The 57,671-nt window shown below is 41.0% G+C and carries 51 protein-coding genes (2 of these 51 running past the window's edge); 22 read left to right on the top strand and 29 right to left on the bottom strand.

What is annotated here, in order from left to right:
* Both QZ576_RS01120 and QZ576_RS01115 read right to left on the bottom strand, forming a co-directional pair.
* Positions 1-244, bottom strand: the beginning of a protein-coding gene (locus QZ576_RS01120; RefSeq protein ID WP_297093537.1) for a 2-oxoacid:ferredoxin oxidoreductase subunit beta. It extends 803 nt beyond the left edge of the window; 244 of the gene's 1,047 nt are visible here — the first part of the coding sequence; it begins with the start codon at positions 242-244; the stop codon falls past the left edge of the window.
* Between the two features lie 3 nt (positions 245-247).
* Positions 248-2,089 carry a 2-oxoacid:acceptor oxidoreductase subunit alpha gene (locus tag QZ576_RS01115; protein ID WP_297093535.1) on the bottom strand — a complete coding sequence of 614 codons (1,842 nt, stop codon included), beginning with the start codon at positions 2,087-2,089 and terminating at the stop codon, positions 248-250.
* Between the two features lie 273 nt (positions 2,090-2,362).
* Here QZ576_RS01115 and QZ576_RS01110 point away from each other — a divergent pair, with 273 nt between their 5' ends.
* The 3 genes from QZ576_RS01110 (at position 2,363) to QZ576_RS01100 (ending at position 5,007) form a co-directional block, all read left to right on the top strand.
* Positions 2,363-2,875, top strand: coding sequence for a gamma carbonic anhydrase family protein (locus tag QZ576_RS01110; protein ID WP_297093533.1), 513 nt, complete (start codon positions 2,363-2,365; stop codon positions 2,873-2,875).
* A gap of 61 nt (positions 2,876-2,936) precedes the next feature.
* The gene (locus QZ576_RS01105; protein ID WP_297093531.1) at positions 2,937-3,836 is read left to right on the top strand and encodes a sugar phosphate nucleotidyltransferase; all 900 of its coding nucleotides are present in this window, start codon (positions 2,937-2,939) and stop codon (positions 3,834-3,836) included.
* A gap of 73 nt (positions 3,837-3,909) precedes the next feature.
* Positions 3,910-5,007 carry a phosphotransferase enzyme family protein gene (locus tag QZ576_RS01100; protein WP_297093529.1) on the top strand — a complete coding sequence of 366 codons (1,098 nt, stop codon included), beginning with the start codon at positions 3,910-3,912 and terminating at the stop codon, positions 5,005-5,007.
* Positions 5,008-5,144: 137 nt separating this feature from the next.
* Here QZ576_RS01100 and murI read toward each other — a convergent pair whose 3' ends face one another.
* The 11 genes from murI to QZ576_RS01045 all read right to left on the bottom strand — a co-directional run bounded on the left by murI (position 5,145) and on the right by QZ576_RS01045 (position 20,892).
* A complete protein-coding gene (gene murI, locus QZ576_RS01095; RefSeq protein WP_297093527.1) occupies positions 5,145-5,972 on the bottom strand; it encodes a glutamate racemase in 828 nt (275 codons plus the stop codon).
* Between the two features lie 13 nt (positions 5,973-5,985).
* A complete protein-coding gene (locus QZ576_RS01090; RefSeq protein WP_297093525.1) occupies positions 5,986-7,824 on the bottom strand; it encodes a glycosyltransferase in 1,839 nt (612 codons plus the stop codon).
* Between the two features lie 330 nt (positions 7,825-8,154).
* A complete protein-coding gene (locus QZ576_RS01085; protein ID WP_297093523.1) occupies positions 8,155-9,621 on the bottom strand; it encodes a SusD/RagB family nutrient-binding outer membrane lipoprotein in 1,467 nt (488 codons plus the stop codon).
* 28 nt (positions 9,622-9,649) lie between these two features.
* Positions 9,650-12,889: a SusC/RagA family TonB-linked outer membrane protein gene (locus QZ576_RS01080; protein ID WP_297093521.1), complete on the bottom strand. Its 3,240-nt coding sequence runs from the start codon at positions 12,887-12,889 to the stop codon at positions 9,650-9,652.
* 561 nt (positions 12,890-13,450) lie between these two features.
* Positions 13,451-13,975 (bottom strand): OmpH family outer membrane protein, encoded by a 525-nt coding sequence (locus QZ576_RS01075; RefSeq protein WP_297093519.1) that lies wholly within the window; start codon positions 13,973-13,975, stop codon positions 13,451-13,453.
* 207 nt (positions 13,976-14,182) lie between these two features.
* On the bottom strand, positions 14,183-14,695 hold the full coding sequence (locus QZ576_RS01070) for an OmpH family outer membrane protein (RefSeq protein ID WP_297093517.1): 513 nt from the start codon (positions 14,693-14,695) through the stop codon (positions 14,183-14,185).
* 64 nt (positions 14,696-14,759) lie between these two features.
* Entirely contained in the window at positions 14,760-17,474 is a 2,715-nt protein-coding gene (bamA, locus tag QZ576_RS01065) for an outer membrane protein assembly factor BamA (RefSeq protein ID WP_297093515.1), read from the bottom strand.
* 4 nt (positions 17,475-17,478) lie between these two features.
* Positions 17,479-18,222: an isoprenyl transferase gene (locus QZ576_RS01060; RefSeq protein WP_297093513.1), complete on the bottom strand. Its 744-nt coding sequence runs from the start codon at positions 18,220-18,222 to the stop codon at positions 17,479-17,481.
* On the bottom strand, positions 18,222-19,019 hold the full coding sequence (locus tag QZ576_RS01055; RefSeq protein ID WP_297093511.1) for a DUF6089 family protein: 798 nt from the start codon (positions 19,017-19,019) through the stop codon (positions 18,222-18,224). The genes QZ576_RS01060 and QZ576_RS01055 overlap by 1 nt, the downstream gene beginning before the upstream one ends.
* A gap of 306 nt (positions 19,020-19,325) precedes the next feature.
* Entirely contained in the window at positions 19,326-20,216 is an 891-nt protein-coding gene (locus tag QZ576_RS01050; RefSeq protein ID WP_297093509.1) for an NAD kinase, read from the bottom strand.
* A 13-nt stretch (positions 20,217-20,229) separates the two neighbouring features.
* On the bottom strand, positions 20,230-20,892 hold the full coding sequence (locus tag QZ576_RS01045) for a CBS domain-containing protein (protein ID WP_297093507.1): 663 nt from the start codon (positions 20,890-20,892) through the stop codon (positions 20,230-20,232).
* Positions 20,893-20,961: 69 nt separating this feature from the next.
* Here QZ576_RS01045 and QZ576_RS01040 point away from each other — a divergent pair, with 69 nt between their 5' ends.
* The gene (locus QZ576_RS01040) at positions 20,962-21,675 is read left to right on the top strand and encodes a pyridoxine 5'-phosphate synthase (RefSeq protein ID WP_297093505.1); all 714 of its coding nucleotides are present in this window, start codon (positions 20,962-20,964) and stop codon (positions 21,673-21,675) included.
* 192 nt (positions 21,676-21,867) lie between these two features.
* Complete coding sequence (locus tag QZ576_RS01035) at positions 21,868-22,671, top strand: alpha/beta fold hydrolase (protein ID WP_297093503.1); 804 nt, start codon at positions 21,868-21,870, stop codon at positions 22,669-22,671.
* 235 nt (positions 22,672-22,906) lie between these two features.
* Here the strand turns inward: QZ576_RS01035 and malQ are convergent, their stop codons facing one another.
* A complete protein-coding gene (malQ, locus tag QZ576_RS01030) occupies positions 22,907-24,385 on the bottom strand; it encodes a 4-alpha-glucanotransferase (RefSeq protein WP_297093501.1) in 1,479 nt (492 codons plus the stop codon).
* Positions 24,375-25,475, bottom strand: a complete 1,101-nt coding sequence (locus QZ576_RS01025) for a Gfo/Idh/MocA family oxidoreductase (RefSeq protein ID WP_297093498.1) — start codon at positions 25,473-25,475, stop codon at positions 24,375-24,377. The genes malQ and QZ576_RS01025 overlap by 11 nt, the downstream gene beginning before the upstream one ends.
* Before the next feature lie 106 nt (positions 25,476-25,581).
* Between QZ576_RS01025 and QZ576_RS01020 the strand changes: the two genes are divergently transcribed.
* Both QZ576_RS01020 and QZ576_RS01015 read left to right on the top strand, forming a co-directional pair.
* A complete protein-coding gene (locus tag QZ576_RS01020) occupies positions 25,582-26,802 on the top strand; it encodes a peroxiredoxin (protein WP_297093497.1) in 1,221 nt (406 codons plus the stop codon).
* Positions 26,803-26,804: 2 nt separating this feature from the next.
* Positions 26,805-28,058, top strand: coding sequence for a M14 family metallopeptidase (locus tag QZ576_RS01015; RefSeq protein ID WP_297093495.1), 1,254 nt, complete (start codon positions 26,805-26,807; stop codon positions 28,056-28,058).
* Positions 28,059-28,130: 72 nt separating this feature from the next.
* On the opposite strand, the gene QZ576_RS01010 is transcribed toward QZ576_RS01015, so the two are convergent.
* From QZ576_RS01010 to QZ576_RS01000, 3 genes are all read right to left on the bottom strand, one after another.
* Complete coding sequence (locus QZ576_RS01010) at positions 28,131-30,215, bottom strand: S9 family peptidase (RefSeq protein ID WP_297093492.1); 2,085 nt, start codon at positions 30,213-30,215, stop codon at positions 28,131-28,133.
* Between the two features lie 228 nt (positions 30,216-30,443).
* Complete coding sequence (locus QZ576_RS01005) at positions 30,444-31,136, bottom strand: head GIN domain-containing protein (protein ID WP_297093491.1); 693 nt, start codon at positions 31,134-31,136, stop codon at positions 30,444-30,446.
* Positions 31,137-31,252: 116 nt separating this feature from the next.
* A complete protein-coding gene (locus QZ576_RS01000) occupies positions 31,253-31,840 on the bottom strand; it encodes a hypothetical protein (RefSeq protein ID WP_297093489.1) in 588 nt (195 codons plus the stop codon).
* A 71-nt stretch (positions 31,841-31,911) separates the two neighbouring features.
* Here QZ576_RS01000 and QZ576_RS00995 point away from each other — a divergent pair, with 71 nt between their 5' ends.
* Complete coding sequence (locus QZ576_RS00995; protein WP_297093486.1) at positions 31,912-33,066, top strand: iron-containing alcohol dehydrogenase; 1,155 nt, start codon at positions 31,912-31,914, stop codon at positions 33,064-33,066.
* A 132-nt stretch (positions 33,067-33,198) separates the two neighbouring features.
* Here QZ576_RS00995 and QZ576_RS00990 read toward each other — a convergent pair whose 3' ends face one another.
* Positions 33,199-34,011, bottom strand: a complete 813-nt coding sequence (locus tag QZ576_RS00990) for an aminotransferase class IV (RefSeq protein WP_297093484.1) — start codon at positions 34,009-34,011, stop codon at positions 33,199-33,201.
* Positions 34,012-34,059: 48 nt separating this feature from the next.
* Between QZ576_RS00990 and QZ576_RS00985 the strand changes: the two genes are divergently transcribed.
* Positions 34,060-34,635: a hypothetical protein gene (locus QZ576_RS00985; protein WP_297093482.1), complete on the top strand. Its 576-nt coding sequence runs from the start codon at positions 34,060-34,062 to the stop codon at positions 34,633-34,635.
* On the opposite strand, the gene QZ576_RS00980 is transcribed toward QZ576_RS00985, so the two are convergent.
* The 4 genes from QZ576_RS00980 to QZ576_RS00965 all read right to left on the bottom strand — a co-directional run bounded on the left by QZ576_RS00980 (position 34,632) and on the right by QZ576_RS00965 (position 38,399).
* Entirely contained in the window at positions 34,632-35,354 is a 723-nt protein-coding gene (locus QZ576_RS00980) for a LytTR family DNA-binding domain-containing protein (protein WP_297093480.1), read from the bottom strand. The two genes, QZ576_RS00985 and QZ576_RS00980, sit on opposite strands and share 4 nt — an antisense overlap.
* 106 nt (positions 35,355-35,460) lie before the next feature.
* Complete coding sequence (locus QZ576_RS00975; protein WP_297093478.1) at positions 35,461-36,498, bottom strand: histidine kinase; 1,038 nt, start codon at positions 36,496-36,498, stop codon at positions 35,461-35,463.
* A complete protein-coding gene (locus QZ576_RS00970; RefSeq protein ID WP_297093476.1) occupies positions 36,470-37,561 on the bottom strand; it encodes a sensor histidine kinase in 1,092 nt (363 codons plus the stop codon). The genes QZ576_RS00975 and QZ576_RS00970 overlap by 29 nt, the downstream gene beginning before the upstream one ends.
* 340 nt (positions 37,562-37,901) lie before the next feature.
* Complete coding sequence (locus QZ576_RS00965) at positions 37,902-38,399, bottom strand: hypothetical protein (protein ID WP_297093474.1); 498 nt, start codon at positions 38,397-38,399, stop codon at positions 37,902-37,904.
* A gap of 268 nt (positions 38,400-38,667) precedes the next feature.
* Here QZ576_RS00965 and QZ576_RS00960 point away from each other — a divergent pair, with 268 nt between their 5' ends.
* The 7 genes from QZ576_RS00960 to QZ576_RS00930 all read left to right on the top strand — a co-directional run bounded on the left by QZ576_RS00960 (position 38,668) and on the right by QZ576_RS00930 (position 46,700).
* Complete coding sequence (locus QZ576_RS00960) at positions 38,668-39,138, top strand: hypothetical protein (protein ID WP_297093472.1); 471 nt, start codon at positions 38,668-38,670, stop codon at positions 39,136-39,138.
* Between the two features lie 105 nt (positions 39,139-39,243).
* A complete protein-coding gene (locus QZ576_RS00955) occupies positions 39,244-40,662 on the top strand; it encodes an SDR family oxidoreductase (protein ID WP_297093471.1) in 1,419 nt (472 codons plus the stop codon).
* Between the two features lie 29 nt (positions 40,663-40,691).
* The gene (locus QZ576_RS00950) at positions 40,692-41,972 is read left to right on the top strand and encodes a deoxyribodipyrimidine photo-lyase (RefSeq protein WP_297093468.1); all 1,281 of its coding nucleotides are present in this window, start codon (positions 40,692-40,694) and stop codon (positions 41,970-41,972) included.
* Between the two features lie 299 nt (positions 41,973-42,271).
* Positions 42,272-43,201: a hypothetical protein gene (locus tag QZ576_RS00945; protein ID WP_297093466.1), complete on the top strand. Its 930-nt coding sequence runs from the start codon at positions 42,272-42,274 to the stop codon at positions 43,199-43,201.
* Between the two features lie 123 nt (positions 43,202-43,324).
* The gene (locus QZ576_RS00940; protein ID WP_297093464.1) at positions 43,325-43,840 is read left to right on the top strand and encodes a DUF5362 family protein; all 516 of its coding nucleotides are present in this window, start codon (positions 43,325-43,327) and stop codon (positions 43,838-43,840) included.
* A gap of 177 nt (positions 43,841-44,017) precedes the next feature.
* The gene (gene ettA, locus QZ576_RS00935; RefSeq protein WP_297093462.1) at positions 44,018-45,703 is read left to right on the top strand and encodes an energy-dependent translational throttle protein EttA; all 1,686 of its coding nucleotides are present in this window, start codon (positions 44,018-44,020) and stop codon (positions 45,701-45,703) included.
* Between the two features lie 244 nt (positions 45,704-45,947).
* Positions 45,948-46,700 carry a hypothetical protein gene (locus QZ576_RS00930; protein WP_297093460.1) on the top strand — a complete coding sequence of 251 codons (753 nt, stop codon included), beginning with the start codon at positions 45,948-45,950 and terminating at the stop codon, positions 46,698-46,700.
* A gap of 263 nt (positions 46,701-46,963) precedes the next feature.
* On the opposite strand, the gene QZ576_RS00925 is transcribed toward QZ576_RS00930, so the two are convergent.
* Positions 46,964-48,100: a cellulase family glycosylhydrolase gene (locus QZ576_RS00925; protein ID WP_297093458.1), complete on the bottom strand. Its 1,137-nt coding sequence runs from the start codon at positions 48,098-48,100 to the stop codon at positions 46,964-46,966.
* Between the two features lie 354 nt (positions 48,101-48,454).
* Between QZ576_RS00925 and QZ576_RS00920 the strand changes: the two genes are divergently transcribed.
* Positions 48,455-49,327, top strand: a complete 873-nt coding sequence (locus QZ576_RS00920) for a PIG-L deacetylase family protein (RefSeq protein ID WP_297093456.1) — start codon at positions 48,455-48,457, stop codon at positions 49,325-49,327.
* A 15-nt stretch (positions 49,328-49,342) separates the two neighbouring features.
* On the opposite strand, the gene QZ576_RS00915 is transcribed toward QZ576_RS00920, so the two are convergent.
* From QZ576_RS00915 to QZ576_RS00905, 3 genes are all read right to left on the bottom strand, one after another.
* Complete coding sequence (locus QZ576_RS00915) at positions 49,343-50,383, bottom strand: nuclear transport factor 2 family protein (protein WP_297093454.1); 1,041 nt, start codon at positions 50,381-50,383, stop codon at positions 49,343-49,345.
* Between the two features lie 246 nt (positions 50,384-50,629).
* On the bottom strand, positions 50,630-50,821 hold the full coding sequence (locus QZ576_RS00910) for a cold-shock protein (RefSeq protein WP_038563374.1): 192 nt from the start codon (positions 50,819-50,821) through the stop codon (positions 50,630-50,632).
* Between the two features lie 48 nt (positions 50,822-50,869).
* Entirely contained in the window at positions 50,870-52,033 is a 1,164-nt protein-coding gene (locus tag QZ576_RS00905) for a DEAD/DEAH box helicase (protein ID WP_297093450.1), read from the bottom strand.
* A gap of 769 nt (positions 52,034-52,802) precedes the next feature.
* On the opposite strand from QZ576_RS00905, the gene QZ576_RS00900 reads away from it, so the two are divergent.
* The 5 genes from QZ576_RS00900 (at position 52,803) to QZ576_RS00885 (ending at position 56,770) form a co-directional block, all read left to right on the top strand.
* Positions 52,803-53,378, top strand: coding sequence for a Crp/Fnr family transcriptional regulator (locus QZ576_RS00900; RefSeq protein WP_297093448.1), 576 nt, complete (start codon positions 52,803-52,805; stop codon positions 53,376-53,378).
* 75 nt (positions 53,379-53,453) lie between these two features.
* Positions 53,454-54,356: an alpha/beta hydrolase gene (locus QZ576_RS00895; protein ID WP_297093446.1), complete on the top strand. Its 903-nt coding sequence runs from the start codon at positions 53,454-53,456 to the stop codon at positions 54,354-54,356.
* Positions 54,357-54,420: 64 nt separating this feature from the next.
* Complete coding sequence (locus QZ576_RS22520) at positions 54,421-54,864, top strand: RDD family protein (protein ID WP_367270435.1); 444 nt, start codon at positions 54,421-54,423, stop codon at positions 54,862-54,864.
* Positions 54,851-56,071, top strand: a complete 1,221-nt coding sequence (locus QZ576_RS00890) for an aspartyl protease family protein (protein ID WP_297093444.1) — start codon at positions 54,851-54,853, stop codon at positions 56,069-56,071. Before QZ576_RS22520 ends, QZ576_RS00890 begins: the two co-directional genes overlap by 14 nt.
* Before the next feature lie 117 nt (positions 56,072-56,188).
* Positions 56,189-56,770: a Crp/Fnr family transcriptional regulator gene (locus QZ576_RS00885; protein WP_297093442.1), complete on the top strand. Its 582-nt coding sequence runs from the start codon at positions 56,189-56,191 to the stop codon at positions 56,768-56,770.
* A 21-nt stretch (positions 56,771-56,791) separates the two neighbouring features.
* On the opposite strand, the gene QZ576_RS00880 is transcribed toward QZ576_RS00885, so the two are convergent.
* Positions 56,792-57,385 (bottom strand): hypothetical protein, encoded by a 594-nt coding sequence (locus tag QZ576_RS00880; RefSeq protein ID WP_297093440.1) that lies wholly within the window; start codon positions 57,383-57,385, stop codon positions 56,792-56,794.
* Positions 57,386-57,408: 23 nt separating this feature from the next.
* Positions 57,409-57,671: the 3' portion of a thioredoxin fold domain-containing protein gene (locus tag QZ576_RS00875; RefSeq protein ID WP_297093439.1), read on the bottom strand. It continues 238 nt past the right edge of the window; the window shows 263 of its 501 coding nt (coding positions 239-501); its start codon lies off the right edge, out of view; it ends in the stop codon at positions 57,409-57,411.

The raw sequence follows: 57,671 nt of genomic DNA, 5'->3' as shown, positions 1-57,671 counted from the left end.
TCACACCCGAGGCGATTGCCGCAGCACGACCGTGAATGGTATGAAAACCAAATGTATTCATGTAATATGGGAAACGCGATGAACAACCAATACCTGAAATTACGGCAAATTTCTCTTTCGGAATTCCCATTCCGGCCATGGTACGCTGTATGGCATTAATAATGGCAAAGTCGCCACAGCCCGCACACCAACGTACTTCGTTCTCGCTTTTAAAATCTTTTATAGTATATTTTACATCAGTCATTGCTTAGTCCTCCAAAAGTTTAGTAATACTTTCTTTTAATTCGCTAACGGTAAATGGCAAACCTTTTACCTTGTTGGCCTGGTAATAGTTGAACTCAGGCAACTCGTTACGCAAATAGGCCACGAACTGTCCAAGGTTCAGCTCGCAAACAATAATTTTTTTGAATTTGCTAAATACCTCTTTTGTATTTTTTGGAAGTGGCTTAATGTAGTTGAAATGAGCCAAACTAACATTTTTACCAGCCATACGCATTTCGCGAACGGTGCTTGCAGTGTGCCCGAAAGTACCTCCCCAGCTAACAACAAGAACATCACCTCCATCTTCATCTCCGCAAATCTCCAGTTCAGGAACCAAGTCAACAACGCGTTGAACTTTTTCTTCCCTGATCTCGCTGTTTACCTGGTGATTTTCAGGATCGTGACTCACTGTTCCGGTGATATTCTTTTCAAGACCTCCGATACGGTGCTCAAAACCGGCCATTCCCGGAATTGCCCATTCGCGTGCCAATGTTGCAGCATCACGTTTATAAGCCTGGAATTCTTCGCTGTCTTTTGCAACTCGCGGAGTAATCGACGGCATGTCGGCCATTGAAGGAATTTTCCAGGGCTCGCTACCGTTTCCTAAGAAACCGTCGGTAAGCAAAATAACCGGAACCATTCTTTCCAAAGCAATTTTTGCCGACATATAAGCGTAATGGAAACAATCAGACGGTGTGCTGGCTGCCAAAACAACAACCGGACTTTCACCGTTTCTTCCATATAGCGCCTGCATTAAATCCGACTGCTCGGTTTTTGTTGGCAAACCTGTTGACGGGCCACCACGCTGCACGTTTACAATTACCAGCGGCAATTCGGCCATAACAGCCAAACCAATTGCCTCGCCTTTCAATGCCAATCCCGGACCGGAAGTGGTTGTTACAGCAAGGTCGCCGGCAAACGAAGCACCGATAGCTGAACAGATACCTGCAATCTCATCTTCAGCCTGAAATGTTTTCACTCCAAGGTCTTTTCGTTGTGATAATGCAGTTAAAATATCGGTTGCAGGAGTAATTGGGTACGATCCCAAAAACAATTCCAATCCCGATTTTTCAGCAGCTGCCAAAAGTCCCCAGGCCGTAGCATGGTTACCATTTATATTGCGGTAAGTTCCGTTTTCAATTTCTGCCGGGTTCACCAAATAACTTGGTGTCATGTGCTGCATGGTTAAACCATAGTTATAACCATCGTGCAACACTTTAATGTTCGAATCAACAACAACCGGCTTTTTCTTGAACTTATTTTTTATAAATTCTTCAACGTAATCCAGCGGACGGTTAAACATCCAGCATACCAAACCCAAAGCAAACATGTTTTTGCTTCGAAGCACACTTTTGTTATCCAAACCAAAATCCTTCAGGCCTTCTTGTGTAAGGCTCGAAATTGGTACCGGAATTTTGAAATAATCCTCAAGGTTACATTCTGCAAAAGGATCGTCAGTTGCAAAGTTTGCCTTCTTCAGGTTTTTTTCAGTAAACGAATCTGAATCGTATATAATAGTACCACCGGGCTCTAAAAAGCGTGCGTTCGCTTTAATAGCTGCCGGATTCATGGCAACCAACACGTTGGCATTATCTCCCGGGGTATTTACTTGTTTTTGCCCAAATTGTACCTGAAAACCCGATACACCCCCTACTGTTCCCTGTGGTGCACGAATTTCGGACGGATAATCCGGAAAGGTAGAAATATCATTTCCAAGAAGCGCAGTAGTGTCGGAAAACAAGGTTCCGGTAAGCTGCATTCCATCGCCGGAATCGCCAGAAAACCTAATGGCAACTTCTTCCAGTTCGATAACTTTAGTTTCTTTCATCTCTAAAATATTTGATTTCATTTTTCGAAAAAGAACGGTTGATTATCACCCAACCCCAATTTTCAATTTCTAGTTATTTTCTTTTAAGTCTGTATAATTCATAAAAAAAACGACTCCAAAACTACTAAATCATAATTTCAGAACCGGTTTTCATCAAGGTCGATCGAAAAATCTTAAAACAAATGTAACCATTATTTAACAAGATTTCGATGACATCTGTGATAGTTTTTTGGTTTTCTTATTTTTGTAATCAATTTAAAACCAATTCAGATAATGGCTATTATAAAAGAGTTAAAAGATAAAACACCGAAAGTAGGAAAAGACTGCTTTCTGGCTGAAACAGCAACACTTATAGGCGATGTAGAAATAGGTGACAACTGTAGTATTTGGTACAGCGCTGTAATTCGTGGCGATGTGCATTCCATTAAAATAGGTAATAACACCAACGTGCAGGACAATGCAACCATACACGCAACTTACCAAAAAAGCCCTACCAATATTGGCAACAACGTAACTATTGCGCATGGTGCCATCGTTCATGGTTGTACCATTAAAGACAATGTAATGATTGGCATGAACGCGGTTGTTCTCGACAATGCAATTATTGAAAGCAATTCGATTGTTGCTGCCGGTTCGGTGGTTACCAAAAATACCCGTGTTGAATCAGGCAGTGTTTATGCAGGGGTTCCGGCCAAAAAAGTAAAAGATATCAGTCCGGAACTGTTGCACGGCGAGGTGGAGCGAATTGCAAATGCTTACCACATGTATTCAAGCTGGTACAAATAAAGTCGGAAGTTGAGAGAAAGAAGTACGAACAAAAGAGATTTAAAAACCAAAAATTAGAATAATGAAACCAACCTTACTCATACTGGCTGCCGGAATGGGAAGTCGTTTTGGAGGCCTTAAACAAGTTGAACCTGTTGGCCCAAACGGAGAAGCAATTATCGACTACACTATTTTCGACGCCATTCGTGCCGGATTTGGCAAAGTAGTTTTTGTAATTCGCGAAAGTTTTGCCGATGCTTTTAAAGAAAAATTTGAAGCTAAACTTAATGGGAAAATAGATGTGGAATACGTTTTTCAGGAGCTGGATAACCTGCCGGAAGGATTTACACTGCCGGAAGGTCGCGAAAAGCCATGGGGAACAGCACATGCCATTTTGGTTGCCAAAGATGTAATTAACGAGCCGTTTTGCGCCATCAACGCCGACGACTTTTACGGACAGGGAGCCTACCAAATTATGGCCGACTTCCTGAACAATGCGGTGCAGGAACAAACTTTTTCGATGATCGGTTACCAACTTAAAAACACGCTGTCGGAACACGGATCAGTTTCACGGGGCATTTGCACTGTGAACGAAAACGACAACCTGGTAAAGATTGTTGAAACCCACAAAATATTCAAAAAAGAAGATGCTGCCGTATCCATCCCGGAAGAAGGGACAGAAATTCCATTAACCGGAAACGAAAAAGCATCGATGAACTTCTGGGGTTTTCACCCCTCGATTTTCAAAACACTGGAAAGCAAATTTGTAACGTTTCTCGAAACGGAAATCGACAAACCAAAATCGGAAATGTACATTCCATCGGTGGTTTTCGAAATGATCGAGGATAACGAGGTGGAAGTAAAAGTACTGGAAGCCAACTCGCCATGGTTTGGCGTAACTTATAAAGAGGACAAACCAATTGTGGTGAATAAAATTAACGCCTTAATTAAAGAAGGTGTTTACCCGGAGAAACTTTGGTAGTAATTATATAATATAAAACGAAGTCGGAAACGAGAATTTTCCGACTTCGTTTTTCTAACGACAGCATACAAACATGACGGATCTAAAAAATATTGCACACAACTTTCAAATAGAGGGCGAAATAGAAAATGTAAAACCACTGGGCGAAGGTTTTATAAACGACACCTTTATAATTACGACTAAAAACAGTGGCCCCCGATATATTTTACAGCGCAAAAACAAAAACATCTTCTCTCCCATCCCCGCGATGATGGAGAATATTCAAATAGTTTGCACGCACATTAAAAAGAAAGTTGTTGATGCCGGTGGCGATCCCTTGCGCGAGGCAATGACCATCATTCCGGCCAAGGACGAAAAGCTCTATTTTCTTGATGATGAAGAGGAATACTGGGCCGTTTGTCTTTTTATAGAAGACACCATTGCATACGAAGCTGCAGAAACTCCGGAACTGGCGTATGCCGGTGGTAAAGGAATTGGAAAATTCCAGTCGCTGGTGGCCGATTTAAAAGAGCCGCTTGTAAATATTCTTCCCGGTTTTCACGATATCCGTTACCGTTTTAAACAGTGGGACGAAGTGCTGGCAAAGGATCCGGTTGGCAGAAAAGAAAAAGTGAGCGAAGAAATTTCGTGGATTGAAAGTCGAAAAACGGAAATGCTGGCATTTTGGGAACTGGTGGAAAACGGAGAAATTCCAACACGCATCAGCCATAACGACACCAAAATAAACAACATTCTTTTCGATAAAAAGGGCGAAGTACTTTGTGTGATCGATTTGGACACCGTACTCAGTAGCACCGTATTAAACGACTTTGGCGATGCCATGCGTTTTTACACCAACACCGGTTTGGAAGACGACGAAAACCTCGACAATGTCTCGATGGACTTGGAAATTTATAAAGCTTTTGCCAAAGGTTATTTGGAAGAAACAGCCTCATTCTTAAGCCCAAAAGAAATTGAATATCTGGCATTTTCGGCTCGATACATTACTTATGAACAGGTTCTGCGTTTCCTGATGGATTATATTGACGGAGATAATTACTACAAAACAAAATCGCCCGAGCATAATTTGGTCCGTGCACGCGCGCAGTACAAGTTATTACAAAGCATGGAAGAGCAGTTTGCAGAAATGGACAGCTTTGTAAAATCGTTTGTAACGGAATTACAGAATTAGAATATACTCTTGTTTATTCAAAACAGCTACTTCATTACGTCATGCTGTCCGTCAGCTGACGGATTCAGCATCTATAAATTAGAATAGAGATTCCGAAACAAGTTCGGAATGACGTAAAAGAAAATACGAGACTTCATTTAGAGGTGAACCGTTTTTGCGTTCACCTCGCTGCCCATAAACAATGCAGCTTTACTTTCGAAAGTTGCAGCCGATTCAGTCGTCTGATATTCCAAATTACTACCTTTGGTTAGTCGTTGTTCCATTTCGGGATGGCGTTGCAGATAATCAACCAGTTTTTCGGCAACAATTGCGCCCTGAGTTAGAATATTTACATTCTCGGGGACGTATTTTTTAATCAAATCGATCAACAAAGGATAATGTGTACACCCCAAAATAAGTGTATCCAATGATTTATCTTTCTGAAATACGGATTCGATATTTTTCTTTACGAAATAATCGGCACCCGGATTATCCATTTCGTTATTTTCCACCAGCGGCACCCACATCGGGCAAGCTTCCTGAACAGTTGATTTCACATGACCTTCCGACCATTTTTCCAGTTCTATAGGATACGATTCCGACGCCACGGTTCCAACAGTTCCCAAAACACCAATGTGGCCATTCTGTGTAATTTCTGATACTTTCTCTACACTTGGCCGGATCACCCCAAGTACCCGATTATCGGGAGCCAGATGCGGCAAATCCAACATTTGAATATTGCGCAAAGCTTTTGCCGAGGCTGTATTACACGCAATAATAACCAGCGGACATCCTTGTGAAAACAGATATTTTACAGCTTGCAACGTGTAATCGTAAACCACATCGAACGACCGGGTACCGTATGGTGTTCGGGCATTGTCGCCAAGGTATAAGAAGTCGTATTCGGGCATCGATTTTATCAGTTCCTTCAAAACGGTTAAGCCGCCATACCCGGAATCAAAAACTCCAATTGGAGAGGATTTCATAAAAATTAAGCTTTTATCGTTCTAATGATAAATCGTAGGATTGTTTGTAATATTTTCCAAGATTCGACCAGTCGAAATGCATCGACGCCTCCTCACATTTATAACGTAATGCAATCCTGTCGCGTCGTGAAAGATTAACAAACTCAAACAACATATTTGCCAGTTCTTCGGCAGCGCGGTTAAAATTACCATCAGTACGGTCGATAATATACATTCCCTTTTCATCATGATCCGGAACATTGTTCTCCACATAGTCGCCAAATCCGGCCAAATTACTTGTTACCGAAGGCAAACCACTGGCTAAACACTCAAGCGGCGTATATCCCCATGGTTCGTACATACTCGGGAAAATTCCGAGGTGACAACCGCGCACAAATTGCGTGTAATCCATTTTAAACAACGGGTTAGTTGTAGAAATAAAATCGGGGTGATATACAATTTTAACTTTATCGTGTCGGTTATTCACGAGGTTCGATGTACGCAGGAAATTCAGTATTTCATCTTTTGCATCGTCAACCAGCTGGTGTGTAACTACTTTGGGTAAATTTTGTGTTTTCCAACTTTGTACATTCCTACGTAATTTCAATCGCAGGTAATCATCAACCAATTCCCTTAAATCAGGAAACTCATAAGGGCCTGTTATTCTTGTTATTTCGTTGTACAACCTGTTCCCCACCTGCTCTTTAATTTCTTCCACAACACGACCTACATCTTCAATCTGAGCTTTCGATTGCAAAACTTCAGGATTAAAAGAATAAAAAGGGCGTTTGGTTATGAAGAACGAAACCACAGTCATATCGGTGCCGGCTTGCTGCATTTTCCAGTTTAAGCGAGCCAGTGCTTCGAGCGTTAAATCGTAACCTTTATTCTGATATTCGTATCGGCCTGAGGTGAAGAAATAAAGTGTTTTATCGAGATCGAAAGAATAACTCTGGAAAAAGTGCCCCATTACAAATTCGTGAATCTTCTTCTTAATCTGTACGTGTTGATTCTGAACTTCGTGAATGGCTTCAAAACGTTCGATATTCAAACCGTTTGGCAGAAGCAGGTCCGGTGTCCGCCCCAGTAAATGCGTACACTCTTGCGCTGTAACTTCACTTACCGTAGTGAATACATGAGCTCCATGTGCCGAAGCCCTTTCAATTTGAGCAATCGGCAGCACATTAAACTTTCTGGCTTCTTCTTCCCAGTTATAAAACGGAAGGTGACTGTAAAACTCATGATCGTTCATGGCCAGGTACCTGCCCAACAAAGTTGCATGCGTTGTAAAAACCGTTTTAATATTCAGGTTCGACTTCCTGATTCCGGGAATTGGAATACCGGCCATCCATTCGTGAAAATGCGCGATTATATTCGAATCGCAAACTCCCGTTCCGCAGAGGTAATGGAAAAACTCTTTTACCTGAAATCCGAAAGCTGCCACTTTATCCAGTAATTCATCTCCCTCAGGAACTGATATATTGTAATCTTTAAAAAGGTAATATCGAATTTCGTCTAATTTATCGTACACCGAATAAGGATTAAACAGCACCACATTTGGTCTTCCCGAAACGATCCACTGACCGTAATAAACTTCGAATCCGCGCGATTGCATTTCCAACACGGCTTTACCGATTGGACTCGAGAAATCTGTTGCAGGATCAAAATGTGCAGCGGCTTGCTCAGCAAAATAAGGCCCGATAAGAAAATATTTTTCATGCCCCCATTTTTTTATCGCGGTCGGCACTTTCGAGCGAATTACCGTATAAATACCTCCTACCTGGTTACAAACCTCCCATGCTATTTCAAATAATGCAGGCTTATCAATATGTCCCTGCTGTTCATTCTCCTTATTAATCTTCGCTGCTTTCATATGTTTATTTTCGTTAGATCTCTGGTTCTTATTGCTTTCCGTTTTTACCGAAACGACCGTATGTACGGTATATTTGAGATCAATAAATATAGTTTTTATCTATTATCAATCCAATATGTTTTAAAATAAAAAACAGCATTTCGGAACATGACTTAACGTGCGCTACACACTGCTGACTGCATTGTTGTGGAATTCATTTAGCGCAACGCGGCCCGGTATACGTATCCAATTCTCAGAAAACCATCGTCTTTCGGCCATTTATAGCAACAGAAAAGGGACACACTTTGCAGTGCATCCCTTTTACTAAAATTTATTCATATGAAAATGGTGTTAATTAACACCTGTGCGAACGTCCCAGTACATTTTTTGACCCCACATACGATCTTCAACCTGATCCCAGAAAGGTGTAATGTTTTCGGTATTTAAGTTGTACTCGTTTGTTGGATATGGTTGTCTGAATGGTGGACGGCTGTGTCCGATGTAGAATGCATCCGGAGCTGCGGCCAACAAAGGAACATCAGTTCTTCTGGTTTCAGCCCATGCTTCCTGACCATTTTTAAACAGCGAGATCCATTTTTGGATATAAATCTGATCCATATCATCGCCATAAGCGATTTCGTCTTGTGCCAAATATGCTTCGATGTCAGCTGTAGCAATTCCGTTTTCTTCCAACGAAGCAGTAATACCGGCCTCGTAGGCTTCTTCGGCAGTTGTTCCAACGCTGTATCCTCTGGCTGCTGCTTCAGCTACAATAAAGTTTACTTCGGCAAAGTTCATATATGGAGAAAATCCGGCAGCATCTTCGCGGAAGCGAACTCCCATACGTGAAATATCGCTCATGCTAAAACTACCAAGCTCGGCACCAACAATTACACCACGATATTCGCCATCGCTTTGAGCAGGTTTAGCGTAAACCGGCAAACGAGGATCGCTAAACGCAATTAACTGATCGATCATAACATCAGCCACACCGTGGTCGTCACGAGCGCTAACTTCTTTGTTCGAGTAAAATGGCTCGTAATATGGGTCGGCACCCGACCAATAGAAATAAGCATTCTCATCGTTTGATGCAATTACAGGGTAAGTTGATGGATTACCAATGATCTGCTCAATAACGCTTTTTGCAGTTGCTGCATCAGCATCCATTAAACGACAAGCCATACGCAAACGTAAGCTGTTTGCAAATTTCTGCCATAATCCGGTGTCGCCACCAAACAATACGTCGCCGCTACCCAGCGCATCACCATTCCCCTGGTTAAACATTGTATTTGCATCTTCTAACATTGCCATAACCGCAGGGTAAATCTCTTCCTGAGTTTGGTAAGCAGGCGATAAAACACCTTCTTCGGCACCTAAAGCATTGGTGAATGGAATATCTCTCCACATATCGGTAGCAACTAACCAGATATAGGCACTGTAAGTAGTTGCTGCAGCAACCATATTTACGTTACCGGCTTCTTCTGATTGAGTAATTACCTGTTTCAGGTTTTGCTGATTGCGGTAAACAGTTGCGAAATACGAGTTAAAAGTTCCTTCCCTGAATTCGTAGATCGACTCCTCAGGATACTGGATTTTACCTACCTGGTTTGAATATCCCAGCGTTCCGGCGCCAATTGCTGAAAGGCTAAACGTATTCGATGTAAAGTTATTCAATACATATGCCATAATGTTGGTTGCCGGCACAGTGGTAGGATTATTCGGGTCGGTGTTAATATCTTCGTAATCACCGGTACACGATACCATTGCCGCAATAAGCAACAGCACGATACTAAATCTTATATTTTTAAATTTTAACATGATGTTTCAGTTTTAATAGTGAACAGAATTAAAATGTAACACTCAATTTGAATCCTAAGTTACGGGTTGCAGGAAGCTGGTATTGCTCAATACCCATACCCGATTCGGTTGTACCGAAAGCTGTTTCAGGATCGATACCAATATCGTTTGATTTGTGTGTCCACAGAATAGCCATGTTACGACCAACAAACGAGATATTAGCACTTTTTATGAAACCAACTCTGTCGAGCAAACTTGATGGAAGTGTGTAACCAAAAGTTACTTCACGAAGTTTAACAAAGCTACCGTCGATAATACCGGTTTTCTCAATACCCCAGTATCTTTCGTAGTAATCTTGTGCTGAAACTACAATGTCGTTAGTGCTTCCGTCGCCTTTAACCACGGTTTCGTCTTTCAATACATCTTGTCCAACAACAACACCTACTTCGCGAATATTGTATCCTTCGGCACCCGGACGAGAAGCCATTTGTGCAGTTTCTTCACTAACACCCGACATACCACCAAACCAATCAGTTACAGAGAAAATGTCGCCTCCCATACGCATATCAACCAGGAAGCTGGCGTTGAAGTTTCTCCAGGTGAATGAGTTGTTTACACCACCAATCCAATCTGGCATTACGTTACCTACGATCTCAGGAGCAGATCCCGGAGTTGGCAAACCGTTAGAGGCTACAACAATATCTCCGTTATCGTTTCTGTTGTACGAGTAAGCTTTAATTACACCAAATGTCTCACCAGGAATTGCTTCAATAGTAACAGCTCCCCAAGAGGCACCAATTTGGTATTTTGTAAGGTCGGCATACAATTCATTAACCGTGTTTTTGTTTTTCGCCCAGTTAACTGTCATCTCCCAGTTCAATCCTTTTTTCGATTTTAGGATCTGACCAATCAGTTCCAGCTCAACACCTTTGTTTTCAATTTCACCGGCGTTAATCATTACTGCATCGTAACCCGATGCATCACTGATGTCAACCTGCATAATCTGGTCTTTGGTAATTTTATCGTAGTACGTAGCGTTAATTCCCAATCTGTTATTGAAGAAACGAAGCTCAGTACCAATCTCCATCGACTCAACTTTCTCCGGTTTCAAACCTGTTGGAGGAAGTGTTACCGGCAAGCGGAAAGGAGTTGTTCCGTTGTACGGATCGTTTGATACATAAGTCATCGACAACTGGTAAGGATTTGTTGCAGCACCTACCTGTGCCCAACTAGCACGGATTTTTGCAAACGAAAGGATGTCTGATTTAATTGGCAGCGATTCAGTAAGCAACCAGCTCATTGTTGCCGATGGGTAGAAGAACGACCAGCTATCAGCAGGAAGTGTTGAACTCCAGTCGTTACGACCGGTTAAATCAAGGTACAACCATTTTTTATAATCGAATGAAACCGAACCGAACACCGAGTTCGACTGCAATTCACTGTCGAACTGCGATACACTTGGATTTCCGTTTACGTTACCAATGGTATACAAATCCGGCACAGTTAACGAGCTTGCTGAGAAGCGTGAGTAGTGACGGTTGTAATCGCGGTAGTTAGCACCAACAGTACCGTTTACACCAAAGTCGCTGGTAATTTGTTTGTTGAAACTAAAGATCAAGTCAGCATTTAACTCGTGCTGGAATGTTTGCGCCTGAGTGAATTCACCACCGGCCTGAACACCGTTCGATCCATCGGCAGCAACTTGTTTTGTAAACAGATGGAACCAATCAACACCTAAACGACCCATTACGCTTAACCAAGGGGCTAATTCGTAATCCAGAGTCATGTTACCGTAAATACGGTCTTTTTGCAAACTGTTGGTGTTTTTATTCACCGTCCAGTAAGGGTTGTTATGGTAGTTGGTATTCCAGTTGTAAGGATTACCATGCATGTTGTAAGTATTCCAGTTTTCTTTCAAAGCAGCCATGTCTACCTGGCGACCAAACCATCCACCAATCGACTGCATTGGGTTGTTTGCAGTATATCCCTGGCTCGGAACGTTATCCGATTTTGTTTGCGTATAAGTAACCGAACCCTGTGCTGTTAAACGTTTAGCAGCAGTAATAGAACCGCTTAAACTTGCGGTTGAACGGTCCATGTCAGTGTTAGGAATAGTTCCTGTAATATCCTGACGAGACAAGAACAAACGAGTACTTCCTTTATCAGAAGCTCCCTGAATTGACAAACTGTTATCAACAGTTACTCCTGTTTCGAAAAAGTCTTTTACGTTATCAGGATGCGAAATCCAGGGAGTTTTCTGGTATTCACCATCAACAACCGGGCTGGTGAACTGCGACAGTTGCAAGCCAATATCCAAACGTGGTCCCCACGATTCATCCATAAAATCGTAAACACCGCCGCCATTACCGTCAACATACTTAAATCCGTAAGTATCCGACCAGTCCTGGTAACTCATATCAATTCCTGAATTGTTGAAGTAATATTCAGAAGCCGAATATCCCTGACCATATTTATCCTGGTAGTTAGGAATAATGTAAGCGTCGCTAAACGTAACACTTGAATTTAACTGTACCTGGAAGCCTTTGTTTTTATCCGCTTTTTTAGTGGTAATAAGCACCACACCGTTGGCAGCGTTCATACCATATAATGCAGCCGCGTTTGCACCTTTCAGCACAGTGATCGATTCGATGTTTTCCGGAGCAATATCAGAAGCACCGTTACCAAAGTCGACACCACCCCACTGCGATACCGAAGAACCGTAGTTACTAATTGGTACACCGTCTACCACAAACATTGGCTGGTTGTTGCTAAACGAGCTGTTACCACGAATGGTAATACGAGAAGAACCACCAATTGCACCGGTAGCACTTGTTACCTGTACACCTGCAATTTTTCCCGACAGTGAGTTAACAATGTTAGGGTCTTTTGCTTTTGTTAGTTCCTCGCCCGAAACTTCCTGCACCGCATAACCCAGTGCTTTCTTTTCGCGCGAAATACCCAATGCAGTAACCACTACTTCGTCAACAGCAATGTTTTCACTCTTCATTGCAGCATCAACAACTGAGCGTCCTGCAATTTCAACTTCGAGTGTTTGCATACCCACAAACGAAAAAACCAATGCAACTGCATCATCGGGAACTTTTAACGAGTAATTTCCATCAACATCGGAAATCGTTCCATTGGTAGTACCTTTAACGGAGATAGAAGCTCCGGGTATACCCATTCCGTCCTCTTCGGACGTTACGGTACCTGTTATTATGCTGGTTTGCGCCTGAACAAGGCCAACCATGAATAACAGATACGTAAAAATTAGCGTAATTTTTTTCATAGAAGTAAATTATTTTAAGTTCGCAATAAAATTCAACACTTTTAAACTTAAGATCTGCCAAGTGCTCATTCTGAAATCTTTTTGACATCATTTTTACCTCTTGGCTGACACTTTTCTATCTAATCACAATACTAGCTGATGAGTAGGGCATTTTTTATAACATTCGTCATAATTATATATCAATGCACTGGTTTTATGGGAATTAGGAAATACTGAATTTTCAGATTGAGAATCTACTACGCTCACAGATGGCTTATTTTCAACGACATAAAACATCGTTGTCGCAAATTAACATTCATTAAAGAATTATTAAAAAAGATGATGGAGGTAAAAAGTGAGCTTAACTTTACTAATAATTTACCTGAATTCGGAAGATATTACTATCAGATACCAACATAACATGACAGTTTTCTTACAATTATTTACCAGAGAGTAAATATTCCTTGAAATTCCTGCCGTTTTGATCCGGTAATCGGGGGCAATAGTTGTGTTCGGTTTTGGGCACAAAAAAACCGCTTATCTTTCGATAAGCGGCTTTTAATATTGTAGTAATTAGGTTTCTTACTGAATACCCAATTTAGCTTTTACCAATGGTAATACGTCAACACTTTGGTTCGACTTGTAAAGAATAGTTCTGTTTCCTGCACCTGAGTCGAAAACATAAATCAGACCTTGTTCTTTAGCTACTGCTTCAATGGCCTCTTCTGCTTTATCGAAAACAGGTCCTAAAAGCTCAGCTTGTTTTTGTTGTACCTGCTGTTGTGCAGTAACCTGGTAATTCTGAATGCGTTGTTGTACATCCTGAATTTCGGCAATCTTTGCGTTTCTTTTAATTTCAGAAACCTCTTCTCCCATGGCTTCAAATTCGCCTAGTTTTGCCTGGTAGTCTTTTTGCATTTCACCAAGAATTTCTTCCAATTCACCCTGGAAAGTATTAAACTCGGCTTCAGCAGCAGTTCTTTCCGGCATAACCTGAACCAACGCCTGTAGGTCGATGTGACCGAATTTTAAAGATTGCGCATTGGCAGCAGTATATGATGCTACAGTGAACATTAGCACTGCCATTAATTTCATTAAATTTCTCATAATCAATGTGGTCTTAATTTTTGCTTGCAAATATAGTATTTAATACCAATTAATAGTTAAAATGAACAATTGATTTCATACGATTAAAATGGTTTATTTTCTTTTGTATCGTATGTAACTCGCATGGTTTACGACAATAATTAAAGACGTATCTTACTCCATGCTCGTTTAGGTCGAATCATTCTATTTTAAAAGCGAACTATTGATCTATTTATACCCCAGTTTTCTCAGTACTTCGTCGCTGAGATCGTAACGTGGATTGGTATAGAATAAAGTAGCGTCGCCGGCCTTATCAAAAATCACAGCATAACTACCATCGGTAGCTATTTCCTGAACAGCGTTAAAGATGTCGTCCTGAATAGGTTTGATCAATCCCTGACGTTTCTTGAACAGGTCGCCACTTGGCCCAAAATACTTACGTTGCAAAGTTTTATAATCTTTTTCTTTGGTAATAATCACATCTTCGCGTTTGCGTTTCATGTCTTCAGACAAGAGCACGCTTTCGGCCTGAAAATCCTGATACATTTGCTCGATCTCAGCATGCATCGATTCCAGTTCTTTTTGGTATTGCGACGACAACTGATTTAGTTGCTCCTGCGCAGCGTTAAACGATGGAATGTTTTCCATAATGTACTCAGAATCAATGAAAGCGTATTTCTGAGCGCTTGCAAATAATGTTACTGAAAATATTACTGCAATTGATAAAATAATTTTCTTCATGGCAAATTCTTTTTTAGTTAAACTGGTTTTTGTCTATCATATTTTATGCCAAAGCTATTTTCTACTAGAATTGCTGACCAATTACGAAGTGGAACTGGCTACCTGCAGCATCGGGAACACCCGGTACATCGTCAAATCCATAACCCCAGTCGATACCCATTAACCCGAACATTGGCAGGAAGATACGTACACCTACACCGGCTGATCGGTGCAACTTAAACGGTACGTAATTCTGGAAACTGATTCCGGCGTTACCTGCTTCAGCAAATGCCAGCGCGTAAATGGTTGCACTTGGTTTCAAAGTAATCGGGAAACGAAGTTCTGTGGTAAATTTAGAATACATATTCGAACCGTTTCTCGGACTCAAACTGTAGTCTTTATAACCCCGCAGCGAGATGTAATCGTTACCATACATATTATAACCTGACATACCTGAACCACCAACAATAAATCCTTCGAAAGGTGATTTACGACCTGAATCGAAATAGCCAAGGAATCCCATTTCCAGTGCTGTTTTTAACACCAGTGTATGTTCTCCTCCCGGGTTGGTAAGCGGTGTAAACCACTGCCCTTTCAATAACCATTTATGGTATTCAATCCATTTGTACCGCTCTTCATTCGAAATACTTTCATCCGAATAGTTTTTGTCGTTAAACCACGAGTATGGTGGAGTAATTTTTAAAGCCAGCGAAAGATTAGAACCTCTACGTGAATACAATGGGTTATCAACCGAACTACGTCCGAAAACTGTTTTAAAACTAAGGTTGTTAAATGTTCCGTTCACCTGACCGTTTTCGTCTGCCATAAAATAGAACATACTTCCCATGTTTTGCAGGTTATAATGCTCTAACGACAATTCGTGATAAACGGTAAAGTAGTCATCAGGCCACGACAAACGATATCCGTAACCTAACGCCAATGCTGTGGTTTCCCAAATCTGATCGTCGTCTTCGTTTGTATTTTCCGAATCGTAGTTATACTGGTATTGCGGATAAGAATTGTAACCTCCGTATCCGTATGGCGAATAACCTGAACCATAAGGAGAGTAACCATAGCCACCGCCATAACCGCCGTAACCATAAGGAGAATAACCATAGCTGCTACCATAACCGTAAGGATTATAACGTTGTGTATATCGGTTGGCACTGTAGTTAATTCGCGAGTGCGATAACGATACCGAGAATGAATTAGGTTTTTTACCACCTAACCATGGCTCGATAAACGACAAACTAATGGTACGGTAATACTTACCACTTGTTTGGTAACGCAAACTCAGTGTCTGACCATCACCGGTTGGCAGCGGTCTCCAGGCTTCTTTATTAAAAATGTTACGAACCGAGAAGTTGGCAAATTTCAAACCTACCGATCCAACAAACATACCGGCTCCCCAACCACCTGAAAGTTCAATCTGGTCGTTTGCTTTTTCCTGAAGCTGGTATTCAATATCCACAGTTCCTTCTTCAGGGTGTGGCTGAACATCAGGGTTAATTGATTCCGGATCGAAGTGTCCGAGCTGGGCCAATTCCCTGTACGAACGCATCAGCAATGTTTTACTGAAAAGATCGCCGGGATAAGTACGTAACTCTCGTCGGGCAACGTGCTCGTGCGTTTTGGTGTTACCCACAATACGCACTTCGTTAATTGTTGCCTGCTTACCTTCGTAAATACGCATTTCGTAATTAATGGTATCTCCGTTGATGTTAACCTCAACCGGATCAAGGTTAAAGAATAAGTATCCTCTGTCGAGATAAACGTTGTTCAAACCTTCTTCGTTGTCGAACAGGCGTTTATCCAATATTTTTTGGTTAAATACGTCTCCTTTTTTGATTCCCAAACGCAAATCGAGGTAATCGGAAGGATAAACCGTGTTTCCTACCCAGCGAATATCGCCAAAGTAGTATTTATCGCCCTCTTCAACGTCAATATCGATGTTAACCCGGGGTTTATCTTTTCTACCAACTTCTACCTGATAAACCGAATCTTGTACGATAATTGCATCGCGGTAACCCTTTTCGTTGTATTTATCGATAAGGTTCGCCTGATCTTTATCGTATTCTTCCTGAAGGAATTTTTTGGTTTTAAAGAAATTTCGCAACGACTTTTCGTTTGTCTTTTTCATGGCGCGTTCAAGCGTAACATCCGAAAGTGCTTCGTTGCCAATAATGTCGATATTATTAACCTTTACCTTTTCTTTTTTGTCGACGTAAATATCCAGGATAACACTATTGTTTTGAGTGGTATCGTCGCGCTGAACAATGTTAACCTCGGTGTTAAGGAAACCTTTTCCGTGGAAGAGGTTCATAATTGTTCGTTCGGCGCTGTTTACCTGGTGATCGGTAATCTGACTTCCTTTTAGAAGCAGAACTTTTTCAGTGATATCGTCTTTTTCAGATTTTGAAACACCATAAAAGTTTACGTCTCCCAAGCGAGGCCGCTCCTGCAAATAAATATCTATCCAAATCTGGCTTCCGACAATTTTGGTCGCCTGTATTTTCACATCCGAAAACAGGCCCTGTTGCCAAAGTTTTTTTATCGCCAGCGTTATTGCATCTCCCGGTACCATTATTTCATCGCCTACTTTTAAACCCGACAGCTGGATAAGTACATTTTTATCCAGATAACGGATTCCTGAAACCTGCACATCGGCAATTGTATACTTGCGTGCGCTTGAATAGTAGATTGAAAAGTTTGTACTGTCGGCTTCTTGTGCAAATAGCTGTGGTACAAACGCTACAAAAAGGAATAAAAAGGCGACTAATGGTCTTTTGATTCTAGTCATAAAATTAGCTCGTTAACTGTTCACTTGTTTTTCCAAATCTTCTCTCTCTGTTCTGATAATCAATAATGGCTTCAAATAAATCGTCCTTTCTAAAATCAGGCCACAATTTATTCGTAAAATACAATTCAGAGTAAGCTATTTGCCACAACAAAAAGTTGCTAATCCGATATTCGCCGCTGGTTCTTATCATCAGCTCCGGATCGGGCAATTCTGAGGTAGACAAATAATTTTGGAACAGTTCGTTATTTATTTTTTCTTGTGTAATCTTGTTTTGGGCCAAATCGTTGGCCAGATTTTTTACGGCATTAAGCACATCCCAGCGTCCGCTGTAACTTAAGGCCAACACCAGGTTTAACCCGGTATTATCTTTTAATGCATCAACACATCCCTGAAGTTTTGCCTGCACATTTTCGGGCATTTCGTGCACACAACCGATAACACTCAGCCGAACATTGTTTTTGTTCAGCTCTGTTGTTTCGGCTTCAATGGCATGTACTAAAAGTGCCATTAGTGCTTCAACTTCTTCTTTTGGGCGGTCCCAGTTTTCGGTGGAAAATGCATAAAGAGTAAGGTGTTTTACGCCAATTTCGCCGGCTCCCTCAACTACGGAACGAACCGACTCAACGCCGTTTTCGTGTCCCATAACGCGGGGTTTGCCATGTTGAGCGGCCCACCTTCCATTGCCATCCATAATAATGGCAATATGTTTTGGTATATTATTGCTATCTAATTTGTCAACTGTTTTCATCACCAATTTTTAGCATCGTAGGCCGGACAAGCCTTTTTGCCTATAAAAATCATATATGTGAGATGTACCCCCAAATATCCTGCCCAGTCGTTATTATGCGAACCATCGTTATACGTGATGGTTTCGCCAAAACCATTTACATGTGCCAGCGGATCATCCAAATCATCCAATTGATCGCTCATATATTTGCGCATCTGGTATTCTACTCCTACTCCCAAACGATCGCCAATGGTATATTTAAAACCCATTCCAAACGGAATGGTAAGTGTTGTTACTGATTCTTCGTAGTCCACTATAATCGGATTTCCTGTTGCCGGATCGTATTCCAGTTCCGGGTGGTCAGGATTGAATCCTAAAATTCCTGCAGGTCCTAACGGATCTGTGGCCAATCGCCCCGATGTAAAAGTGTAGGGAAAATAAGCGACTCCAATTCCGAAAGTTACATACGGACTAAACCGAATCTTCTTTTTACCTAAAATATACCTCAGGTAATTAATTTCTGCCTGCAAGGATAAATCCTGAACCGATTTATCGAACTCCCATGGCGCAGTTTCCACTGTTCCTTCGCTGGCAAATGTACCGGTAAGGAACATGGCACGCATGCCTACGCGGGCATTAAAATTATACCTGAAATAAGCTCCAAAATTTAAATTGAACGATTGAAACGGGGTGTCATCATCCATGTCGCCATGTACCGATGTTAATGTACCTCCCCAGATTCCGATGTCAGCTGTTTTTTGTGCATGTACTGAAACAGTCAGCAAAACTGTAACAAACACCAATAGTAATTTCTTCATCTTGGTATTCAATTTCGTTTATTTAACAAAGGTTTCAGACATGTTATTTTATCACTTTCTTCATTTTGAAATGAAATGATCGCTGTCGGTTTCAAGCTTGTTTTTTCTCAGCTTAAAAAGCTACAAAAACACACAAATCGCAGAACAAAAACCAATCTCATAACAAACTGAATATCAATGAACTTAAACGTATAAAAACGTTTTATCTTTTGCTTTCAAAAGCTACAAAAGTAATATAATTCTAAAAATAACATGCTCCTTTGTTATTATAAAACCGAAACAAAGATTAAAAATTGTTAAGTAGCCCTATGAATTGTAGTTTCTGCGGTCCATTCCCCACATTAGCTTACTACGTAAGGTATTAAAAAATGGCTGCTCCGGTAGTTGCAGAGTTTTGAGTTTAAACCCGGCTTTTTTCACTTTTATTTTTGTAGAAAACTCAACAGCAAACGAGCGCGAATCAAGCGAAGTGAGGTAGTTGGTTCCACGGCCTTCAACAGTTAGTTCAATTTCGGAGGTGTCGGGCACAACAATTGGCCGAATAGTGAGGTTGTGCGGTGCCAGCGGTGTAATTACAAAGTTGGCCGAGTTGGGTGTTAAAATAGGGCCACCAACGCTTAACGAATAAGCTGTCGATCCTGTTGGAGTGGCAATGATTAAACCATCGGCCCAGTAGTTATTCAGAAACTCGCCGTTAACCCGTGCCGTAACATTTAACATCGATGAGTTGTCGGTTTTCAGCACCGTCATTTCATTCAATGCAAAGTTAAAATCGAGATTTTCCTGGTTCGAGAATTCTATCTCCAGCATCGAGCGCTCAACAATTTTATAATTCTTGCTAAAAATACTATCGAGTGCATAATGTACCTGGTCTTCCGAAATATCCGCCAGAAATCCCAAACGACCACCGTTCAATCCAATTACCGGGATATCGAAATTACGGATATTCAGTACTGACTGCAGAAATGTTCCGTCGCCCCCAACACTAAAAATAAAGTCGTTGTCGGGATCAAAATCAGAATACGAATGAAAAAAGGAGGTATAATAAGTTGAGCTGTTCAACTCTTCAACTAGGTGAGAATAAAAAGGTTTGTATAATTGTACTTCGATATTTTTAGCGCGCAAAAAGCCAAAAAATTCCTGCAAAACAGGAACAAAATCATCGGAAACCAGTGTGCCAAATACTGCAACTTTCACTATTCGAATGGATTTAAATATTCATAAATTTCATAAACTGGTCGAAACGATCCTGGTACAGATCATTCAACATCGACCGATCCTGATAAATGGCTTTTACATTATAATCATAACGCATCAGTGCCTGAACAACTCCGGACAATTCTTCCGAGTCGAGTTTTAAAATCACATCCAAAACATTCGCCCCGGGTTTACGATCGATAAAGAAGCTGAGTATTTTTACATCATTACTTTCCACAATCTGACTGATCTGTGAAACCGAATAATCGCTCACATTCATTTCAATAACCAGCACACCACCAACTTCCTGCAACGAGAACAGGCTGGCAAATCGTCGTGCCAAATCGTACAAGGTAATTGCTCCCAGATAATAATGATCCTCATCGAGCACCGGCAGCACGCTAATTTTTAGTTTGTACATTACAATTGCCAGCTCGAAAATATGCTGATCGCGGTGCGCATGCGTAGTATTTAACTTGTCGACTGCTGTTGAAAGCGGGGTTTCTACCAGATTCAGATCGTAAATCAATTTATCGGAAACAAGTCCCAGGTATTTGGCATCGTCAACCACCGGGATATGCGAAACACGGTAAACATCCATATGACTCAGCGCTTTACGCCCTGTTTCGGAACTGCTCACCGACGGAATTACATCTGATATTAGTTTATCTGCCAACAAAACTTTACTGTTTAATGTTAATCGTTCAGCCTGAAAATAGTAACTTGCGTTTTTAAATTTTTAGTTATGACCAGACTTAGTGTAAATATAAATAAAATTGCAACACTGCGAAACTCTCGTGGCGGCAAAGTGCCCAGTGTTAAGGATGCCACTATTAATTGTCAAAAATTTGGAGCTCAGGGGATTACCATCCATCCACGCCCCGATGAACGACACATTACACGCAAAGATGTTTATGAGATAAAACCACTGATAACCACCGAATTTAACATTGAAGGTTACCCCAATGAAGATTTCTTAAAAATGGTTATTGAAGTGCAGGCCGATCAGGTAACTTTGGTGCCGGATACCGATGCTCAATTAACCAGCGATCACGGTTGGGACACATGGAAACATCTTGGTTTTCTGAAAGATGTGATTGCACGATTGCACGAAGCCGGTATTCGCACGTCTATTTTTGTCGATCCGGATGAAAAAGCGGTTGAAGGTGCTGCCGAGATTAAAACAGATCGTATTGAATTGTACACCGAACCTTATGCAACGCTTTACCCCATTGATCATGTAAAAGCAATTGAACCATTTGTTGCAGCAGCTAAAATGGCGGCAAATTTGGGTATCGATGTAAATGCTGGTCACGATTTAAGTTTGGAAAATCTGAATTACATGTACCATAAAATTCCGAATCTTAAAGAAGTTTCAATCGGGCATGCGCTTATTGCCGATGCACTCTATTTAGGATTGGAAAACACCATTCAGAAATACCTCGATTGCCTAAAATAATCTTTGTAAGAAAACGCCAAATGCTGCGTTACTCTCGGTTTGAAACCGGTCGATTACGAAAGTAAACTCCCTAATTTTCAAACCTTCGAAAGCCTTGCCTTTGACGCTTTCTTATCAAAGAGATAGAAATCATTGAGTTTTTTCCACAAGCAATAAATAGAACAAAACGGCAAGTGCACAAGTTAACACACTATGGATTTATATTACAGAAAAACAGGTAGTGGATCGCCACTGGTAATTATACATGGACTTTACGGATCGTCGGATAACTGGATGACCATATCCAAGCGCCTGGCAGAAAAGCATACGGTTTATATGATCGACCAGCGAAATCACGGGCGATCGGGATTTGCAGAATCGCATACCTACAACGACATGCGCGATGATCTGGCGGAGTTTTTTGAAAAGCACAACATCGAAAAAGCTACAATACTGGGACACAGCATGGGCGGAAAAACAGCCATGTGGTTTGCTGCCGATTATCCTGAAAAGGTTGAAAAGCTTGTAATTGCCGACATTGCTCCAAAAGACTACCTGCAACTAAAACAAGAAGGACAATTTTACCTGCACCAAAATATTCTGCTGGCCATGCAGGACATTGATTTCTCGATGGTAAAATCGCGCAACGATGTAGATGATTTTCTGGCAGAAAAAATCGATGATGAACGCATCAGAATGTTTTTGTTGAAGAACGTTGAGAAAAATAAGAAAACCAAACAGTTTCAATGGCGCGTTAACCACGAGGTTTTGTACGATTATCTTGAAGAAATAGTTGGTGGCGTAAATATCCACTGGCTCGACGATCGAATTCCTATAACCGCTTATCCGGTAATTTTTATTCGTGGCTTGCTTTCAAAATACATTCAGGACGAGGATAAAGAACTGATAAAAGAAATTTATCCGGAAGCCCGAATTGTTGATATTCCTGATGCCGGACACTGGTTACACGCCGAACAACCGCAAAAGTTTGCCGAAGCAGTTTTTCTGTGTTGCTAGTTACAAAGATTGATGCAGATTGAATCTAAAATTGAGGGAGATAGATGAATTGAAAAATTGCGAAACTGACAAATTGAAAAATTGTATCAGAAACACTGAACTTTCCTTTGTGAAACTCTGTGTCTACTTCGTTCAACTTTGTGGTTAACTCTTCAATAAAAACAATTGCTAACTGCGACTGAATACTTCAAACTTAACCTTTTGCCATTCTCCTTTTGCCTTTTGCCTTAAAAAACTACCGATTATACTTCTCCGTAGTGTCCTTCAAGAACTTCTTCTGCCCTGCCTTCAACTGTTTCCACTGAAAACGCCATCCCCAGTTTCCGGTTGCTGTTCCCGGAGTGTTCATTCGTGATTTTTCGTCCAGTTCCAATACATCCTGCATGGGTAAAATGGCAGTATCTGCTACCGAAGCCAAAGCCAGTTCCATAATTTGTTTAGCCGCATTTTCTTGTGTAACGTACCTCGCCACCAATTCCTTTTCTTCTGCTTCAACAGCATTCAGCCAACCAATAGTTGTATTATTATCGTGCGTACCGGAATAAACCACACAGTTTCGTTCGTAGTTGTGTGGCAAATCTTTATTGGCAGCATCGGTCGTAAAAGCAAACTGCAAAACCTTCATTCCGGGCAAATTAAAGCGTTCTCGCAAATGGTCCACTTCTGTGGTAATAATTCCCAGATCCTCTGCGATAAATGGCAGAACTCCTAAATGGCTTTTAATTAAACTCAACATCTCGTAACCGTGTGCCGGTACCCACTTTCCGTTAATGGCAGTTTCCTCGTCAGCCGGAACTGACCAAAACGATTCCAGTCCGCGGAAATGATCGATACGCACCAGGTTAAACATGTTCAGATTAAAATGCAGGCGAGCCATCCACCAATCGTATTCACGTTCTTTCAATCGTTGCCAGTTAAAAACCGGGTTGCCCCACAACTGGCCTGTTTCTGAGAAATAATCAGGAGGCACACCACCCACTTCAGTTGGTTTAAGTTCTTCGTCCAACAGAAAAATATCGGTATTCGTCCAAACATCTGAGCTATCACCCGAAACATAAAGCGGCACATCGCCAACAATCTGAATTCCTTTTTCGTTGGCATAATGTTTTAACCGGTGCCATTGTCTAAAAAACATAAACTGAACGAATTTCTCAAAAGCAATCTGCTGTTCCAGTCTTTCGGAAAGTTCGTTTACAGCTTCCTGCTCCCGGAATTTTATTCCACGGTCCCACTCGCTCCAGTGCAATCCACCAAAATATTCACGGGCAGAAATAAACAATGCATGATCGTTTAACCACCAGCCATGTTCATTCAAAAAGTGACAGTATTCATCACGAAAATTATCAAACCGATTCTCCTGAAATTGCTCAAAAGCTTTTTTCAACATCCCATTTTTCCATGTTGAAACTTTATCAAATTCCACTTTCGATTTTTTGAAAGCTGGCACCTTCTCGAAATCATCAATATTCAGCAAACCTTCCTCCAAAAGCAGTTCCAAATCGATCAACACCGGATTTCCGGCAAATGCAGAGTAACACTGGTAAGGCGAATTTCCCGCACCAACCGGTCCAAGCGGAAGAATCTGCCAGAGTTTCTGACCGCTTTCCTCCAGAAAATCGACAAAGGCATAGGCCTCTTTCCCCAAAGTACCAACACCTTCCTGTCCGGGCAGCGAAGTTATATGCAGAAGAATTCCACTTTTTCTATTTGTCATTCTTAAAGTTTTCTCTGAATTGTTTTAAATGGTCGGCTGTTTCGCGAACAATGCGTTGCACGGCCAAACCGTGTTTTAAGTCGGCAATTACGGCCTCCGAATCATCACCTGTAAAAAACTGGTAATGCGCATGCACCATCGAGCGTAACCATCCCGGTGGAACATGCCCCGAGGGGAAACTGGTCACCGGCTTGTAATTGCTGCCAACCACCTGTTTTACCCACTGATCCGAACCTTCAGTGTAATATTCAAAGTACTCGGGATTTTGCGATGAATAACGGAATGCACCGTTTTCTGCATAAATCTCAAGCGACACCAAATCGCCGGAACCTGAGCTTATCCGACTTGCTGACATGTTTCCAACAGCACCGGTTTTTGGTTCGTACAACGACAGTGAACTAAACAAATCGGATCCGGCAGGAACACCTTCAAAATCACCGGCCTGCAATCCACTGGTTATTTGCAGCTCCTCGCCCATAAAAGCCATCAACAGACTAATTCCGTGAGATCCTAAATCGGCCATCGCACCACCATCAGGTGCCGGAGTTAAACGCGTAACACGTTTTTTACGGTAACTTTCCTGTAGGTAGTCACCGTGGTAATATTTCAAATCGAAATGAATCGGCTTTCCAATCTTCCCCGAGCGCCAGAATTTCAACCCTTCGCGAACCGATGAAGTTTGCAAATATTGAAAACCCACCTGAATACGAACTTCCTGACCTACAGATTGCAGCAGTTCCTTCATTTGTTCTTCCTCTTCCAACGAAGAGCAAACCGGTTTTTCAAGATAAATATATTTTACGTTCGGCATTTGCAGCGCCATTTTAAAATGCTCGAAATGCACTTTGTTCGGCCCCAAAATATAAACCGCTTCAATTTTTTCATTCTTAGCAAAATCCTCAACAGACTCAGCCTTTTCAAAGCCCATTTGTTTTGCAAACGATTCCCGACTTTCCTTTCTGGCCGATGCCACCGACTCCAAAACGATTTCGGGAACTTCGTTATAATAAAACTTCAGAGCCTGAATCGCATAAACATGTGCCCGGGCTATCCCGCCTGCGCCAATAAAACCTACGTGTATTTTTTGCATGTTCTGTTTCAAATGTTTCGTCAAAAATAATGTTTTGATCAATATAATCCCGGCCTTGGCCAACTCTTTAATTTTTGTTTAGATTTAAGGCAAAATTGTGTTGACAATGAAAAAAACTGCGCTGTATATTTTACTGGGAATGCTATGTGCATGTGCTCCCAAAACTGATTCTGTATTAAAAACAGGAAACTGGTTGTTCTCTTTCCAGATCGACGATCAAAATCCGGATCAAAAAATTCCGTTCAATGTTGAAGTGCTGAATGAAAAGCACCTCGTAGTAACAAATGCCGACGAACAAATAGACGTTCAGGAAATAACTTACAAAGAAGATTCCGTGTTTATAAAGATGCCTGTTTTTGGTTCTGAGTTCAAAGGGAAGATCACTGGCGAAAAACTTAGTGGCGAATACTTCAATTACAATAAAAGTAAAGTACTTCCTATTCCGTTTGAAGCTAAATATGGTGTACAAGAACGTTTTGAAATTACGGATGAAAATGCGGCTGATTTTTCGGGGAAATGGAAAGTCAACTTTGGTGAGGAAGAAACCGACAGTCCGGCAATTGGAATCTTTGAACAAGATGGGAACCACATTACAGGAACTTTTCAAACAGAAACAGGCGACTATCGCTACCTGGAAGGCGTTGTAAACGGAAACACCATGCAACTCTCGTGTTTTGATGGTGCACATGTTTTTCTCTTTACCGCCGAACTTAACGACTCTTCTTTAACCGGAGTGTTTTATTCAGGAAATACATACAAAGAAAAATGGAGTGCAGTAAAAGCAGATGATGCTGAACTGGCCGATATGAAAACGCTTACCTACCTGAATCCGGGCTACGACAAATTGAGTTTTGCTTTCCCGAATGAAAATGGCGATACCATTTCGTTAGCAGATGAGAAGTACAATGGCAAAGTTGTAATTGTTCAGATCTTTGGAACCTGGTGTCCGAACTGCATGGACGAAACACGCTTTCTGGTGGAAATGTTTGAAAAATACAATGCTGCCGGACTGGAAATTATCGGGCTCGATTTTGAAGTAAAACCGGACTTCGACTATTTCCAACAACGTATTGAACGTTATCGAAATGACCTGGATGTTTCGTGGGAACTTGTTTTAGCAGGCACATCAAACAAGAAAAAAGCCGCTGAAGCATTACCAATGCTGAATAAAATTATTTCGTACCCAACTGCCATTTATATCGACAGAAAAGGAGAAATACGGGAAATACACACCGGGTTTTCTGGCCCGGGAACAGGCGATGCTTATGTGGATTACAAAGCAGAAACCGAAGCATTAATTGAAACATTATTGAACGAATCCATTTAACCATGAAATATTATCTGATTTTTGCTGCCTCAGTTCTTTTCCTTCTGGCATCGTGCCAACCAAAAGACATCAAATGGAAAGGACAGGAGCCCATAAAAAAGGTGAGTACGCTCACCCGCCCCATTCAATACCAACTTAAAAAGACATTTGATGTAGGTGACGGCATTTTTCTGTCAAACGAATTCGATGGTGCTCGGCTAAACGGCGTTGCGCTTACCGGAGACAACGAAGTTACCGTTCTAATCACTCCTGAAAACACGCCAATAAACGAAAGTCCGTGGTATGCCTTTAAAATCTGGTCGGATACAGAAAAAGAGATTCAGTTAAAAATAACTTACAACGAAGGAGTTGGTCACCGGTATTATCCCAAGATCAGTATCGACAGAAAAAATTGGGCTTCGGTTGACTCAGCTGTTTACCTGACCGACACGGCATCGGTAGCAAGAGGTGAATCTCCTAAATTTTGTGAATTCACGTTAGCAATCAACACCGATACAACCTGGGTAGCAGCACAGGAACTGATTGTTTCAAAAGATATTTACGAATGGGCCGGAGAACTTGCCGAAAATTCATTTGTAAGTGTTGATGAAATGGGGAAAAGTAAAGAAGGCCGATCAATAAAATATCTGCAGATTGGCAATCCGGAAAGCAAAAAAATGCTGATGGTTCTTTCGCGCCAACATCCGCCCGAAGTTACCGGCTGGCTGGCTATGAAAGCCTTTACCGAGGAATTATGTGCGAACGACGAGTTGCCGGAAAAGTTCAGAGATGAATATTGTATTTACGTGGTACCGTGTGTAAATCCCGATGGAGTAGATAATGGTCACTGGCGCCATGGAGCTGGTGGAATCGACCTGAACCGCGACTGGGAAGACTTTAATCAGCCGGAAACACAAGCCATACGCAAGTTCATGCAGGAGAAAGTAGCAGAGCAAAGGAAATTCTATTTTATGATCGACTTTCACTCGACCTACGAAGATATTTACTACACCATCGCTCCGGAGCTAAAGGGAAATATGCCGGGAATCGTTCCAAAAATTATTCAGGCTATGGCCGAGGATATTCCGGGGTACGATCCAAATATCCGCCCCAATGCCGCAGGTGTTGAGCGGGTCAATTCAACAGTGTCTGTTTTTCACGAATTTGGTGCAGAGGCTGTAACCTACGAAGTTGGCGATGGCACGCCGCGCGACATGATTAAGAAAAAAGGCGAATTAACGGCCATCAATCTTATGGAAATCATGCTTGAAGATTAAGCAAAAAAAAAGGATGTCATCTTTATGAATTCATGAATGAAAGATGACATCCTTTTCAGAGCAAAATATAGCCTATTTCAACCACTTATCCAACCAGTTAAAAAATACACGCTGCCATAAAATTCCGTTTTGAGGTTGCAGCACCCAGTGGTTTTCTTCCGGCAGGTACAACATCTCTGCAGGCACTCCTCGCAAAACAGCTGCATTAAACGCTGCCATTCCCTGCTCTGGCGGTACACGGTAGTCTTTTTCACCCTGCACGATCAAGATCGGAGTATCCCAGTTTTGCACATATTTATGTGGCGAGAAGGAGTACGAACGCTGCGCTGCGGCATTGTCTTTATCCCAGTATGCTCCACCGTAATCGAAATTCACAAACCACATTTCCTCGGTTGAGGTGTACATGTGCTCGAAGTTAAAAATACCGTCGTGTGCTATGAAAGCTTTGAAGCGTTTTTCATGATTTCCGGCAAGATACATTACCGAATAACCACCGTAACTCGCACCAACTGCTCCCAGTTTTGTTTCGTCAACAAATGGTTCTTTGGCCATTTCGTCAATTGAAGTCAGTAAGTCTTTAATATTCTGTCCACCGTAGTCTTTCGATATTTGCTCGTTCCATTCCTGCCCAAAACCGGGTAAACCTCTACGGTTTGGAGCAACGACAATATAATCGTTGGCTGCCATCATCTGGAAATTCCAGCGGTACGACCAAAACTGGCTAACCGTTCCTTGTGGTCCGCCTTGGTTGTAAAGCAGCGCAGGATATTTCTTATTCGGATCAAAATGCGGTGGATAGATCACCCAAACAGCCATTTGTTTTCCGTCGGTGGTTTCCATCCAGCGTTTTTCCACTTTTCCCATGGTCAACTGATCAAGTATACCTTTGTTTACCGAAGTTAGCGCCTCATCTTTTCCTGTAGCCGGATCAACCAAATACAATTCAGCTGGCTGCGACATGGATACTTTCTGTGCCAGTAATTGATTTCCAACCGGAACTGCACTTTGATAATTGTGAACACCATCCGTTAAACGGGTAATCGAATTATCGGCTAAAACCAATTGATAAATCTCATCGGTTGCATGAATGTCGCTGATAAAATAGATAGATTTTGAATCTGCACTCCAGCTTAATGAAGCTGCATTCTGATCGAAACCGGCCGAATAATCTTTCTTCTCTCCTGTCTCGAGATCCGCTACAAACAAACGGTTTTTATCTGATTCGTAACCATCGCGTTCCATACTTTCCCAGGCCAGGTATTTTCCGTCGGGCGAATAAACCGGATTCTGGTCGTAGCCCATCATTCCTTCTGTAAAGTTGCTGGTTTTACCACTTGCCACATCGTACATGTAAATATCCGAATTAGTAGAAACAGCATATTCTTTCCCAACCTTTTTCTTACAAATGTAAGCCAGCGTTTTTGAATCGGGACTCCACACAATTTGCTCGGTTCCGCCAAAAGGTTTCATTGGCGAATCAAAACGTTCACCGGCCATAATGTCTTTTCCTTCGCCAACTTTACCATCCGAATAATCGGCAATAAAAATGTGGTTGTAGGTGTAATCGTGCCATGTATCCCAGTGGCGATACATAATATCTGTTTCCAGGCGTGCATTGGCTTTTGGCAAATCTGGGAAAAGATCGTGAATATCATTGTCAAGTTTGACCGTTTGCAGGTAATATATTTTCGACATATCGGGTGCGTATTGAAATCCGAAAATACCACCTTCAATTTCTGAAACCTGTGTTTTATCGCTACCGTCAGGATTCATTTCCCACAACTGAACGCTGCCGGATGCAAATGACAAATAACCGATCTTCTTTCCATCGGGGCGCCAAACAACGTTGTATTCGTTAATGGCGGTGTTGGTGAGATTTTTTACTTCTCCACCAGCCACCGGAATCGAATAAATATCGCGGTACGATTTATTCTCCTCAATATTGTAATAAGTTACTGTGTATAAAACCTGCGTTCCATCGGGCGAAACCGTTGCTTCTCCCAGGCGGCCAAACGACCACAAAACTTCAGGAGTCATTACATCTGAACTTAGTTTTGGCGTTTCAGGCACATAGTTTTTAGCAACCTGCCCAGACTCTTTTTGCGTACAGCTAACTATTGTCATGGCAATAAAAATAAAAAGTGCAATTTTCTTCATTTTGCTTTTTTGAAAAATTAGTGAATCCAAAATAAACATATTTAATGTGCTCGGGCAATGATTTTTAACCAAAAACCAGAAATATGGTTCAAATCAAAATTGCAGCAAATAGGTTTGATGCCACATTCCTTCAAAAGAAAAAGGCTACCCAATGATAGCCTTTTATAAACCTAAACCAAACCTAAGAAAATCTGTACCTTTTGTAGTAGTAGGTACGAGTAGTATATTTTAATCTCTTTTTACACTTCCAAGCCCTTCAATATCGCGGGTAACTTTTGGATTTCCGGTGTAGCGAACTTTGCCAACGCCCTCTATTTTAGCGTACAATGTTTCAACGGCATGTACCGATCCGGTGCCAACTCCTTCAATTTTAAAAGTGGCGTCGTTCACTCGAAGATCTTCTGCATCAACATGTCCGGCTCCAGAGAGTTTTACATCCAATTTTTCAGCAACTCCCTTCAACTGAACCAGCACACCACCTTCGCCAACCAGCTCAATATCTGCAGCTTTTACTTCCAAATCTATCTTTGCTCCACCTTCAACTTGCACGTAAAGATCATTCAAATCGAGGTAACCATCGGTACTTAAATTTAAACCGCCCTGTACTTTAATCTCATCCAGGTTTTTAAAAGTGACATACAAATGAATGCGCTCGTAATTAATAAAATCGCGATCTACAACCACACGCAATTCGTCGCTCCAGTTGTCAACATCCAGTTCATCAAAAACATCACCATCGGGAGTTTTTACCGTTAATGCACTCTCGTTGCCCTGCGTTAAAAACACTTTATAACTGCCTTCCAGATAAATGGCCAAAAAGTTATCGATATCGTACCGGCGAGAATCCCAGTCGTCGTCGTTTTGTGCCGACAGGTTAACAACAAATAATATTGAAAAGGTAAAAAGGAGTAATGCTTTCATGCTTCATTGTTTTTATAACAATTCAAAAGTAGGATTTCAGAGGTTGATATTCATTTTTATTTCGATGAATGCGTGCTTTTTCTAGATAAATGGAAGATTTAAGAACAGCTTCGGTTTTATTCCCGGGCATTTTTCAGCATAAAAACCAGGCCATAAAAGATTAAACCGGCAAGAACCAAAACGAGGAAAAAATCCATAAAAATATAGGTCTGCGATGAAATGAGCCGGTAAAAAATGTACAAAGCTCCATGAATAGTTCCTGCCATTAAACTTCTTACAAAAAGCACATGAAACACTTTTATGAGCTGTGAAGAACAAAACAACCACAACAATCCAAAAAGCAAGATCCCCGCTCCCTCCCAACGGTTTCCGGTTTTCATTTCAATTAAACCAAAAACTACTGGAAGCACGGAACAAATAACCAAACTGCGCGCAATACTCCTTCTGATCTTTATTCGGTTTCGGTCTCTTTTGATTTTAGGAAACAGCGAAAACGGAATTTCTTCGCATCGGTATTCTTCAGAAAAAAGATCCTGCTCGGAATGAATGATTCCACGTTTCAAAGCTTCCTGAATAGCTAACTGTGCAGCTTCCGGCTGATAGTGGTCGCGCAATTTCAGCACCTCCTTTAGCTGTTCGTCGGAATAATTCGGAATATCTTCCCTGAAATCAACCTCGCTTTTCGAATATCTTTTCTTCCACATTTTATATCTTTGAAAACCGAACAGGCACCCCCTGTTTCAGATGACTGTTGAAATAACCAAAAATAAATTTCATGTACAATTTTGAATTCAGAAATCCGGTTAAAATTCTTTTTGGAAAAGAATCGATTTCGAAACTTTCCGGTGAAATTCCGGCTGATGCGAATATTTTAATGATTTACGGTGGCGGAAGCATAAAACGCACCGGTGTTTACGACCAGGTAATGGCAGCCTTGAAAGGTTGCACCGTTGCAGAGTTTAGCGGAATTGAGGCCAACCCTCATTACGAAACCTGTATGAAAGCCGTGGAAGTGGTAAAAGAAAAAAATATCGATTTTCTGCTGGCAGTAGGCGGAGGTTCGGTGCTTGATGCCACCAAATTTATTGCCACTGCCGCTTTGTACGAAAACGGCGATCCGTGGGATATTCTGGCAGCAGGCGTACCCGTTGAAAAAGCGTTGCCGCTGGGAGCTGTTTTAACATTGCCGGCAACAGGTTCGGAGATGAACGGTAACTCAGTGATTACACGTGCCGAAACGCAGGAGAAAAAAGCTTTTGGCTCGCCACTGGTAATGCCGCTGTTTTCGGTGCTCGATCCGGAATGTGTTTTCACCTTGCCCGACCGCCAGGTTGCCAACGGTGTTGTTGATGCCTTTGTGCACGTAATGGAGCAATACCTGACTTTTAAAGTGAATTCGCCTCTACAAGACAGGCTGGCTGAAAGTATTCTGACCACGCTCGTTGAGGAAGGCCCGAAGGTTTTGGCCGATCGTAAAAACTACGATGCTGCTGCCAATTTTATGTGGTGTGCTACAATGGCATTGAACGGAATGATTGCCGTTGGTGTGCCGCAAGACTGGTCGACACACGTTATTGGCCACGAATTAACTGCTTTCCACGGAATAGACCACGGGCGCACACTCGCCATTGTTTTGCCGGGCGTGATGAACATTAAACGTGACAACAAAAAAGAAAAGATCTTACAATATGGTGAACGTATTTGGGGAATTACAGCTGGTAACGAGGATGAACGAATCGACGCCATTATTGCGCGAACAGTTGAGTTCTTCGAATCGTTAGGCGTACCATGTCGCTTGCCGGATTACGATGTTCCGGAATCGAGTATTGCGAAAATTGTAGAGCGCTTTAAACAAAGCGAAGCCAAAATTGGCGAGAAACAGGATATGGATTATGTTGAGATTGAAAAGATTTTAAGAGATAGACTTTAATAACGAATTTTGATTTTCGATTGACAAGAATGAAATTGCAGATTCTGTTGTGATTCACTTCGACATTCAGCATTCGTTAATCAGCATTCGAAATTCAAAAACTATTGATCAGGGATCCGATCCTTTTTTTAATTAACTGGATCGGATCCTTCTGTTTATATCTTCCTGAATGATTTTATCGTATTCATTCATCAAACTTCGTAATACTTTATTGTCGGTATTGAAAGAATACCCGTCCACTTCTTTTATCGGAAGTATTTTGGGCGAAGTACCGGTTATAAATGCAGCATCAAAATCAGTAAGCTCATCCAAATGTATTTCTGCCTCCTTTACTTGCAGATTAAGTCGGCTGGCACAAACAAGCGTTTTCTGACGTGTAATGCCCAGCAAAACCTGTTTACCCGGAGGAGTAATTATTTTGTCTCCTTTTATAAAAAACACATTGCTTCGGCTTCCCTCGGTTATTCGCTGTTCATGATCAACCAACAATACTTCGTAAAAACCTAAGGTTTCCATCAATCGGTTGGCCTGTTTGCGCACTTCGGTTTGAAAAACTTTGGCATTGGGATTCATACGCTCAGCGTGTAACAAACCGCAGCGAATTCCATTTTTGTACTGTTCATCCGAAGGATAATTATGCGCGATAAAAAAAGCTTTCAGATTGGTTTTACACGAAATCAGAATGTTCCCCTCATCCACCTCGTTTCTTACGATCAACTGATTCAGAATTGCCTCTAACTGCGCGCAACTGTACCGAACTTCTTTCCCGGCCAGTTCAGCTGATAAATGCATACGTTGCAGATGCTCATCCAAAAACAGTGGAATTCCGTTTACAACGCGTAAAACTTCGTAGATTCCGCCTTCGTTTTCGGCCGGCACAAAAGTGGAAACCGGCAAAATCCGGTCGTTAAAAACAAAATATTTATGGAGTGGATAAAGTGCCATCTGTTTCTTTTGTGGTAAATTTATTGAAATGTTTCAAAAGCAATTCAAATGCCGCCTGAAATTCCGCTACCGGTCCAATATAATCCTTACAAACATCACTTTCGTTTTTTGCTGAACGAACTTAAAGAATGGCAAAACGGCGATTGGAACATTACCGAAAAAACAATGCTTTCAATCGGTAATAATCTCATCGATTTTTACCTCGGGGAATTGACGCCGGAGCAGGTTTGTAAAGCAAGCCTCAACTATTTCGAAACAAGAAATATAAGCGCCAAAACCGCTTTTAACAACTGGATGGGAAATGCGGAGTGGAAGAAAATTACCTTACCCGACGAATCAAAATGGCTGATAAAACACGGCAATCAGCCCGACCGTTATATCCACATTCATCCGGCAAAGTTTTCGAAACACACCATTCGGGTTCGTGCCACCACCCTAAAAACGGTATTGACTTTATGTGTACACAAAGTACCTATTCTGAATGATGCGGAACAAAATCTTAAATCGGTTAACGAACAGCGAATTTCGTATCTGCAACTTTCGCCAATAAAATCGTTGGATGAAGAAGATTCGGGAATCTTAAAACTGTGGCAACTATTTGTGAACGCCGGAGCAATTGCTTAACCCTGAAGTTGCAGAACCTCGAGCACTGCATTTTTATAACTCCGCCCGATCGGTAATTCTTTTCCCGGAACTTCGATGCTGGTCGAGGTAAATGCTTCGATTTTCGACAGTGACACAATAAACGATTTATGAATTCGCATAAAACCACTGTCGGGTAATTTTTCCGACATGTGAGTCATGCTGGTTTTTGTGATGATCTTTTTCTCGGTGGTGTAAATCTGCACGTATTCGCTCAAACCCTCAACGTAAAGAATTTCGTTTAAATGCACTTTCAAAACCTTTTTATTCTCCTTCACATAAATAAAGGCTTCATCGGTATTTCCGTTGGTGGAAGCGATGGGCTGCGACGTCGGAACATCGTCCTGAACCGACTGGTAATATTTATTCACCGATTTTAGGAAACGCTCGAACGTAATCGGCTTCAGTAGAAAATCGACCACATCCAACTCAAAACCTTCAAGGGCGTACTCGCGATAGGCGGTTGTAATTATAACTTTTGGTGGATTTTTTAATGTTCGCAGAAATTCGATTCCTGTTATCTGGGGCATCTGAATGTCCATAAACATCAGATCGATTTTGTGATTGTGAAGTTCCTGCAGGGCTTTCATGGCGTCGCCACATTCGGCACAAATTTCAAAATTATCTAGTTTTTCAATGTGAGAGCGCATCAAGTCACGTGCGAGAGGCTCATCATCGATAATGAGGCACTTAGTTTTCATGGTAATACGGAATTAGCTTTTGTTTTCTGTTTAATCCGAAGCACACGCTTCAGTCTGTTTTCAATCTGTTATTAAAATAGTACGAGAAATAGGAATAGTGTTACACTTACGGGTAAATTTCTATACTAAATTCTCTAAAATTGTCATCAATGTTCTCCACCAACCTGTGTTTGCCCGGGTAATTATAGTGCAAACGCCGATAGGTAATTTTATTGTCTTCATTGTCAGCTATCTTAAAACTGTTTTCGCTCCAAAATGTAAACGAAAACAGCAAATACTTTCGCTCCGCTTTTATAATGACTGTACTTTCATACTTTTCGTTACACTCGTAGGCCATTTTTATTGCAGAATTTATAAACGGAAGCAGCAAAAGTGGCGGAACAACATACGATTTCAGGTTGCCGCTAACAATAAAATTACTGCTTAGCCGCTCGCCCAAAGCATGGTTATGAATGGTCATAAACTCCTCCAGCAACTTTACTTCCAGCTCCATCGGTATCAGTTCTTCTTTTCCTTCGTAAAGAAAACGATTGAGGAAATTCGAAATATTAATGATCATTTCCGGGGCCGTTTCTTCCTTTTTTAACGACTGAACTTCCAGCTCCTCTATCAGTTCCAAAACAATGCGGGGTTGTAACTGATACCGATAAATCTCCAGTTCGGTCTCGAGCTTCGATCGCAGTAACTCTTCTTTCTGGTATTCGGCCCGATACCACGAGCTACCGGCTTTTATGGCCAGAAATACCAAAATAATGTAATGATTACCAACGCCGCTGATCACTATATTTTTAAGGTTCAGGAATCCTGAATGAAACATTCTGCTTTTATCGATAAGATAAAAAACCAGGTAGTTGCTCACCAGTAATTCGATGACCGAAAATACGATGAGTAAAACGAGAATTCCTGCCGCAAACAACAAATAACGCCCCTGGAAAAATGTTTTGGGTAAGAGCCAATAAGCGATTAAATAGGTGTGTGAAACAAAAACAGGCAAAGTAATCAAGTAATACATCAGCCAAACATGTAACGAACCAATTCCTTCATTCAAAGTTTGAATAAAGGTGAACGATATTACCCATGCCAACCAAAAGATGACATGCAAAATGTAATTCCGCTTAGCGATATGTAATATGCCTGTCTTCATGCTTATTTTTTAACTCTAAACGCACTTTAAAACGGTCGCCCAAATCTTTTACTTTTAGGTTGTAGCCTTGTCCGTCGTAGATTATATTCAAGCGTCTTTTTAATCCACTGTAGCCACTTCCCCGTTCAATTTCTTTTGTTTTTTTCTGCAGTCCTTCGGGTTTACTGTTTTCGGTTTCTATAATTATTTTTTCATCGCTTGCTTGCACCAAAATAGTAATCCACGGTGCGCCGGCATCCAGACTGCTGCCGTGTTTAAAACTGTTTTCAACCAACAGAAATAGTACCATTGGAGGAATTTGAGCCGCGCTTAGATCGCCCTCGGTGCTGTAACTTACTTTCAACCGTTTCCCGTAACGCAATTTTTCCAGCTGAAGGTAATTTTCAACCAGTTCCACTTCATCTTTTAGCGTTACAAATTCTTTCAGGCTTTCGTTAATAATATAGGTGAGCACAATTTTCATGCGACTGATTACCTCGTTGGTTTTTCCGGGATTAAGCAACGACAGCGCATAAAGATTATTAATGGTGTTAAACATGAAATGCGGGTCGAACTGCGACTGCAAAAGTGTTGTTTGTGCTTTCCGGTGCTGCTGTTCCAGTTTTTTTCTGAGGTTCTCGGTCAGGATATAATCTTTCACATATTTGGCAATACAAAACAAGGCCACAATAAAGGTCATGTCTTTTGTATTCATCACAATTAAACGGAGGTTAAAAGCACCGTTTCCGGATATATTTTCGGGGGCAATTGAGGCGTAAAAAATATAATCGGAGAACAATAATTTTAATGCCGACAAGCCAATTCCCACTAGCAAAAAGACAATGATAAACCAAAGCGGTTTGGCTTTTAACAACAGTTCGGGAACCAATAGAAAAATGGTGATGTAGGCATAGCCAAAAAAGAAAAAGGCATTGCCAAGTGTTATTCCGAAAATGTGGAGCAGGCTATCGTTTTCGCTTTGAACAAATAAAATACCTGTAAACAATACCACGGTAATTACAAAGAATAAAATATGCCTTGTTCCCCGGTAAAGCACACTGTTATTGTACAACAATTTGTTCATTCCGTTAACTCCCCTATCATAAAGGTAACAACATTTATAAGAGCTCTTCGGAGATTAACACAAGACGACAGGCAAAAAGCTGTCGTTGGCTGACAGAAATTATCATTTTGCAGCAAAAAAACTTCCATTCATTGAAAAGCCCTGCGTTGCAACAACGCAGGGCCTTCGAGCCAAGTACTCACTAATTTTATATTACCCTTTCAAAATTTACTCGCTCTATGTTTTCAATGGTTTCTGTTTTTTGTTCTTTTCTTTTTGAGAGAAAAAACCCCCGCCCCTCTGGCGGGGATTATCTTTTCATACTTCTATGAAAAAAATTGCGCTGTACTTAAAATTCGTTTTAAAAACTGGCTTGATATTCGTCTTTCACCAAATCAGGGAAATAACATGCGATCAAACCCAGTAAATCGTCTTGCGATTTTTTGTTCTGGCAAATTACCCGTTGTGAGTAATAGGCAACTCTGTCCAGTTTCAATTCCATTTCTTCTTTTGGTAACTCCTGGAAGCGAGGCTCCATTTTCTTAACCCCAAAAACATGGTTTCTGCAGGCGTATTCAATTTCAAACTCGTCGGTACGAACAATAAATGTTGTACATTTTTTTCCGTCCTCGCACAAAACGCCAATTCGTATCGGAGCGTTGGTGTTTTCGTATGTTAACTCGTAAGTTTCCAATAGCTGATCGGCGTAAACCATCGGCGTGCTTGAATTTACGATTGTATAGCTACCAAATTCGGTGAGTGAGTTTCCGGTCATCGCCTTTCCGTCTTTAATTTTTGCGGTGGCTCCCATGCTTAAAATTGCAATGCAAATGCTTAATAGAACTAGTTTTGTTTTCATCGTTGTACTGTTTTAATTGTTTTTACACTTCAAATTTATGTAACTACTTGATGCAATGCTTTTTAATTCAGCATTCAGTAAATAACCGCCAACCAACGTCAGGTTTTATTCTGCAAAATTCGTTAACTGTTATTCACCTGCATTCTTTTACAGTTACCCCTAAATTTGTGCAGTTGGCTGTTCTACCAAATCGCCAAATACCAATCTTTAATAAAAGTTTTAGCTTGTGTTTCGCTGAAACAGAAAGTTTTATTTTAATTTGCAGGCTATGGAAATTGCTTCGCTGAGCAACATAAAAAAGGAACTGAAGAACCTGCCGCCCGAGGTTTTGCAAGATGTAATAACACGGCTGGCCAAGTATAAAAAAGACAATAAAGAACTGCTGAGTTATCTGTTGTTTGAGGCGTATAACGAAGATGAATACATCAGGCAGGTAAAGGAAGAGATCGACCTGGAATTTATGAGCCTGAACCGAAGCAGCTTTTACCTGGCCAAAAAAACAATTCGGAAAGTTTTAAAAACCACCAAAAAACATATTCGTTTTTCGGGTAAAAAAGAAACGGAAATTGAATTGCTGATGTATTTCTGCAAAAAACTAAAAGACTCGCGCCTTAATTATAAACGCAGCCGGGTTGTGTTTAACATGTACTTGAACCAGGTAAAACGTATACAAAAAGTAATTTCCATGCTTCACGAAGATTTGCAATACGATTACCGCGAAGAACTGGAAGCCCTCTAAATCTGCAATCATTATTCATTCCGAAAACACTCTCTCGAACATCCTAAACGATAATACGTTACTGTGTTAAGGTTTATAAACGGTATTGTTTAGATCATTTACGCCATGCGAATTCTTTTAACCGGGGCTACCGGCTACATAGGAAAAAGATTGTTGCCTGTTTTGTTACACAAAGGGCACCATGTAACTTGTGTTGTGCGCGACAAACAACGTGCAGTATTTGGCGATACCATTGAAAAATCGATTGACATTATTGAGGCCGACTTGCTGAATAAAGAAAGCCTGCATAAAATACCTGAAGACATAGACATTGCCTATTATTTGGTGCATAGCATGTCCGACTCGCGCCAATACGCAGAACAGGAAAAATTATCGGCCATAAACTTCAGAGAGCGAATAAATAAAACCACAGCGAAACAGGTTATTTATTTAAGTGGAATTGTTAACGACCAGTCCCTTTCCAAACACCTTAAATCGCGATTAAAAGTTGAACAGGAACTGGCGAAAGGCGATTATGCACTAACTACATTACGGGCAGGAATTATTATCGGATCAGGAAGTGCCTCATTTGAAATTATTCGCGACTTGGTTGAAAAACTGCCTGTAATGGTAGCACCAAAATGGCTGAAAACACGTTGCCAGCCCATTGCTATTTCCGATGTTATTCGTTTTCTGGAACTGTCGATAAACCACCCGGCGGTTTTCAACAAGAGTTTCGATATTGGAGGAAATGAGATTCTTACTTACAAAGAAATGCTGTTGCGGTTTGCTAAGGTAAGAGGCTTAAAACGCTGGATTTTGACAGTGCCCGTTATGACTCCCCGTTTATCGTCGTACTGGTTGTATTTTGTTACCTCCACCTCGTATAAACTGGCCACTTCGCTTGTCGACAGCATGCGGGTTGAAGTAATTGCGCGCAACGATGAGCTGACCCAACTTTTTAAGCTGCAATTGTTGAGCTACGAAGAAAGTCTGCAACGGGCTTTTGAAAAGATCGAACAGAATGAAATTATTTCGAGTTGGAAAGATTCATTTGTTAGCGGACAATTACACGGGCAGCTTTCGGATTATATAAATGTACCAAAGTACGGATGTTTAAATGATGTGCGCATTATGGAAGCGTCTTCGGAGGAGAATGCCATTGAAAAAATATGGCGGCTCGGTGGAAAAAACGGTTGGTATTACGGAAACCGGCTTTGGCAATTTCGAGGATTTATGGATAAACTGGCAGGTGGCGTTGGACTTCGCCGTGGCCGAACCCACACCGATACGATAAGCGCAGGTGATGCCATTGATTTTTGGCGGGTAATTTACGCCGGCAAAAAAGAAGGTCGTTTATTGCTTTATGCCGAAATGAAACTTCCGGGCGAGGTTTGGCTCGAATTCAAAATTCGGAATAACCAGCTTATTCAAACCGTCACTTTCAGGCCAAAAGGACTTTGGGGAAGGATTTACTGGTATATGTTTAAACCACTACGTTCATTTGTTTTTAAACGAATGATCTCGAATATTGTTAAATGCTGAAAACTTACATTTGTAGAAAGAAAATGAATATGATTAACATCGTTTGGTTACGACGCGATTTACGACTTACAGATAATACGGCACTGCAACAGGCACTGAGAAGTGATAACAAAACGGCGGTGCTTTTTATATTCGACACTAATATTCTGGATGAACTGGATAAAGACGACGCCCGCGTAACTTTTATTCATCAGCAACTTACTAAACTGGATGAAGAACTGCGTAAAATGAATTCGGGGCTGCTGGTTAAAACCGGCGAGCCATTAAAAATCTGGCAAGAACTGATTAGCGATTTAGAAATTGGCGAAGTACATTTTAACCGCGATTACGAGCCTTATGCCACCGAGCGCGATGTTCAGGTAAAGCAACTTCTGCTGAAAAACAACATTTCAGCATTCTCGCACAAAGACCAGGTAATTTTCGAGCCTCACGAAGTATTAAAAGGTGACGGAACGCCTTACACGGTTTTTACACCTTTCAAAAATAAGTGGCTCGAACATTTTGATCCGCAACAAATAAAAGTGGAAGAGAAACTAAAAACGGATGGTTTTGCTGCCATTGATTCATCGCTACCGACATTGGAAGAAATAGGTTTTCAAAAATCATCAATTGCTGTTGAAGACTATGATTTATCGGTAGTACCAAATTACAGTGAAACGCGCAACTTCCCGGCAATTCAAGGAACCAGCTATTTAAGTGTTCACCTGCGTTTTGGAACGGTAAGCATCCGGCAAATTGTGCTACAGGTTTATCAACAATCGCCCGATTTTCTGAGTGAACTGGTTTGGCGCGAGTTTTTTATGCAGATACTTTTCCATTTTCCACGTGTGGTAAACGAGAATTTCAGAGCCAAATACAACGGCATACAGTGGCGCAACAACGAAAAAGAATTTGAGCGCTGGTGCAAGGGAGAAACCGGTTACCCGATTGTTGATGCGGGAATGCGCGAGCTGAATAAAACCGGCTACATGCACAACCGTGTGCGGATGATTACTGCCAGCTTTTTGTGTAAACACCTGCTTGTCGACTGGCGTTGGGGTGAAGCCTATTTTGCCAAAAAGCTACTCGATTTTGAGCTTTCATCAAACAATGGCAACTGGCAATGGGCAGCAGGAACAGGTTGCGATGCGGCACCTTACTTCCGTGTTTTCAATCCAACGGAGCAGATAAAAAAGTTCGATAAAGAAATGCGTTACATCAAAAAATGGGTGCCCGAATTGCAGGAGTTATCCTACCCCGCTCCGATGGTCGACCATAAAATAGCCCGCAACCGGGCACTGGAAACCTACAAAAAAGGGATTGCTGAATAAATAAAAAACTGCGTTCTCTTTAATAAAGTGAACTGAGAGTAGAAAGAGATTCCTCGTTATGCTCGGAATGACATGGCTTATGGAAGGTCTGTTGGAGGAGGAGATATTTTGGCGGCAGAACCGCCAAAATATCTCCTCCTCCAACTTCATCCCCCTTATTTCCTGTCATTCTGAGCGTAATTGAATGAAGCGATAGAATCTCTATTATAAAAATTATTCTTAGCTGATAGCAGTAATAAGTATAACATAAAAAATTAGATGATTTTATTACCTTTAGCAACCAACTAAAAGAATCTGCGATGAACAAAAAACTTTATTTAATTGCCTTACTTGTATTCCCTTTTATCACTTTTGCGCAACAACTGGAAAATGTGCGATCAACACTCGAAATCTACAATACTGAAACCGATAAACGCGAAATAGTTCGCAGCGAAGAAGCGCATTTTGAAGCGCCAAACTGGAGCCGCGACGGAAATTTCCTGGTGATCAATCAGGAGGGTAAATTGTATAAAGTTGACTTGAAAACGAATAGCAAAACACTGATAAATACTGATTTTGCCGATCGCTGCAACAACGACCACGGCATTTCTTTCGACGGAAAATATTTGGCCATTAGTCATTTCGATCAATCGGGAGCACCCGAAGGAGCAGCTTACTACGGAGGCTCACGAATCTATGTGGTGCCAATTGAAGGCGGAACACCGAAAGCCGTTACACCGAATACACCGTCGTACTGGCACGGCTGGTCGCCCGATGGCAAACGACTGGCTTATTGTGCCGAACGCGATGGCGAATACGACGTGTACACGATTTCGGTTGACGGCGGCGAAGAAACCCGCTTAACTACTGAGGAAGGTCTCGATGATGGTCCTGATTATTCACCCGACGGCAAAACCATTTATTACAACTCGATGGCCTCAGGTAAAATGGACATCTGGCAAATGGATGTTGACGGTTCGAACAAAAAACAATTGACTAACGATGCATACTCCAACTGGTTTGCACACCCGTCTCCCGATGGAAGAAGTTTTGTATACATCAGTTATCACGAAGACCAGGGAAGTGGACACCCGGGGATGAAAGACGTTTCGTTGCGTTTGATGAACCTTGCCGACGGATCGATAAAAACATTGTGCTCGTTTACCGGCGGACAGGGAACTATTAACGTACCTTCGTGGTCGCCCGATGGCAGACGTTTTGCTTTTGTTACCTACGAGTACCTAAAATAACGTACACACCAAAACATGAATAGTTTTCAGCCCCACTTCAACTTAAGCTTTGCCTGATGGCGACAGCCGGGTGAAGCTTATTTCAAATTTTTAACGACAATCAAAATTACCAAACAATAAAAAATGGATACAGAAAATACCATTAACGAAGAAACACTTCCTACAGAGGACCAACCGCAAGTTAAATCGGAAACACTGGAACTTACAGAAGAAATAAACCAAAACCTGCACAGCGCCGGAAGATGGAGCCAGTTTTTGTCCATCCTAGGTTTTATTGGAACAGGATTTATGGTTTTAGCAGGAATTACAATGAGTATTGTTACAGCGTTTATTCCCAATCAAACAAATGTATTCCCTTTTTCAATGGCTTTATTTGGGCTTATTTACATCATCATTGCAGGAGTTTACTTCTTGCCGGTTTTCTATTTATACCGTTTTTCCAGCAGTATTAAACAAGCCGTGGCACTAAAAAAACAAGATCAGTTGTCCAATGCCTTCAATAACCTGCGTGCCCATTACAAAACCTTTGGCATTATCATGATCGTCTTTTTGTGTCTTTACCCGATTATGATCATTGGCATCGTTTTATTCGGCGTATTCTCAGGATTTGGAGCTGCAACACAGGGCATCCCGATGTAGTCAAAAAATCCGGTGCGGATTTGATTTTAGTTAGTAATTAGATTGATATAAATGTACAACCCGGTACGGGTTGGATAAAATTCGCCATTTAGGTAAGAAGTAGTCCTTTTAAGTAAAACTCCGGCTTATGATCTCTGCGCATTTTCTTACTTTTGCAGCAGAACAAAAACAAACAAAATGAGCGACGACAAGAAAATAATTTTTTCGATGTATAAGGTGAGTAAAACCTACCCACCCAACAAAACAGTAATCAAAGACATTTCGCTTTCGTTTTTCCTCGGAGCCAAAATCGGTATCATCGGTTTAAACGGATCGGGAAAATCTACCCTGCTTAAAATTATTGCCGGCCAGGACGAAGCCTACAATGGCGAACTGGTTTTTGCACCCGGTTATTCGGTAGGTTTGCTTGATCAGGAGCCACAACTTGACGAGAGCAAAACCGTTATCGACGTGGTAAAAGAAGGTACGCAGGAAACCGTTGACGTGCTGAATCGCTACGAAGAAATCAACCAGGAATTCGGATTACCTGAGGTTTATGAAAATCCGGATAAGATGGACGAGTTGATGAAGGAACAAGCCGAATTGCAGGAAAAAATGGATGCACTGGATGCCTGGAACCTCGATAGCAAACTCGAGCGTGCAATGGACGCCCTACAATGTCCGCCAAACGATCAGCCCATTAGCGAACTTTCGGGTGGTGAGCGCCGTCGTGTTGCTCTGTGTCGTTTGTTATTGCAGGAACCCGATGTACTGTTGCTCGATGAGCCTACCAACCACTTGGATGCCGAAAGTATTTTGTGGCTGGAAGCGCACCTCGATCAATATAAAGGAACGGTTATCTGCATCACGCACGACCGTTATTTCCTGGACAATGTTGCCGGTTGGATTCTGGAACTCGACCGTGGACAGGGAATTCCATGGAAAGGAAACTACACCTCGTGGCTGGAGCAAAAATCGAAACGTTTGGAGCAGGAAGAAAAAGGCAGCCAGAAACGCAAAAAGACACTCGAACGCGAGCTGGAATGGGTGCGTATGGCACCGAAAGCGCGTCATGCAAAAAGCAAGGCTCGTTTGAGTGCTTACGATAAAATGCTGAATGAAGACGCCAGACAGAAAGAGGAAAAACTGGAGATCTTTATTCCGAACGGTCCGCGACTTGGCGACAAAGTGGTTGAAATGGAAGGTGTGAAAAAAGGTTTTGGAGAAAAACTTTTATTCGAAGACCTGAGCTTTAAACTTCCACCGGCCGGAATTATTGGCGTAATCGGACCAAACGGTGCAGGAAAAACCACGCTGTTTAAACTGATCATGAAACAGCTGGAAGCCGACACCGGAAGCATCGACATTGGCGACACGGTAAAAGTGAGTTATGTGGACCAAACCCATGAAGCCATTAATCCGGAGAAAACAGTTTACGAAGTTATTTCGGGTGGAACAGAAACCATTATGCTGGGCAACAAACAAGCCAATGCCCGCGCTTATGTTGGCCGTTTTAATTTTAACGGAGCCGATCAGGAAAAGAAATGTGGCGTACTCTCGGGTGGAGAACGCAACCGACTTCACCTGGCGCTGGCATTAAAATCGGAAGGTAACTTGTTGCTGCTCGATGAGCCTACCAACGATATAGACGTAAATACACTGCGTGCACTGGAAGAAGGTCTGGATAACTTTGCCGGATGTGCTGTTGTAATTTCGCACGACCGCTGGTTCCTCGACCGCATTGCCACGCATATTCTGGCATTTGAAGGCGACGGTCATGTACATTTCTTCGAAGGTTCATTCTCTGAATACGAAGAAAACCGTAAAAAACGTATGGGCAACGAAACACCAAAACGTTTTAAATATAAAAAGCTGATGGCATAGGAAGCTCAGTGATTCTACATTTTTGTGAGCTTAGCGAAACGAAAATGCGAAGTATCACTAGTCCCGACCAACGCGTCGGGAACCGAAGTCGGGAGTCCGAAGTAAAGACTCGTTCTGTATGAATTCAAGAATTACAGAACGAGTCTTTTTTTATTCTGCTCATAAATAAAACACCAATTTGTATTTTTATTTTGTTTTCTTGTTGATTTGCCCTAACTTACTTAAGTAACTAAAAATAAACAAGATGAAAAGAATTGGCTTAGGATTGATCGTAATCCTTTTGGTTTGTACCATCCACACCACACAGGCACAGGAAAATAGTAAACAACTTTGGTATTGCTGGGAAGAAGAAGTGCATCCCGAGCATATAAACGAGTACTGGGAATACAGTAAAGAACTGGCCCAGTTGTGCAAAGACGAAAATTATAAATACGAATTTTATGCCTGGACAACCGGCGATTTTAAGTACCAGTATTGGCATCCGATCAATTCTCTGGCTGACATTGATGACCTGGAGAAAGGATGGGATAAGATTATGGAAAAGTTTGGTAAAGAAAAAACAGAAAAATGGGTAAAAACCATGAAATCGAATTATTCGAAAACCATTACCGAATATGCTGAATTAAGTATCATTCCGGAAGTTAACCGCATCCCCATGGACAGTGTAAACTACATGGGATTCCAGGAATTTTATGTAATTCCGGGGAAACAACAGGAATTTAGACAAATAATGAAAAAAGCTGTCGATTACATGAAATCAGAAGGACATAATGATATGTGGCGGGTTGCTTCAGGAGATCTGGGCTATAACGGACCTGTTTATATCGGTTGGTCATATGGGAAAAACCAGTTAGAATACCTGGAATACGACAATGAATTTTCGAAAAAATACGAGAAGTTCTTTGAGGACCTGAATAAAGACTTTGTTAAAGTCCTAAGAACAGTAAAAAGTTATGATTCCTGGTATTTACGGGATTTGAGTTATTCAAAGAACTAGGTTTCAGGACGACGCCAGGAGATTGAAGACTGAAATTAAGCCCCGTTTTGTATCTGTTTTTTTATACAAAACGGGGCTTTTATTTTGAAACTGGTTTTGCACCGTCCTTCAGGGCGGTGATTTCAGAGATAATATAAAAGGCTTTAGCATTTAACCGATAAAATTAATGGCTGAAGCCTTTTAGTATATTCACATTACGCTCACCGGGCTAAAGCCACGGTGCAAAAAAAGCAAAGCTGGCAACCAACAACCAGAGCTTCTCTTTAATACTTCTGCAACAACTCCAGCAACTTCCGGTCTAGCTTATGGCCGTGCCAGTCTTCGTATTCAATGTCTTTTCGTCCGGAATCGAGCAAACCAAAATCGCCTCTGAAATTCCATAAGGCAAAACCTATTTTGTTTTCAGCCAACACGCTAAGCACATCCCCGAACCAACTCAGAAAAACATCATGTGGTGTTTCGCGCCAACAGCCGCATTCGCCACAATGTACGCCTACCCCGTTTTTCACGGCATCGATCCACGGTTTGTAAAACTCTTCTATGGTTTCGCGATTAAAGGTCTGCCCGTCACTTTCACCAGGCCAGCTTGGCATTGGTGCATCATCCGGGTTTTCCCACACCCACGGAGCACGGTAATGCGACACATAATGCGGGTAATAGCCCCGGCAACTCTGACCGATTTCCAAATCAAAAATCTCTGGGATAACATCAGCCCCCACATTATTTCCGTCGGCTACCACCAAATGATTTGGATTATATTCACGGATGGTTTCAAACGCTGTTTTTGCCACTTTACGATACAAGGCACCAGGAATTGGCCCGCGCTGCGAAAACTGGTCGTTCATATCTTCGCGGGTGCAAGGTTCGTTCACCAAGTCGAAACTGATCTGCTTGTTGGAATACGAAGCAAATCGTTTTGCCCACATTCCCCAATGCGCATAAAAAGCTTCTTGTGCCTCATTGTCTTGCCACAGGTTGTAAGGCTCGTTAAAACCGGCATTCACACAAAATCCCGGTGCACGATGCAGGTTCAGACTTACATGCAATCCGTGTTTATTGGCCAAATCAACCACTTGCTGAATGCTGTCCACTTCACGCTCATCAAAATTCAAAACATCATCGGGCGTAATACTTTTCGAAGTATCATATTTGATATAACGCGGATATGCCATCGGAAATCGCACAAAATTAAATCCCCAGTCGGCCATCCATTTAAAATCCTCTTCGGTTGAGCCGTTTGAATTGCTTCCTTTTACAGGAGAAAAATAATCAAGCAGGTTAAATCCACGCCAATGTGGTAAGGCATTTGTAACTTGCGAACCGGAAGCAGACAAAGTCCCCGCCACACTCACTCCGGCAGTTACCAGCCCGGTAGTTTTTATAAAATTTCTTCGTTGCATAGTTGGTTTAAAATGGTTTTAATCTCAAAGATATCAGATTTTGTTAAATTCATTGTTGTTCGGTTTTGTTAAATCCGTTCACCACCTCACCGCTGTAAACGCGGTCCCCTTCCCGACGAAGAGTCGGGACAGGCTCTCCTGTCAGGGGGAGAAATTTAGGATTGAGAATATATTCTTTATGCCAAAAATGAATTGGAATACGATTATTTCTCCTCCTCAAAGGAGGAGTACATCCCGATTAACCGGGATGGGAGGTGGTTTTAATCATCCTCAAAAAATCAAGCGCTGCATTAACATCAGATTACCCAAAAAAAACATAACTTAGAAACCTAAACAGAACTAAACTACCTAATTATGAAAATCACATTTATCTTTATTCTAAGCTGCTTTTTGGCTTTTAGCACACACGCACAGAATTCAAAAATTAATGTTGTTGTAATTGGCGCCCACCCCGATGATGCTGATGTGGATGTTGGTGGCACCGCTTATCAGTTTGCGCAAATGGGTCACAATGTATTGTTTGTATCGCTGACCAATGGCGATGGCGGACATTTTAACAAGGGTGGCGGTGCACTGGCCAAAATACGGATTAACGAAGCTCAGGAAGCCGGTAAACGGATCGGCGTAACCTATAAAGTTTTAGATAATCACGACGCAGAGTTAATGCCAACACTTAAATTGCGTCACGATATCATCCGTATCATCCGAAACTGGAATGCCGATGTGGTAATAACGCACCGTCCGTATGATTACCACCCCGACCACAGGAATACTGCCATTGCTGTCCAAGATGCTGCTTTCCTGGTAACCGTGCCGAATGTGGCTCCCGATGTTCCGGCACTGAAAGTGAACCCGGTATTTTTGTATTCGCACGACAATTTCCAGAAACCGAATCCTTTTCAACCCGATATCGCTGTTGATATTTCAGCCGTATACGACAAAAAAGTGTATGGTATGGCTGCCCACGAATCGCAGTTCTTTGAGTGGTTGCCCTGGCTAAACGGACAGCTGGAAGACGTTCCCAAGAACGAACAAGACCGACTGGAGTGGCTGGGGAAAATGCGTTTAAATGCTCCCTCTCCTGCCATGCGCAAATCGCTGGCAAAATGGTACAACGCCGAAACCGCTGAAAAAGCAACAGCAGTTGAAGCCTTCGAAATCTGCGAATTTGGCCGTCATCCTTCTGATGAAGAGATACGAAAACTATTTCCGATGTTGGGAAAATAATAGTTAAATGTTCCTTTACTGCGGACTAACGTAATTGGGATCTACCACACTACGATAATACTCGCGAAAACCGATTACAGCCTCGTCAAGTCCGGGAACGCCCAACATAACATCGCCCTCGGTGTAGTAATCGCGGGAGTAATAAGTTTGTGTTGTTCCCTCAACAAACTTTACAATTGACATACCCGGAGCACTAAAAGCTGCTCCGTTAAATTCACCCGACATGGTCCAGGTTGCCATATAAATATCGTCGGCAATGGTTTCCTCCTCAAACACAGTATATAAGTCTGACGATCCGGCAAACAATCGCCCAAGGAACACGGCCATGGTATCGGGCCCATAAATATCGACTATAGGATCGTGATACTCGTAGTTACTCTCCAGGTAAGGAAGCACACTCATCCAGTTTTCAGCATTAATTTCTACCAATTGACGTCCCACAACAAGTTGATCATCGCTTAGCTCCTGCGAACTCATTTGGCTTTTTGCCATACTTACAGGTTCAGGTGGTGGTAGCGGGCACACGAAAGTTGGATCAACAGCACACCGATAGTACGTTCTGAATCCTACGATCGCCTCATCCAGACCAGGAATAGTCGTCATAATATCGCCCTCGGTATAATAATCTCGTTGATAATAAACCTGCGACGAATTCGACATAAACTTAAAGATAGAAATACCTTTTGCCTGATAAGGAACACCATTGAAATCTCCAGACATAGTCCAGGTTGCGGAATAAATATCATCCATGAGGGTTTCGTCCTCTACAATTGTAACGAGATTTGGAGACGCACCGATAATAAGCTGATTCAGGAATGCAGTCATATCCTGTATTCCATTAATGTCTACAATCGGATCATGGTACTCTACATCATCTGTGTAGTACGGAATTAATTCGGCTACATCATCTGCCGACATTTCGAGCAAAGCCCGCCCTATCTCCAGTCGTTCCTGCTCGAGTGAACCTTCGTTTGTATCTACATCTGAACACGCCTGGGGAATTAGAATTGCGATGATGCCAACGAGCATCGTCAATAGTTGAATAGACTTTTTCATGTTTGATCTCCTTATTATTGGTTAATTGTAATATATACTGCTATGTTCAACTCGCACCACTTATATTGCTGACGGCTAATACTCTGCAGTATCAATTCTTTCATAAGTTATGAAAAATGCAGATCATTTAAAACACCGGAAGTCAAATTTCAGAAGATTACAGACGGCAATAGAGCGTACTTTTTAAGCACAAAAAAAGGATTCCGGCAAAGCCAAAATCCTTTTAATTCGTATAGTGTTTTACTATTAAACAAGCTCAACATTCACGGCATTCTCGCCTTTTTTGCCCATTTCTTTGTTATACTTTACCTTGTCATTTTCGGTAATTTCATCAATCAAACCAGTGTGGTGAACAAAAATATCTTCACCTGTTTCGTTTGCTGTGATAAAACCATAACCTTTGTCGTTGTTAAAAAACTTTACTGTTCCTTCAATCATAATCGTAATCTTAAAAATTGTATTAATATATATGTGCTTGTTCGCTAATTAATTAACGAACGTATAAGCCATTCCTTTTTTTCCGGCGCGGCCGGTTCTTCCTATGCGGTGGATGTAACTATCCATTGTTTGCGGAAGTTGATAGTTGATAACATGGGTCACGCCATCCACATCAATACCACGGGCTGCCACATCGGTAGCTACTAAAACCCGCGTTTTACCCGTTTTAAACATGCGTATAGCTTTTGTGCGGTAGTTCTGTGATTTATTTCCGTGTATTACATCCGAATTGATGCCCACTTTGCGGAGCTGCTGACTTATTTTGTCGACATTCCGTTTTGTTTCGGCAAATAGAATTACCTTTTCAAAACCTTCGCCGCTTAATAAATTATGAAGCACCTGGAATTTATTCTCCTTTGCTCCAATCCTGATAATATCCTGCTCAACCGTATCGGCGGCATTATTTAAACTGCTTATGTTTATCCGTACCGGGTTTTGAACGAATTGCTTAATCAGATTTTGCTGTGCTTTTTCGTAGGTTGCAGAAAATAACATCGTCTGCTTACGGTTTTTCATCAGTGCAATAATCTTCTTAATGTCGTTAATGAAGCCCATATCAAGCATGCGGTCGAATTCGTCGAGCACCAATATCGGGGTGTTCCCCAGGCGTAATGTCCCTCTCGATGTTAAATCGTTTAAGCGTCCCGGAGTACCTACAATCAGGTTTTGTTTTCTCCGTGCTTTGCCCATGTCGGTGTTAACACTGGTTCCGCCAATAAAGCAGGCCGAAAACAGTTTGTGGCCCCTGGTTAACGATTTAAATTCATCTTCAACCTGCTGGGCAAGTTCGCGGGTTGGTACAACCACTAAACACGTGGTAGTGCTGTCGGCCAGCATTTTTTCGATTACCGGAATTAAAAAAGCGCCGGTTTTACCCGTTCCGGTAGCTGCAATGCCAATCATGTTACGGCCCGCAAGCAAGTCGTTTATCGATTTTTGTTGTATCTCGGTTGGATCCGTGTAGCCCTTCTGGCGGATATTGTTTTTTAAACTGTCGCTAAGCGGCATTTCGCTAAAGCTTTGTTCGGCTACAAAAGGAACCGTTTCAACGCTTACAGCCTGTTTTACCAGTAAATTTGGGTTTATAGTAGAAACGGCTTTCTTTCGTGGAGCGCGATTTCTGCTAATGTTTTTATATCTGTTATTATTCATGTATTCTTTAATTTATTATCCGGCCTATCCGGACAATCGTTTTTGTATTCATTATTATTTTTGGAATATGCTTCGGAAGGAAGTATTAACGCCCTAGCAGTTGGTGCTGCCCGGCTTAAACAATGGCTGCGGTGTTTTAATTTCCGCACATTGTACTGTCAATAAGGTGTTTTCTGAAACATTGTGGCCCAATAAACTTTTAAGAATATATAAAGGCCGGAGATTCAACATATTGCCAAAGTTATACTTACGACAATTGTTTTTTATGCTGTATAATTTGTTAACCTGCTTTAATGCTTTGTAATAAAGGGAAACGGGTGATGGTAAGTGTGATAATTTTTTAATAATTCAACTAATTAATTTCTATAATTTCAATTTCAGAGAAATAAGTAAAATTGAAACGTCTTCAGAAAATTATTGTGAACAATTAAACCTGGAACGGATACTGTTGTGCCTTTTTTAGTGGCAGAATATTTTACTAAACTGTGAACTGCTGAATAAAAATCAGCGATGCAAAGCTACTCAAATATTCCCAACCACCAAATTAATACGTATTTAGCCTGAAAATCGCTACCAAAATGCATCATTCTTGGCAATTAATTGATGTAGCAACAACCAATGTTAATTATTTGTGCCACACCGTTTATTGAGTTTGCTATATTATGTTTACATTTATTGAGCTAAAACTTTAAACCGTTGAATACGCACCCAAATAGAATATTTACACAAAAAGTTGGGTTCCACATACGTTAGCTGCAAGCTTAAAAGAATGAACGACATAGTAAAAAATATCATCAATAAGATTTCTCCTATTTCAGACAAATCATTTCTTGAAATTGAAAGATTACTTGAATTCGAAACTTATGCAAAAGGAGAAACCTTTATTTCAAAAAACAAACGTAATAACAATGAATATTTTGTATTAAATGGGATTTGTAAAAGCTATCTTATAAATCCGGAGGGGGAAGAAATAACCATTTCATTCTTTGTAGAAAATTCAATTCTGTCACCGCATTCAACAAGAGTTTCAAATAATAAATCAAGTTATTATTTCAAAGCATTAACAGAATTGGAAGTGGCTTCGATAAATGCCGTTGCGTTTGAAAAGTTGATGATTGATAACTTAGAAATCAGAAATTTCGGCAATGCTGTTTTATTTAAGGAATTACAATCAAAAGTTGAAAAAGAAATAGGATTAGCATCATTTACTGCAAAAGAAAGACTAATTGCGTTTCGTCAAAAGTATAAAGGATTAGAGAATTTAGTCCCACATACAGATATTGCTTCATATCTAGGGATTACAAATATATCATTGAGCAGATTAAGAAAAGATTTGTTAGAGTAGGTTCTTTTATCAATTGTTAATGGAAGTCACATAATCACCCCGTAATTTTGCTTTATAATTAGAAACAAAAAGGTTATGAAAGCAATGTTTTTACTTTTTCTATTAACGTCGACCGTTGCACACTCACAAAAGAAAGCGAAGGTAAAAAACGGGGATGCTAATTTAAATACTACAGTCTATTCGGATGACAAAACCGAAACGGTGCTCTTACTTCATGGAGGTCCCGGCGTACCAGATGAAATGCTCGAAGTTGTCGATATTCTTAAAAAAAAATATCGGGTAATTACATTTGAACAGAGGGGCGTTGGTGCTTCCTACTGTAAAAATTGTTCGTATACAATGGAAGACTATATTTCCGATATCGATGCAATACTTGAGAAATATGATATCACTAAAGTCCATCTTTTCGGACATTCGTGGGGTGGTTTATATGCTCAGATTTACGCCATTGAACGGCCTGAAAAAATAAAAAGTTTATTCTTATGCAGCACGAGTTCGGGAACTAACACTCTTTGGAAGAAAACCGAAAAGGAAGTCATGTCTTTTAATCGAAAAATGACATCTAACAAAGAATGGATAAATATGGGGTGGAACTCTTTTTTAGGAATGCTGGGAAGCGACAAAGCTTATGGAAAAGTGTTTAAACAAGTTCTGGAAAATTATTACAAAGATTATAGTGATTTAAAACTTGACAATGAGTTTTACACAAAAATACATTCCAAACCAATCAACAAAACACGAAAAGAAATAAGGAAATATAAATCGCTTAATGAAGTTATTAATCCACAATTTCCTATTTTAATTACCTATGGAGATAATGATATTTATGGTGAGAGTAAAGATGAGCTGCCAAAAAGGTTTCCAACTGCAACGATCACGACGATTAAGAATAGCGGACATATTCCGTGGAAACATAATTATGCTGTATTTGAGAAGATATTAGTTGATTTTTATAATATTGAAAAGCCAGCTGAATAAACAATCTTTACCACATTAAGAGTTGTAATTATTGGGAAAATTTAATACCAATGAACTTACAAATATGATAACACGAAGTAATAAACCAGAGAATCAAAATGATTTGGCAGGAAGTTCGGTGCATTCAGTTATTCGACTGGTTAATTTTATTATTGATACCGTTGTCTGGATCATTCTTTTCTTCTCGATCGCTTATATTTTCGATCGTTATTTAGTCCGATTTAATTCCTATTTGGTTAATTATTTATACAGCATTTCTTTAGGAGTACTCCTCTATTTAGCCTACTATTCTGTACTGGAATTTTATTTTCAGAAAACCTTAGGAAAATTTTTAACCCGAACCAATGTTGTTCACAGAGATGGAGATGAGATTACATTCTCAACAATCTTTAAAAGGACAATATCAAGATTAATCCCAATAGATATTTTTTACTATTTGTTTTCAAAAAAGGGCCTTCACGACAGGCTGTCAAAAACCTTAGTAATAAAAACAAATGCCAACAAATAATAGCTGCAATTACGGCGGATCCTGCACCATTAGAATCCACTCCAAATCGTTAACATTACTTCTGGCAGGAATTTTAATTTTGCTTTTTTCCGCTTGCTCTGTTAAATGGACGGAAGCAATACGATATGGGAGTGTCGCTCAGCATGAAATCAAAGAAACAGTAGATATTGATATTCAAAAAAGGCTTATCATTCTTCCGGTTACTTTAAATGGGAAAGAATATCGTTTTTTATTCGACACAGGTGCGCCATTCTGTATATCCGGTGAGCTTCAGGAAGAAAATAATTTCAAAATAATCAGTAAAGGAAAAATTGTTGATAGCGATAAAAACAAAAAGCAGGTTGATTGGGCACAAGTTGATTCTGTATTTGTTGGCGATGTATTGTTTCTGAATCAAACTGCTTTTGTTGGCGACTTTGAAGCAAATCCGATAATGAAATGCCTGGAAATTGACGGGATTATCGGTTCCAACTTCATCAGACATTGTAACTGGATGATTGATCAGGAAAACAACACCTTGTCTTTACTCAGTTCAATTAATGAAAACGGTATTGTCATCCCTTTTAACACAGATCACCAATACAATATTTTTATTGACGTGAATTTCGGTCGGGCCAGGGTGAAGAATATATTGGTAGATTATGGTTCGAATGGCTCTGTTGCTTTAAGCAACGAAATATTTACAACATTTACCAATAAAAATATTATTGATGCTGAGTTTTCAGAACGTGGAATCAAACAAAGTGGAATAATTGGAGAAAGCGTTGAGCTAAAAAGGAAGTTGACTTTTTCTGATTCCGTTCGGATAGATAACCTGGAGCTAAAAAACGTGCTGATTCAAACAGGAGAAACTGTCTCTGTTGGGAATCAATTATTATCAAGATTTCAGCTTACAATCGACTGGAACAATAAAAACCTTTACCTTACTAAGCCTGAAAAAGAGGCAACCAGAATTGGTCTGGCCGGATTCAGACTAGGTTCCTCCACCGACAAAGGCATTTATGTTCAGTCTGTAATAGAAGAATCAAATGCTTATAAAAGTGGAATCAGACCAAACATGAAAGTGATAAAAATTGATAGCCTTGATTTTGAAAATGGAAATGATTTTTGCGATTATGTGGAATATGACCTGAAGGATGAGATTTACATGCAATTAATCGACTCAGAAGGGAAAAAGCTTGACTATTATTTTAATAAGACATTTTAAAATAAAACTACTGCCAATGTTTTTTACGTTTAAGCGTTTTCGGCATCCTATATAAAACGAACTTAAAGCAGTGGATGGTGTTAGAATGTATTGTAATTACCACCAAAAGAATGTTTGATGAAAAACAAATTTGTAAATTATTTCTCCAGAATATCACCACTTTCAAAAGAAGAGGCCGACGCCATTGCTGAAAGTATGCAAACCAGGAAATTCAGTAAGGGTGATTTCCTGTTAAAAGAAGGGCAATTTTCAAACAAAACCTATTTTATACTTGAAGGCTGTGTAAGAGAGTACATCCTGAAAGATGGTGAAGAGAAAACGACCAATTTTTTCACTGAAGAACAATGGGCCATTTCGTTAAACAGTTTTACCCCCGAAAACGCGGCAAAGCACAATTGGATTTGTGTAGAAGATACTACGGTTGTTGAAGGAGACGAGCAGCAAGGTCAGGCACTGTTCGAACGTTTTCCCCGGTTTGAAACGATCTCCAGAACCATTATGGAAGCGGCTTTTGCAGAACAAAAAGAAACATTGACTTCCTATTATACCGATTCGCCTGAGCAACGCTACCTGAAACTTTTGAAATCGCGGCCCGATTTGTTCCAGCGAATTCCCCAGTATCATCTGGCAAGTTATATTGGCGTTAAGCCGGAATCTTTAAGCCGAATTAGAAAACGTATTGCCTCTGAATTGAACTGAGATAAAGTTGAAAAATGCATTTTATTCAGGTTTTGAATATTCGATTAGTTCCTCCACATAGGTAAAATCACCTTGAATCTGAGTAAGTTTAATGAAGGTTTTTAATGCCGGGGCATACAGCCAAACCTCTTCTTCATCTGCGCTATAACCTCTCGAATTCGAGATTTTTCCTATGTATTTAATCGTGTAGGCCATGAATGTACCTGCTTCTACCGTTTCTTCCTGATACGATAAAATCTCGGCATCCTGACTTTGACTTCCTGTTGTACCGTCTTCACTTGTCCAGTTGTTTTCAAATTTCCACTTTTTACCCACTTCCAGAGGCCAGGCATATTTAGGTGTTTCGCTTTCTTCCGGCTTCACAATTTCGGAAAGGAGGACAGTATCATTTCCAATGGTCATGCCTAAAACGCCATCAACACTGACTATTTTTCTGGTATCTACTCCGTCCGAGCGTACTTCTCCTTCCGTTGTTACGCCTTTATATTTCCAGACCCATTTTTCACCAATCTGATAATCAGCCAGAGTTGGTTGTTGGGTTATACCTGATTCTGTTTGGCTATTACAAGCACCTAAAAGTATTAGTGCGAAGAATATTACAACTTGAATTTTCATATCAAAAAATATTTTTAATGTTATTATTTCTCTTTCGTACCCAATTTTTCAAGCATTTCGAGGAATTTCGTTTTCCCGATCTTTCCTACAGCGTAATCAAGTACTTTCCCCTTCGAATCAGTAAAAATTGTTATTGGCGTGCCACCAACATTATACTGCTCCAGAACCTCTTTTGATTTGGGATCATCAACATCAATCATTACCGGTACAAGCTGCGAATTGATGGCCTTCATCACTTCCTCATCCGCAAAAATTTCGCGCTTCATAATCCGGCACGGCGAGCACC

Origin of the sequence: uncultured Draconibacterium sp., from assembly GCF_913060805.1 — a bacterium.
Lineage (GTDB): Bacteria > Bacteroidota > Bacteroidia > Bacteroidales > Prolixibacteraceae > Draconibacterium.
The sequence above is the reverse complement of the archived record's forward strand: the minus strand, read 5'-3'. Positions and strand labels throughout refer to the sequence as shown.

Excerpts from the sequence above, each read along its gene's own strand:
- QZ576_RS01115 (WP_297093535.1), bottom strand. The coding sequence starts at position 2,089 with ATGAAAGAAACTAAAGTTATCGAACTGGAAGAAGTTGCCATTAGGTTT.
- QZ576_RS01110 (WP_297093533.1), top strand. The coding sequence starts at position 2,363 with ATGGCTATTATAAAAGAGTTAAAAGATAAAACACCGAAAGTAGGAAAA.
- QZ576_RS01105 (WP_297093531.1), top strand. The coding sequence starts at position 2,937 with ATGAAACCAACCTTACTCATACTGGCTGCCGGAATGGGAAGTCGTTTT.
- QZ576_RS01100 (WP_297093529.1), top strand. The coding sequence starts at position 3,910 with ATGACGGATCTAAAAAATATTGCACACAACTTTCAAATAGAGGGCGAA.
- murI (WP_297093527.1), bottom strand. The coding sequence starts at position 5,972 with ATGAAATCCTCTCCAATTGGAGTTTTTGATTCCGGGTATGGCGGCTTA.
- QZ576_RS01090 (WP_297093525.1), bottom strand. The coding sequence starts at position 7,824 with ATGAAAGCAGCGAAGATTAATAAGGAGAATGAACAGCAGGGACATATT.
- QZ576_RS01085 (WP_297093523.1), bottom strand. The coding sequence starts at position 9,621 with ATGTTAAAATTTAAAAATATAAGATTTAGTATCGTGCTGTTGCTTATT.
- QZ576_RS01080 (WP_297093521.1), bottom strand. The coding sequence starts at position 12,889 with ATGAAAAAAATTACGCTAATTTTTACGTATCTGTTATTCATGGTTGGC.
- QZ576_RS01075 (WP_297093519.1), bottom strand. The coding sequence starts at position 13,975 with ATGAGAAATTTAATGAAATTAATGGCAGTGCTAATGTTCACTGTAGCA.
- QZ576_RS01070 (WP_297093517.1), bottom strand. The coding sequence starts at position 14,695 with ATGAAGAAAATTATTTTATCAATTGCAGTAATATTTTCAGTAACATTA.
- bamA (WP_297093515.1), bottom strand. The coding sequence starts at position 17,474 with ATGACTAGAATCAAAAGACCATTAGTCGCCTTTTTATTCCTTTTTGTA.
- QZ576_RS01060 (WP_297093513.1), bottom strand. The coding sequence starts at position 18,222 with ATGAAAACAGTTGACAAATTAGATAGCAATAATATACCAAAACATATT.
- QZ576_RS01055 (WP_297093511.1), bottom strand. The coding sequence starts at position 19,019 with ATGAAGAAATTACTATTGGTGTTTGTTACAGTTTTGCTGACTGTTTCA.
- QZ576_RS01040 (WP_297093505.1), top strand. The coding sequence starts at position 20,962 with ATGACCAGACTTAGTGTAAATATAAATAAAATTGCAACACTGCGAAAC.
- QZ576_RS01035 (WP_297093503.1), top strand. The coding sequence starts at position 21,868 with ATGGATTTATATTACAGAAAAACAGGTAGTGGATCGCCACTGGTAATT.
- malQ (WP_297093501.1), bottom strand. The coding sequence starts at position 24,385 with ATGACAAATAGAAAAAGTGGAATTCTTCTGCATATAACTTCGCTGCCC.
- QZ576_RS01025 (WP_297093498.1), bottom strand. The coding sequence starts at position 25,475 with ATGCAAAAAATACACGTAGGTTTTATTGGCGCAGGCGGGATAGCCCGG.
- QZ576_RS01020 (WP_297093497.1), top strand. The coding sequence starts at position 25,582 with ATGAAAAAAACTGCGCTGTATATTTTACTGGGAATGCTATGTGCATGT.
- QZ576_RS01015 (WP_297093495.1), top strand. The coding sequence starts at position 26,805 with ATGAAATATTATCTGATTTTTGCTGCCTCAGTTCTTTTCCTTCTGGCA.
- QZ576_RS01010 (WP_297093492.1), bottom strand. The coding sequence starts at position 30,215 with ATGAAGAAAATTGCACTTTTTATTTTTATTGCCATGACAATAGTTAGC.
- QZ576_RS01005 (WP_297093491.1), bottom strand. The coding sequence starts at position 31,136 with ATGAAAGCATTACTCCTTTTTACCTTTTCAATATTATTTGTTGTTAAC.
- QZ576_RS01000 (WP_297093489.1), bottom strand. The coding sequence starts at position 31,840 with ATGTGGAAGAAAAGATATTCGAAAAGCGAGGTTGATTTCAGGGAAGAT.
- QZ576_RS00995 (WP_297093486.1), top strand. The coding sequence starts at position 31,912 with ATGTACAATTTTGAATTCAGAAATCCGGTTAAAATTCTTTTTGGAAAA.
- QZ576_RS00990 (WP_297093484.1), bottom strand. The coding sequence starts at position 34,011 with ATGGCACTTTATCCACTCCATAAATATTTTGTTTTTAACGACCGGATT.
- QZ576_RS00985 (WP_297093482.1), top strand. The coding sequence starts at position 34,060 with ATGCCGCCTGAAATTCCGCTACCGGTCCAATATAATCCTTACAAACAT.
- QZ576_RS00980 (WP_297093480.1), bottom strand. The coding sequence starts at position 35,354 with ATGAAAACTAAGTGCCTCATTATCGATGATGAGCCTCTCGCACGTGAC.
- QZ576_RS00975 (WP_297093478.1), bottom strand. The coding sequence starts at position 36,498 with ATGAAGACAGGCATATTACATATCGCTAAGCGGAATTACATTTTGCAT.
- QZ576_RS00970 (WP_297093476.1), bottom strand. The coding sequence starts at position 37,561 with ATGAACAAATTGTTGTACAATAACAGTGTGCTTTACCGGGGAACAAGG.
- QZ576_RS00965 (WP_297093474.1), bottom strand. The coding sequence starts at position 38,399 with ATGAAAACAAAACTAGTTCTATTAAGCATTTGCATTGCAATTTTAAGC.
- QZ576_RS00960 (WP_297093472.1), top strand. The coding sequence starts at position 38,668 with ATGGAAATTGCTTCGCTGAGCAACATAAAAAAGGAACTGAAGAACCTG.
- QZ576_RS00955 (WP_297093471.1), top strand. The coding sequence starts at position 39,244 with ATGCGAATTCTTTTAACCGGGGCTACCGGCTACATAGGAAAAAGATTG.
- QZ576_RS00950 (WP_297093468.1), top strand. The coding sequence starts at position 40,692 with ATGATTAACATCGTTTGGTTACGACGCGATTTACGACTTACAGATAAT.
- QZ576_RS00945 (WP_297093466.1), top strand. The coding sequence starts at position 42,272 with ATGAACAAAAAACTTTATTTAATTGCCTTACTTGTATTCCCTTTTATC.
- QZ576_RS00940 (WP_297093464.1), top strand. The coding sequence starts at position 43,325 with ATGGATACAGAAAATACCATTAACGAAGAAACACTTCCTACAGAGGAC.
- ettA (WP_297093462.1), top strand. The coding sequence starts at position 44,018 with ATGAGCGACGACAAGAAAATAATTTTTTCGATGTATAAGGTGAGTAAA.
- QZ576_RS00930 (WP_297093460.1), top strand. The coding sequence starts at position 45,948 with ATGAAAAGAATTGGCTTAGGATTGATCGTAATCCTTTTGGTTTGTACC.
- QZ576_RS00925 (WP_297093458.1), bottom strand. The coding sequence starts at position 48,100 with ATGCAACGAAGAAATTTTATAAAAACTACCGGGCTGGTAACTGCCGGA.
- QZ576_RS00920 (WP_297093456.1), top strand. The coding sequence starts at position 48,455 with ATGAAAATCACATTTATCTTTATTCTAAGCTGCTTTTTGGCTTTTAGC.
- QZ576_RS00915 (WP_297093454.1), bottom strand. The coding sequence starts at position 50,383 with ATGAAAAAGTCTATTCAACTATTGACGATGCTCGTTGGCATCATCGCA.
- QZ576_RS00910 (WP_038563374.1), bottom strand. The coding sequence starts at position 50,821 with ATGATTGAAGGAACAGTAAAGTTTTTTAACAACGACAAAGGTTATGGT.
- QZ576_RS00905 (WP_297093450.1), bottom strand. The coding sequence starts at position 52,033 with ATGAATAATAACAGATATAAAAACATTAGCAGAAATCGCGCTCCACGA.
- QZ576_RS00900 (WP_297093448.1), top strand. The coding sequence starts at position 52,803 with ATGAACGACATAGTAAAAAATATCATCAATAAGATTTCTCCTATTTCA.
- QZ576_RS00895 (WP_297093446.1), top strand. The coding sequence starts at position 53,454 with ATGAAAGCAATGTTTTTACTTTTTCTATTAACGTCGACCGTTGCACAC.
- QZ576_RS22520 (WP_367270435.1), top strand. The coding sequence starts at position 54,421 with ATGATAACACGAAGTAATAAACCAGAGAATCAAAATGATTTGGCAGGA.
- QZ576_RS00890 (WP_297093444.1), top strand. The coding sequence starts at position 54,851 with ATGCCAACAAATAATAGCTGCAATTACGGCGGATCCTGCACCATTAGA.
- QZ576_RS00885 (WP_297093442.1), top strand. The coding sequence starts at position 56,189 with ATGAAAAACAAATTTGTAAATTATTTCTCCAGAATATCACCACTTTCA.
- QZ576_RS00880 (WP_297093440.1), bottom strand. The coding sequence starts at position 57,385 with ATGAAAATTCAAGTTGTAATATTCTTCGCACTAATACTTTTAGGTGCT.